The 57,671-nt window shown below is 65.3% G+C and carries 49 protein-coding genes and 1 pseudogene (2 of these 50 cut by a window edge); 23 read left to right on the plus strand and 27 right to left on the minus strand.

What is annotated here, in order from left to right; translation table 11 throughout:
- A protein-coding gene (locus AWB80_RS05530) for an ABC transporter ATP-binding protein (protein WP_061173660.1) crosses the window boundary here: on the minus strand, positions 1–739 show its 5' portion. Its footprint begins 353 nt before the window's first position; 739 of the gene's 1,092 nt are visible here — the first part of the coding sequence; the start codon lies at positions 737–739; its stop codon lies off the left edge, out of view.
- 285 nt (positions 740–1,024) lie between these two features.
- Here AWB80_RS05530 and AWB80_RS05535 point away from each other — a divergent pair, with 285 nt between their 5' ends.
- Complete coding sequence (locus tag AWB80_RS05535; protein ID WP_061173922.1) at positions 1,025–1,900, plus strand: IclR family transcriptional regulator; 876 nt, start codon at positions 1,025–1,027, stop codon at positions 1,898–1,900.
- A 115-nt stretch (positions 1,901–2,015) separates the two neighbouring features.
- Positions 2,016–2,201 carry a hypothetical protein gene (locus AWB80_RS05540; RefSeq protein ID WP_061173661.1) on the plus strand — a complete coding sequence of 62 codons (186 nt, stop codon included), beginning with the start codon at positions 2,016–2,018 and terminating at the stop codon, positions 2,199–2,201.
- On the opposite strand, the gene AWB80_RS05545 is transcribed toward AWB80_RS05540, so the two are convergent.
- The 9 genes from AWB80_RS05545 to AWB80_RS05585 form a co-directional block, all read right to left on the minus strand.
- The gene (locus AWB80_RS05545) at positions 2,198–3,826 is read right to left on the minus strand and encodes an FGGY-family carbohydrate kinase (protein ID WP_061173662.1); all 1,629 of its coding nucleotides are present in this window, start codon (positions 3,824–3,826) and stop codon (positions 2,198–2,200) included. The two genes, AWB80_RS05540 and AWB80_RS05545, sit on opposite strands and share 4 nt — an antisense overlap.
- Positions 3,827–3,889: 63 nt before the next feature.
- Entirely contained in the window at positions 3,890–4,618 is a 729-nt protein-coding gene (locus tag AWB80_RS05550) for an SDR family oxidoreductase (protein ID WP_061173663.1), read from the minus strand.
- A gap of 25 nt (positions 4,619–4,643) precedes the next feature.
- A complete protein-coding gene (locus AWB80_RS05555) occupies positions 4,644–5,927 on the minus strand; it encodes a sugar ABC transporter permease (protein ID WP_061173664.1) in 1,284 nt (427 codons plus the stop codon).
- 27 nt (positions 5,928–5,954) lie between these two features.
- Positions 5,955–6,758 carry an ATP-binding cassette domain-containing protein gene (locus AWB80_RS05560; RefSeq protein WP_061173665.1) on the minus strand — a complete coding sequence of 268 codons (804 nt, stop codon included), beginning with the start codon at positions 6,756–6,758 and terminating at the stop codon, positions 5,955–5,957.
- Between the two features lie 62 nt (positions 6,759–6,820).
- Positions 6,821–7,879, minus strand: coding sequence for an ABC transporter substrate-binding protein (locus AWB80_RS05565; protein WP_061173666.1), 1,059 nt, complete (start codon positions 7,877–7,879; stop codon positions 6,821–6,823).
- 133 nt (positions 7,880–8,012) lie between these two features.
- Positions 8,013–8,984, minus strand: coding sequence for an AraC family transcriptional regulator (locus tag AWB80_RS05570; protein ID WP_061173923.1), 972 nt, complete (start codon positions 8,982–8,984; stop codon positions 8,013–8,015).
- A 155-nt stretch (positions 8,985–9,139) separates the two neighbouring features.
- Positions 9,140–9,589: a substrate-binding domain-containing protein gene (locus AWB80_RS45745; RefSeq protein ID WP_482764096.1), complete on the minus strand. Its 450-nt coding sequence runs from the start codon at positions 9,587–9,589 to the stop codon at positions 9,140–9,142.
- Positions 9,590–9,637: 48 nt separating this feature from the next.
- Entirely contained in the window at positions 9,638–10,879 is a 1,242-nt protein-coding gene (locus AWB80_RS05580) for an ISNCY family transposase (RefSeq protein WP_167390429.1), read from the minus strand.
- A 322-nt stretch (positions 10,880–11,201) separates the two neighbouring features.
- Positions 11,202–11,387, minus strand: a complete 186-nt coding sequence (locus AWB80_RS05585) for a hypothetical protein (protein ID WP_061173668.1) — start codon at positions 11,385–11,387, stop codon at positions 11,202–11,204.
- Positions 11,388–11,635: 248 nt separating this feature from the next.
- On the opposite strand from AWB80_RS05585, the gene AWB80_RS05590 reads away from it, so the two are divergent.
- The 6 genes from AWB80_RS05590 (at position 11,636) to AWB80_RS05615 (ending at position 17,656) form a co-directional block, all read left to right on the plus strand.
- Positions 11,636–12,727: an ABC transporter ATP-binding protein gene (locus AWB80_RS05590; RefSeq protein ID WP_061173669.1), complete on the plus strand. Its 1,092-nt coding sequence runs from the start codon at positions 11,636–11,638 to the stop codon at positions 12,725–12,727.
- Positions 12,714–13,838, plus strand: coding sequence for an ABC transporter ATP-binding protein (locus tag AWB80_RS05595; RefSeq protein ID WP_061173670.1), 1,125 nt, complete (start codon positions 12,714–12,716; stop codon positions 13,836–13,838). Before AWB80_RS05590 ends, AWB80_RS05595 begins: the two co-directional genes overlap by 14 nt.
- Positions 13,835–14,731 (plus strand): carbohydrate ABC transporter permease, encoded by an 897-nt coding sequence (locus AWB80_RS05600; RefSeq protein WP_061173671.1) that lies wholly within the window; start codon positions 13,835–13,837, stop codon positions 14,729–14,731. The genes AWB80_RS05595 and AWB80_RS05600 overlap by 4 nt, the downstream gene beginning before the upstream one ends.
- Positions 14,721–15,533: a carbohydrate ABC transporter permease gene (locus AWB80_RS05605; protein ID WP_061173924.1), complete on the plus strand. Its 813-nt coding sequence runs from the start codon at positions 14,721–14,723 to the stop codon at positions 15,531–15,533. The genes AWB80_RS05600 and AWB80_RS05605 overlap by 11 nt, the downstream gene beginning before the upstream one ends.
- Positions 15,533–15,814, plus strand: a complete 282-nt coding sequence (locus tag AWB80_RS05610; RefSeq protein WP_061173672.1) for a DUF2160 domain-containing protein — start codon at positions 15,533–15,535, stop codon at positions 15,812–15,814. Before AWB80_RS05605 ends, AWB80_RS05610 begins: the two co-directional genes overlap by 1 nt.
- 102 nt (positions 15,815–15,916) lie before the next feature.
- Complete coding sequence (locus AWB80_RS05615) at positions 15,917–17,656, plus strand: ABC transporter substrate-binding protein (RefSeq protein WP_061173673.1); 1,740 nt, start codon at positions 15,917–15,919, stop codon at positions 17,654–17,656.
- A 161-nt stretch (positions 17,657–17,817) separates the two neighbouring features.
- Here the strand turns inward: AWB80_RS05615 and AWB80_RS43860 are convergent, their stop codons facing one another.
- Positions 17,818–17,994 (minus strand): hypothetical protein, encoded by a 177-nt coding sequence (locus tag AWB80_RS43860; protein ID WP_160147409.1) that lies wholly within the window; start codon positions 17,992–17,994, stop codon positions 17,818–17,820.
- Positions 17,995–18,538: 544 nt separating this feature from the next.
- Between AWB80_RS43860 and AWB80_RS05630 the strand changes: the two genes are divergently transcribed.
- The 9 genes and pseudogenes from AWB80_RS05630 to AWB80_RS05665 all read left to right on the plus strand — a co-directional run bounded on the left by AWB80_RS05630 (position 18,539) and on the right by AWB80_RS05665 (position 38,643).
- The gene (locus AWB80_RS05630; RefSeq protein ID WP_208635607.1) at positions 18,539–27,649 is read left to right on the plus strand and encodes a VCBS domain-containing protein; all 9,111 of its coding nucleotides are present in this window, start codon (positions 18,539–18,541) and stop codon (positions 27,647–27,649) included.
- 15 nt (positions 27,650–27,664) lie between these two features.
- Positions 27,665–29,053 (plus strand): annotated as a pseudogene (locus tag AWB80_RS44590) (VCBS domain-containing protein); the annotation flags it as partial.
- Positions 29,054–29,075: 22 nt separating this feature from the next.
- Positions 29,076–30,704: a TolC family protein gene (locus tag AWB80_RS05635; protein ID WP_244206410.1), complete on the plus strand. Its 1,629-nt coding sequence runs from the start codon at positions 29,076–29,078 to the stop codon at positions 30,702–30,704.
- Entirely contained in the window at positions 30,685–31,452 is a 768-nt protein-coding gene (locus AWB80_RS05640) for an efflux RND transporter periplasmic adaptor subunit (protein WP_061173676.1), read from the plus strand. Before AWB80_RS05635 ends, AWB80_RS05640 begins: the two co-directional genes overlap by 20 nt.
- A gap of 10 nt (positions 31,453–31,462) precedes the next feature.
- Positions 31,463–32,812 carry an efflux RND transporter periplasmic adaptor subunit gene (locus AWB80_RS05645; RefSeq protein ID WP_061173677.1) on the plus strand — a complete coding sequence of 450 codons (1,350 nt, stop codon included), beginning with the start codon at positions 31,463–31,465 and terminating at the stop codon, positions 32,810–32,812.
- On the plus strand, positions 32,812–34,905 hold the full coding sequence (locus AWB80_RS05650) for a site-2 protease family protein (RefSeq protein WP_061173678.1): 2,094 nt from the start codon (positions 32,812–32,814) through the stop codon (positions 34,903–34,905). Before AWB80_RS05645 ends, AWB80_RS05650 begins: the two co-directional genes overlap by 1 nt.
- A 108-nt stretch (positions 34,906–35,013) precedes the next feature.
- Positions 35,014–36,309 carry a sugar efflux transporter gene (locus tag AWB80_RS05655; RefSeq protein WP_061173679.1) on the plus strand — a complete coding sequence of 432 codons (1,296 nt, stop codon included), beginning with the start codon at positions 35,014–35,016 and terminating at the stop codon, positions 36,307–36,309.
- Positions 36,310–36,353: 44 nt separating this feature from the next.
- Positions 36,354–37,292: a LysR substrate-binding domain-containing protein gene (locus tag AWB80_RS05660; RefSeq protein WP_061173680.1), complete on the plus strand. Its 939-nt coding sequence runs from the start codon at positions 36,354–36,356 to the stop codon at positions 37,290–37,292.
- Between the two features lie 85 nt (positions 37,293–37,377).
- Complete coding sequence (locus AWB80_RS05665; protein ID WP_061173681.1) at positions 37,378–38,643, plus strand: MFS transporter; 1,266 nt, start codon at positions 37,378–37,380, stop codon at positions 38,641–38,643.
- A gap of 8 nt (positions 38,644–38,651) precedes the next feature.
- Here AWB80_RS05665 and AWB80_RS05670 read toward each other — a convergent pair whose 3' ends face one another.
- From AWB80_RS05670 to AWB80_RS05705, 8 genes are all read right to left on the minus strand, one after another.
- Entirely contained in the window at positions 38,652–39,485 is an 834-nt protein-coding gene (locus AWB80_RS05670; protein ID WP_061173682.1) for a serine hydrolase family protein, read from the minus strand.
- Positions 39,486–39,602: 117 nt separating this feature from the next.
- Positions 39,603–40,835 (minus strand): MFS transporter, encoded by a 1,233-nt coding sequence (locus AWB80_RS05675; protein WP_061173683.1) that lies wholly within the window; start codon positions 40,833–40,835, stop codon positions 39,603–39,605.
- Positions 40,832–42,034: a YbfB/YjiJ family MFS transporter gene (locus AWB80_RS05680; protein WP_061173684.1), complete on the minus strand. Its 1,203-nt coding sequence runs from the start codon at positions 42,032–42,034 to the stop codon at positions 40,832–40,834. Before AWB80_RS05680 ends, AWB80_RS05675 begins: the two co-directional genes overlap by 4 nt.
- A gap of 108 nt (positions 42,035–42,142) precedes the next feature.
- Positions 42,143–43,066, minus strand: coding sequence for a LysR family transcriptional regulator (locus AWB80_RS05685; RefSeq protein ID WP_061173685.1), 924 nt, complete (start codon positions 43,064–43,066; stop codon positions 42,143–42,145).
- 70 nt (positions 43,067–43,136) lie between these two features.
- Positions 43,137–43,553, minus strand: coding sequence for an organic hydroperoxide resistance protein (locus tag AWB80_RS05690; RefSeq protein ID WP_061173686.1), 417 nt, complete (start codon positions 43,551–43,553; stop codon positions 43,137–43,139).
- Between the two features lie 36 nt (positions 43,554–43,589).
- Positions 43,590–43,862: a hypothetical protein gene (locus AWB80_RS05695; protein WP_061173687.1), complete on the minus strand. Its 273-nt coding sequence runs from the start codon at positions 43,860–43,862 to the stop codon at positions 43,590–43,592.
- A 41-nt stretch (positions 43,863–43,903) separates the two neighbouring features.
- Positions 43,904–44,122 carry a DUF4148 domain-containing protein gene (locus AWB80_RS05700; protein WP_087131012.1) on the minus strand — a complete coding sequence of 73 codons (219 nt, stop codon included), beginning with the start codon at positions 44,120–44,122 and terminating at the stop codon, positions 43,904–43,906.
- Positions 44,123–44,334: 212 nt separating this feature from the next.
- Complete coding sequence (locus tag AWB80_RS05705; protein WP_061173688.1) at positions 44,335–44,862, minus strand: thioredoxin family protein; 528 nt, start codon at positions 44,860–44,862, stop codon at positions 44,335–44,337.
- Positions 44,863–45,100: 238 nt separating this feature from the next.
- Between AWB80_RS05705 and AWB80_RS44325 the strand changes: the two genes are divergently transcribed.
- The 4 genes from AWB80_RS44325 to AWB80_RS05725 all read left to right on the plus strand — a co-directional run bounded on the left by AWB80_RS44325 (position 45,101) and on the right by AWB80_RS05725 (position 49,579).
- Positions 45,101–45,244: a hypothetical protein gene (locus AWB80_RS44325; RefSeq protein WP_167390430.1), complete on the plus strand. Its 144-nt coding sequence runs from the start codon at positions 45,101–45,103 to the stop codon at positions 45,242–45,244.
- Complete coding sequence (locus AWB80_RS05710; protein ID WP_061173689.1) at positions 45,231–45,974, plus strand: response regulator; 744 nt, start codon at positions 45,231–45,233, stop codon at positions 45,972–45,974. Before AWB80_RS44325 ends, AWB80_RS05710 begins: the two co-directional genes overlap by 14 nt.
- The gene (locus tag AWB80_RS05715) at positions 45,971–47,299 is read left to right on the plus strand and encodes a sensor histidine kinase (protein ID WP_061173690.1); all 1,329 of its coding nucleotides are present in this window, start codon (positions 45,971–45,973) and stop codon (positions 47,297–47,299) included. Before AWB80_RS05710 ends, AWB80_RS05715 begins: the two co-directional genes overlap by 4 nt.
- Positions 47,300–47,578: 279 nt before the next feature.
- Positions 47,579–49,579 carry a glycoside hydrolase family 28 protein gene (locus AWB80_RS05725; protein WP_061173692.1) on the plus strand — a complete coding sequence of 667 codons (2,001 nt, stop codon included), beginning with the start codon at positions 47,579–47,581 and terminating at the stop codon, positions 49,577–49,579.
- On the opposite strand, the gene AWB80_RS05730 is transcribed toward AWB80_RS05725, so the two are convergent.
- From AWB80_RS05730 to AWB80_RS05765, 8 genes are all read right to left on the minus strand, one after another.
- Positions 49,580–50,347, minus strand: coding sequence for a glycosyltransferase family 2 protein (locus tag AWB80_RS05730; RefSeq protein ID WP_061173693.1), 768 nt, complete (start codon positions 50,345–50,347; stop codon positions 49,580–49,582).
- Positions 50,348–50,469: 122 nt separating this feature from the next.
- On the minus strand, positions 50,470–50,832 hold the full coding sequence (locus AWB80_RS05735) for a HepT-like ribonuclease domain-containing protein (protein WP_061173694.1): 363 nt from the start codon (positions 50,830–50,832) through the stop codon (positions 50,470–50,472).
- Positions 50,829–51,119, minus strand: a complete 291-nt coding sequence (locus AWB80_RS05740) for a nucleotidyltransferase family protein (RefSeq protein WP_061173695.1) — start codon at positions 51,117–51,119, stop codon at positions 50,829–50,831. Before AWB80_RS05740 ends, AWB80_RS05735 begins: the two co-directional genes overlap by 4 nt.
- A gap of 125 nt (positions 51,120–51,244) precedes the next feature.
- Positions 51,245–52,054: a lysophospholipid acyltransferase family protein gene (locus AWB80_RS05745; RefSeq protein WP_061173696.1), complete on the minus strand. Its 810-nt coding sequence runs from the start codon at positions 52,052–52,054 to the stop codon at positions 51,245–51,247.
- Complete coding sequence (locus AWB80_RS05750; RefSeq protein ID WP_244206411.1) at positions 52,047–52,874, minus strand: MipA/OmpV family protein; 828 nt, start codon at positions 52,872–52,874, stop codon at positions 52,047–52,049. The genes AWB80_RS05745 and AWB80_RS05750 overlap by 8 nt, the downstream gene beginning before the upstream one ends.
- A gap of 41 nt (positions 52,875–52,915) precedes the next feature.
- Positions 52,916–54,253, minus strand: a complete 1,338-nt coding sequence (locus tag AWB80_RS05755; protein WP_244206412.1) for an NAD(P)/FAD-dependent oxidoreductase — start codon at positions 54,251–54,253, stop codon at positions 52,916–52,918.
- 11 nt (positions 54,254–54,264) lie between these two features.
- Complete coding sequence (fabG, locus tag AWB80_RS05760) at positions 54,265–54,981, minus strand: 3-oxoacyl-ACP reductase FabG (protein ID WP_061173698.1); 717 nt, start codon at positions 54,979–54,981, stop codon at positions 54,265–54,267.
- A 30-nt stretch (positions 54,982–55,011) separates the two neighbouring features.
- Complete coding sequence (locus tag AWB80_RS05765; RefSeq protein ID WP_061173699.1) at positions 55,012–55,272, minus strand: phosphopantetheine-binding protein; 261 nt, start codon at positions 55,270–55,272, stop codon at positions 55,012–55,014.
- A gap of 455 nt (positions 55,273–55,727) precedes the next feature.
- On the opposite strand from AWB80_RS05765, the gene AWB80_RS05770 reads away from it, so the two are divergent.
- Together AWB80_RS05770 and AWB80_RS05775 are read left to right on the plus strand one after the other, a co-directional pair.
- Positions 55,728–56,381 carry a COG4648 family protein gene (locus AWB80_RS05770; RefSeq protein WP_061173700.1) on the plus strand — a complete coding sequence of 218 codons (654 nt, stop codon included), beginning with the start codon at positions 55,728–55,730 and terminating at the stop codon, positions 56,379–56,381.
- 20 nt (positions 56,382–56,401) lie between these two features.
- Positions 56,402–57,671: the 5' portion of an ApeI family dehydratase gene (locus AWB80_RS05775; protein ID WP_061173928.1), read on the plus strand. 422 nt of this gene lie beyond the right edge of the window; only the first 1,270 of its 1,692 coding nucleotides appear in the window; the start codon lies at positions 56,402–56,404; its stop codon lies beyond the right edge, outside the window.

Consider the following 57,671-nt stretch of genomic DNA (forward strand, 5'->3'; position numbering starts at 1 on the left):
GCGCGACGATCGTGCCGCGCAGCATGTTGGCCTTGCCGATGAACTGCGACACGAAGCTCGTCTCGGGACGCTCGTACGCGCGATAGGGCGTATCGACCTGCGTGATGCGGCCCGCTTCCATCACGACGACGCGATCGCTGATCGACAGCGCTTCGGACTGATCGTGCGTGACCATGATCGTCGTCGTGCCGATCTTGCGTTGAATGCCGCGCAATTCGAACTGCATGTCCTCGCGCAACTTCGCGTCGAGGTTGGACATCGGCTCGTCGAGCAGCAGCACGGGCGGCGCGATGACGATCGCGCGCGCGAGCGCCACGCGCTGACGCTGCCCGCCGGACAACTCGCGCGGAAAGCGATGCGCGAACTTGTCGAGCCGCACGAGCGACAGCGCGTCGCGCACGCGCTCGCGGCGCTCGCTCTTGTCGACGCCGCGCATCTCCAGCCCGAAGCTCACGTTCTGCTCGACGCTCATGTGCGGAAAGAGCGCATAGCTCTGAAACACGATGCCGAGACCGCGCCGGTTCGGGCGCATGTGCGTGATGTCGCGGCCGTCGAGCATGATGCGCCCGCGCGTCGCTTCGATGAAGCCCGCGATCATCTGCAAGGTCGTGGTCTTGCCGCAGCCCGAAGGGCCGAGCAGCGAGACGAATTCGCCTTTCTCGACCGACAGATTGACGTCGGCGACGGCGTGCAGATCGCCGAACGACTTCGACAGATCGGTCAATGTGAGGAACGACATGGCCTGCCCCTTCGGCGCGTCGCGCGCCGCCTGTGTGCGACTGATTCCGATGAACCCACTCTAGCTAGCCATATTTCGGTGCGTCAATTTGAAATTCCATTGAATGAGTGAAACCTGCTCATAGATTTCGAACAACGGAATTTATAGCGCTTCGACATAGAAATTATTTCAATGAGCGTGATTTGGGTTATCCCTTAGATTGCGCAATGCGGCTGAATCGGGTCGAATAGGAGCGGAGAGATGCAGGGCGCGGACATTCCGTTGAATGGAATACACGGGGCGACGATGAAGGCTTCTTACGAAGGAAACGGAACACAGGCGCCGGACGCGCCGGGAGTCGGCATGCTCCAGCGTGCGTTCGCCGTGATTCGAGCGCTCGGCGAGGACCAGGCCGAAGGCAGCCGTGTCACCGCGCTTGCGAAGGCGGTGGGACTGACGCAGGCCACCGTGCATCGCATCCTGCATGCGCTGATCGCGGAAGGCGTCGTCGAACAGGACGAAGGGAGCAAGCGCTATCGGCTGAGCGTGGATTTCTTTTCGCTGGCGGCGCAGGCGGGCAACCCGAGCCGCATGCGCACGCTGTGCCGGCCCGCGTTGCTGCGGCTATGCGCAAGTCTCGGCGACACCATCTTCCTGCTCGTGAAGAGCAGCTTCGATGCGGTGTGTCTCGACATGTGCGAAGGCCCGTTCCCGATCCGCTCCTTCACCGGCGATGTGGGCGGCCGCGTGGCGCTGGGCGTCGGGCAGGGCAGCCTCGCGATTCTCGCGTTTCAACCCGAGGAAGAGCGCGAGGAGATCATCCGCTTCAACGTGCCGCGGCTGCATAACTATGGCGTGTTCGACGAGGTCTACCTGCGCACCGAGATCGAGCGCGTGCGCGCGCAAGGCTACGCGGGGCGCAACAGCGGGCTGATCGATGGCATGGCGGGCGTCGCGGTGCCGATCCTCGATCGGTCGGGGCTTGCAGTCGGCGCGTTGAGCGTCGGCACGCTGTCGACACGCCTGGGCGAAGACCGCCTGCCGATGGTGGTGGAACTGCTGAAGCGCCAGGCGCAGGCGCTCGGACCGCAAATTAATCCGTTCGATGTGGCCGTGCGCCGTCCGGCTCATGGCCTGACGCGCGCGATGGCGACCAGGCCGCTGTCGGGGCCGGCGGACTAAGCGGCGGAACGCTTTCCACTCGCACGAACGCTGTGTTCTAAAGGAGCCAGGGACAGCGCAGGCGCGCGAATTGATACTAATGCGATGTCAGCCTCGAGCGCATGGTCCGATTCGGATGCTGATCGCGCAGATGCGTCAGTCGGAAAGCGACCTGCTGATGCTCGTCGTGACGATCAGTCTTGCGATGCTCTCCATCGCAGCACGGCTCGGGCTGCATTTCGTGCGCGGCAAAAACGAGAACTTGACTCGATCGTTGTGTCCGCGGCTCTTCGATCCACCAACCACGCCACGCCAGCACTAACCCTCGCGAATCTCCCGCGCGCAACCCTGCAAGCGGATGAATGCGCGATATCGCGTATCGTGCAATTGCGCGAGGTCGCCGGTTGCCGGCGTGTAAGTCTCCTTGACGCGCGCCATGCCGCTCATCGCCGAGCGAACGTCGTCGAACAGGCCACCCGCCACGGCGCCGAGCATCGCAGCACCGAGCAGCACGGGCTCCTCGGCCTGGGTGGCCAGCACCGGCTTGCCGGTCGCATCGGCGAGCAGTTGCCGGACCAGATCGAGCCGGCCCGCGCCGCCGCTGATCATCACCCGCTCGATCGGCGCGCCGGCCTGAGCCTGCGCTTCGATGATCTGACGCAGGCCGTAACCGATACTGCACACGCCGGCGACATACAGCGCGACCAGACTGTCGAGGCCGGTTTCCATACCGAGGCCGGCGATGACCGCGCGCGCGTGCGGATCGGCGAAAGGCGCACGGTTGCCGAGGAACTCAGGGACGATGTGCAGGCCGTCCGCGAGCTTGACCGCGTCGGACAGGCTTCCGGACGCCTGGGCCGCGAGCCCGGCCAGCATGCCCGGGAGCGATTCGGCGCGTTCTTGCGCGCGCCTCCCGACATCGGCGGCGGCGGGATGCATCGCGAGCAGGCGCTCGATCGCAGCGCCGGCGACCGACTGACCGCCTTCGTTGAGCCATGCCTGCGGCACCATCGCCGAGAAGTAGGGGCCCCAGACGCCGGGCACGAAGACCGGCTCCGCGGTCGTCGTCATCGTGCATGACGAGGTGCCGAATACATAGGCCAGGCAGGACTCTGGATTCCCTTGCGCGCCCACGGTGCCGATACCGCCTGCATGGGCATCGATCACACCCGCGCCGACCGGCGTTCCGGCGATCAGGCCGAGTTCCGCGGCGGCACGTTCGGTGAGGCCGTTGCCGAGTCGGGTGCCCGGTTCGACCACCTGTTGACCGATGCGCGCGAAGTCCTCGTCCGCCAGCGCGCCGAGTCCGATGGTCCGAAAATAGCTGTCGTCCCAGCGCCGCTCATGCGCGAGATAGGTCCACTTGCAGGTCACGGTGCAGACCGACCTCGACAGATCGCCGGTCGCGCGCCATGTCAGGAAGTCGGTGAGATCGAAGAATTGCCACGCGGCGTTAAAGGTTCGCGGCCGGTTTTCCAGAAGCCACAAGAGCTTCGGCGTCTCCATTTCCGGCGAGATTCTGCCGCCGACGAACTTCAGCACCGCGTGGCCGGTCGCGTTGATGCGCGCCGCCTGCTCGAGCGCGCGATGATCCATCCAGACCACGATATCACGCTCGGCCTGCTCCGACGGTCCCACGGGCAGCGGTATGCCGCCATCGCCCAGCACGACGAGCGAACAGGTTGCGTCGAAGCTGATGCCGGCGACGGACTCGGGCGCAATCGCCGCCTGCGCGAGCGCTTCCTTCACGGCATGGCAGACGGCGCTCCAGATTTCCCCGCTCGATTGCTCGACGATGGCGCCGCTCTCATGGAACAGCGTAATGTCCTTTTTCGCCGAGGCGGACATATTGCCGGCGGCATCGAAAATTCCGGCGCGGGCGCTGCCGGTGCCCACGTCGACACCAATGACATGGCGTGCGCCGGCGCTCGGGTTGCTTGCGTTCATCTCTCTGTCCGTGGTTGGAGTTGGGTCATGACGGAAAGGCGCCGTCGCCCGCCCGATGGGTGGTCACAGATCGACGCTGTTGGGCAGGATCACGAGATCGCGAATGGTCACGTTACGCGGACGCGTCAGCATGAAGAGCACCGCTTCGGCGACCTCTCGCGGCTGCATCAGACTGCCGGAGGCGAGCGCTTCCTCCATCTTGGCTTTCGGCCAGTCGTCGAGCAGGGCGGTGACGACCGGGCCGGGCGCGACGGCGCCCACGCGCACGCCATGTTTCGCGACCTGACGCCGCATGGTGTGCACGAACGCCTGCACGGCGAATTTGGATGCGGTGTAGATCGGCTCCCACACGACCGGCACGATGCCCGCGATCGAACTGGTGAACACGATATCGCCCGATTTCTGCGCAACCATATGCGGCAGTACGGCGTGCACCGAGCGGAACGCCGCGTTGATGTTCAGGTTCAGCATGCGATCCCATTCGTCCGGATTGCCGTCCACGATTTCGCCGCCGATATACGCGCCCGCGTTGGCGTGAAAGATGTCGAGGCCACCGGCGAGATCGAGAATTTTCGGCAGCATCGCCGAGACTTCGGACGGCTTGAGCAAATCCACGGACAAGGGCAGCGCGTTCGCGCCCAGTTCCGCGCAGCAGGCCGCGAGCCGGTCCTGCGCGCGATCGATCAGCACGACCTTCGCGCCTTCCTCGATCAGGACGCGCGCGCACTCCAGGCCGATGCCCGACGCCGCGCCGGTGATGGCGGCCACTTTTCCCGCGATGGATACTGACATTGACGATTCTCCTGTTTGACTCGGCTCATGCGCGGCCATGCGACACGCGCGACTGCCGGGCGAGCGAATCGACGATCACCGCGATGGCCAGCACCGCGCCGGTGATCATGAAGCGCAACGAAGATGAAAGATTGAGCAGCGTGAGGCCGCTTGCGATCGACTGGATCACGATGATGCCGAGCACCGCCGAATATGCGCTGCCGCGGCCGCCGAACAGGCTCGTCCCGCCGATCACCGCCGCCGCGATGGCGTTCAGGTTGACGTCGCCTGTGCCGGCCTGCTGGCTCGCGGATGCGAGGCGGGCAGCGGTGAGAATGCCGCCGAGCGCGGCGAAACTTGCGCACAGCACGAACGCGCTCGTATAAATGCTCGCGACCTTGATGCCCGCGCGCCGTGCGGCCTCGCGGTTGCCGCCGACCGCGTTCATCGAGCGGCCCCAGCGCGTGCGTGTCAGCGCGTAGTCCATGAGCACGGTGAGGCCGAGGAAGACGCCGAACATCAGCGGCACGCCGCGCCCCGTGTTGAGATAGGCGACGACGATCTCCAGAAACACGGTGATCGCGACGGCCCGCGCCAGCAGGCCGCCCATCGACGGCGCGGAGAGCCGCGCGGCCTGACGGCGCGCGCGTGTGCGCAGACCGAGCACGAGGATCGCCACGCCGGGCAGCAGCGCCAGCACATGCGAGACAAGCGCGGGGATGATCATCAATTGCCCGAAGTCCACCATCGTCGTGGAATACGGCAGGTTGATGGAGCCGCTCGCGCCCAGCACATAGAGTTGCATCCCGAGAATCGCGAGCAGTCCCGCGAGCGTCGAGACGAAGCTCGGCATGCCGAGCCGGTTGAGCAGCAACGCGTACAGCGCGCCGATCGCGCCGCCCACCACGATTGCCGCAACGCACGCGAGCAGCACCGGCCAGCCTTCATTGACCCACAGCGTGCCGACGAGCGCGGAGGCGAAGCCACTCATCGAGCCAACCGACAGGTCGATCTCGCCGACCAGCAGCACGCAGACGATGCCGAGCGAAATGACGCCGACCGTCGAACAATCGAACAACAGGTTCACAAGATTGTTGGCGGACAGAAAGACCGGATTCAGACTCGTGAACACGGTCCAGATGATGATGAGACCCGCGATGACCGGCAGCGATCCGAGATCGCCGGAACGCACACGGTCGAAGAACGCGGAGACGCTTTCACCGACGCCGCTCGCGTGCTTGACGCGGACGTCGCTGCGGTCGAGCAGGGTGGAAGGCTGGGGCGCGCTTTGCGTGTCGGGCGGCGCGCTGCCCGGAGTGTGCTTGCTCATGATCGATCCTTTACCCGATGTCCTGTTTCATGCGTCCTGTTGAGCCTGACGGCGTCCCGCGCGGCGCGAGACGGCGTTCTCGGTCGCGCCGGTGATCGCGGCCACCAGCTCCGCGTTCGACGAATCGGGATAGAAGATGCCGTTGTTGCGGCCGAGCCGCAGCACCACGATGCGATCCGCGACCGCGCGCACGTCCTCCATGTTGTGGCTGATCATGATGACCGCGTGGCCGCGATCGCGGACGCGCTCGATCAGGTTCAGCACTTCGGCCGTCTGCGCGACGCCGAGCGCAGCCGTCGGTTCGTCCAGCATGATGAGCTTCGGGTCGAGCAGCAGCGAACGCGCGATCGCGACCGTCTGGCGCTGTCCGCCCGAGAGCGAGGCGACGACGTCACGCACGCTCGGAATGCGCGCCGACAGTTCGTTCAGCAGCGTCCAGGCGCGCACTTCCATCGACACTTCGTCGAGACGCATGGGAGCGAGCTCGCGTCCGAGATAGATGTTGGCGACGACATCCAGGTTCTCGCACAAGGCGAGGTCCTGAAAAACCGTCGCGATACCCAGGTCGAGCGCCGTGCCCGGATCCGACAGCGTGACTTCCTTGCCGCCGAAGGTGATCGTGCCTGCGCTCGGCTGATGCACGCCGGCGAGGATCTTGACGAGCGTCGATTTGCCCGCGCCGTTGTCGCCAACCAGCGCGACGACTTCGCCGGCGTGGACATCTAGCTCGATGTCCGTGAGCGCCGACACCGCGCCGAAATGCTTCGAGACGCCGCGCAGGCTCAGCACCAGCTCGCCGCGCCCGGCGTGTGGAGTGGGGTTTGCATTCATGATGTTCCTCTTCGGTGCGGCGGAACCCGCAGGCAGCCGGGGTCCGTCGCGATCAGTCCCGGTCAGTGCGTGATGCCGAGCTTCTTGCAGCCGTCCGCATAACGGTCCGTGCAAAGCTCCTTCGCGTTCGCGAAGCCCTTGTCCACCACTTCGGCCTTCAGGTTCTGCGCGGTGATGACCGAGGGCTTGAACAACTGCGTCGGCGTGTTGAAGAGCGAGGTTTCGCCCTTCGGCGCCTGTCCCGAGAGAAAGCCGACCGCCGCCTTCGCCGCCGCCGCCGCGACGATCTCGCTCGGCTTGAGGATGGTGTTGTACTGGTCGCCCGAGATGATGAGTTGCAGGCCGGCGATGGTCGCGTCGTTGCCGGTCACGGGCGGCACGGGATTGACGCCTGCCGCCTTGAAGGCCGCGATGGTGCCGCCGGCGGTGCCGTCGTTGGCCGCCACCACGCCGACGATCTGCGAGCTGAAGCGCGTGATCTGCCCGCTGACCCATTGCTGGGCCTTGGGCGGCGCCCATTCCGGCGTGTCGTATTCCGCGAGGGTCTTGTAGCCGCCGCTTTGCAGACCGGTGTGAATGCCCTTCTTGATGAGACCCGCCGCCGCATCCGTGGGCGAGCCGTTGACTTCGAGCACGCCGCCCTTGCTGGTCGCAACGCCCGTCGCCTTGAGATGATCGACGAGCGAGGTCGCGATTGCCTTGCCGATGCCTTCGTTATCGAAGGAAACGTAATAGTCCGCGGGCGTCGACGGCACCGGCCGGTCATAGGCGATGACCTTGATCCCCTGACTCTGCGCCATATGCACGAGCGACGCGGCGGCCGTGGAATCCACCGGATCGAGGACGATCACCTTCGCGCCTTGCGCAATCACGGAATTGAACTGCTGCTGCTGCGTCGCGACGGCCGCATTGGCGTTCTGATAGAGCACTTTGCAATCCGGACAAAGTTTCGCCATTTCGGCCTTGAAGCCGGGAAAGTCGTGCTGCTCATAGCGCGTCGACGCCTGATCGGGCATCAGGAACGCGACCGTGCCGCTGGGCGCGGCCAGCGCCGGCAGGCTGCACGACAGGCCGAGACTCAGCGCGCCCGCGCTGATCAGTTGGGTTGAGAGCTTTTTCATTGCATGTCTCCGAGTTCTTGGGATTTGAGTGTCGTACTACCGTGTTGGCCTGCCGCATGCGCATTCGAACAAGTTAGGTATCCTTTTCAAGAAGTCTGTTATCGGATGCCCGGCGCCGCCATTGCGCCGCACACTAGCCGGCGATTTCCGGCATCTCGACCTGTTCGATCGAATCAGCCGCGCTCGCGGCGTTGAGCCGTTGATAGGTGCGCCAGCGTGTCGGCGACATCTGCTTGAGCAACAGGAACTGGCGATTGAAATTCGAAAGGTTATTGAAGCCGACCTGATAGCAGATATCGGTGACGCTCAACTCATCCGACATCAGCAACTGGCAGGCCAGGTTGATACGCAGCCGGTTCACGTACTGGACGAACGGCACACCCGTATGGCGGCGGAAATACCGCGAGAAGGCGCTTGCGCTTTGTCCGGCGAGCTCCGCCAGTTCGGTCTCCCGCAACTCCTGCGAGAGATTCTTCCCGATGAACGAAAGCACATGATTGATGCGGGTCTCGCCGTAACGGTCGGGGTCGGCGCGATATGCGGCGCTCGCGAGCTTTCGCGGTTCCTCGCTCTGGGCAAGCAACTCGAGCAACGCCGCCAGCAACCCGATACGCCGCATGCCCTGCGCGCCGAGCATCTCGCGCATGATCGGTTCGGCGGCCGCGCCCGTCTCCTGTGTGAAGAGCAGGCCCCAGCGCGATGAATCGAGCAGCGACTCCATGCGCCTGAACTCCGGAAACGCCTCGGTCGCGCGTGAGACGAATCCGGCATCGAATTGCAGCACGAGGCAGCGTTCGGCTACGCGATCGCCGCCCGGAACGTTGCTGACCCAGTTGTGCGGCAGGTTCGATCCGACCATCACGAGATTGCCCGGCGCGAAATTGCCGATGTGATCACCGACGAAGTATTTGCCCGTGGTCGCGGTGATGAGATGGATCTCGTACTCGGGATGAAAGTGCCAGCGCACGGTGCGATAGGGATAGCCATGCGACCATACCTTGAACGACTCATCGCGCGGGACGGCGACCAGTTCCAGATCGGGCTCGGTCGCTTTGGCGCGACGGGCATCGTCGTTGTGCGCGGTCGTCTCCCGGTTTGCTGTCATACGTTGTCTCCACGGCTTTTTGTGCTTTTGCGCAGCGCGTTTCATCGCGTCTTGCCATGACTGAAAAGTAGCCCTTTCGGTGTCATCTCACCACTTAAAATAACACCGCGAACTGATACTTTCTTGCATCGGGGTTAGTCCTTAGCGTGAGAAAGTCAACTTTTGTGCAAAGCAGCAGCATGCGGACGGTGACGACGCGCCCAGCGATGCGTGCGGCTATTCGGCGAGCCTCGCGCCCGCACGCCGGACGATTCACGCATCACAAGTTCCGGCAGGGCCGGCACGACCCACCGCGCGCTTTCCTTGCTCCCGAGATGTGCGAACAACAACTCGACCGCCCGCAGCGCCATGTCATCGAGATGCAAATCGACCGCGGTTAGCGGCGGCCGGCAGCGTCGCGCGCATGCCGTCGTAGCGTGTGACGACCTTGATGTCCGCGGACACGCGCTTGCCGGTCTGCGCGATCGCCTGCGCCGGACCCGAACGCGAACGCGTCCACGAGCGCGCAGAGGTCGTTCACCTCGGGATGGCCGCGCAGAAATTTTCCGAAATACAGATGGATTCCTAATCAATTTGAGTGCTCTAAATCGGTTTTCTGCAGTCACATCGAAAACGAAGAAAAGCGCTTGCCACCTCGGGGGCCGCGTCGGCCGTTAGGTGATCAATTCGAGGTGGCGCGCCCCGTCTGGCACCGCGTCGGCGACGAGCCGGCGATCAAAGGTCGCGAGCGTGCCGCCATGCGCGCGTGCGAGCGCGAGTATAGTGTCCGAGGATCGCATGTGATCGGGCAGGGCGTCTGCGTTGACGTCGCTGGCCTGTGCGGCCCGATCGGTTGCGTGCTTGGATATCGATGTCACGGTTGCGTGCGACGACATTTGTACAATGACTTGTTCAACATCGGCTTGCGTAATCTCGCGCTGCTTCTTCGTGCCAGGCACGCGCTCATGCGTTTTGGCCCCTGGCCTCGGAAGCGGCCGATGCGCGTCAAATTCGCTGCGTGGCGGCTTGGCAAAGTGCGCGTTGTAAGTGGCCATGAAGCTGGGCGCATAGGCGTTGGCTTGTTCGACGGTGCTGATGCCGCGCAGGCGCAACTCCTTGACCAACCGGTCCTGCAAGGTCAGGTGTGCACGCTCCACACGCCCCATGGCCGAGCTCGAATTGGCGCAGAACGTATCGATGTTCAGCTCAAACATCGCGCGACCGAATTGCGTGGTGCTATGACCCGTCTTGCCCGCAGTCGCGCTGCGAAATACCGTGGCCTTGTCGCTGTAGAACGCGCCGGGCTTGCCGTAGCGCTCGACGTAGGCATGCGTGGCTTCGAAATAGCTGAAGGTTGATTCGGTCGCCGTGAAGTGCAGCATCATCAACTGGCTGGTGGCGTCGTCCACGTACACCAGCAGCGTGCATTGCGACGCGCGCGCCTCGAACCAGCGATGCTCGCAGCCGTCGATCTGGATCAACTCGCCCCGGCACGAACGGCGCGCGCGCGGCTGATAAACCTTGGGCGGACGCTGCCGGCGCGGAACCCACAAACTCGCGTCGATCATCAGATGGCGCACGGTTTCCTTCGCCAGCCGGATGCCGTGGCATTCGCGCAGCTTCTCGCACGCCAGCGTCGGACGAAAATCGGCATAGCGCTCGCGAATGATCGCCAGTGCCCGATTGGCCGTTGTTGCATCCAGCCGGTTGTTGCTGGGCCTGGCCCGCCGTCGTGAGATCAAGCCAGTCGGTCCGTGCTCTCGAAAACGCGCCACCAGGCGCCGAATCTGCCGCGTCGTGAGCGCCAGCCGTTCGGCCGCACGCCCAGGCTTCAGCCGACCGTCTGCGATGTCCTGAATGACCTTGAATTGATCAAGTTCCCGCATGTTCATCGTGATCAGTCCGTTGTTCGCCATCGAAGCCTCCGTCGCCGCGCAACCCGCGACCGGCCAGCTTACGGGGGCACAAAGCGGACATTACAACGCAGCCGTTACGATCCCAAAATGCGCTAATTTATATTATGTCAATATAACCAAAAGAGCCAAAATACGGAGCCAGCCCCACCGCGCCACGATGGCAAATTGCAAGCAGTCCGTGCGCAATGCTCCCGGACGTGCGCGGACCGCCGCTTCAGACGCGTAGTCACCGGTTGCGACTTTTGTGCGCACGAACTCGGCCATCTAGTCAGGTAACGTGATGCTCATCTGCACCAGAGCGCCGCTTCGCTTCCGCAACGACTTACGTGAGCCCCTCGTTGCCAGCTTCCAAGAACGCGGTTACCGAGACCATCTGCCCAGCGGAAACGGTCAGAACATCGATGATCCCCAGACGCTCGTCCTCTGGCTCCAAGTTCATCCTCGCCCCTGTCCTGCCGTTTTCCCAGTCCGCGTGTGCCGCAGGTGGCAGATCAAACGTGCTTTGCATGATCGTCGCCGTCGCGTATCGAAGATCGAGTCAACGCTACATCTCAACCCCTATCGCATGTCGATCTCCCCCAACCCGCCGAGGATGTTCTCTATTTCTTCCTGTCGTAAGGTTTACCCCGATTTAAACGCAAACCAACAAAAGGGACATTTTGGCTGCTGCATGTAATCGAAGTGCAATCCAATTGACGCCACCTTAAAGCGCCGGCTTCTGCGGCTGGCGTCGCGCACGCCGCAAAGGAGAGCTATTTGGTCCTGGAACTGGAGCAGGTCAGTGTCGTTTCTGGCGGGCAACCGTATCTGTACGGCGTGGATTTGCGCCTCGTCCCGGGCGCCATCAATGTGCTTCTCGGACCCACTCAGGCCGGCAAAACTACGCTGATGCGCGTGATGGCGGGTCTGGACAGGCCGAACGACGGCCGAGTACTCGTCGACGGCCAGGACGTGACAGGCGTCAGCGTGCGCCAGCGCAATCTCGCGATGGTCTACCAGCAGTTCATCAACTACCCGGCGATGACGGTTTCCGAGAACATCGCCTCGCCTTTGCGCCTGCAAAAAACCGACCCTGCCGAAATCCGCCGACGCGTGCAGGAAGTCGCAGCCAAACTGCATATCGACCATTTGCTGGAGCGGCGGCCAGGCGAACTGTCGGGCGGCCAGCAGCAGCGCTGCGCGCTCGCGCGTGCACTCGTGAAGCGCACGTCGCTGGTGCTGCTCGACGAGCCGCTCGTAAATCTCGATTACAAACTGCGCGAGGAATTGCGCATGGAACTGGCTACGCTTTTCGCTGACGGCAAGACGACCGTCGTCTACGCGACCACCGAACCTCTCGAAGCGTTACTGCTGGGCGGCTATACGGCAATCGTCGATAAAGGCCGGGTTCTGCAGTTCGGTCCCACTCTCGATGTCTATAACGCACCGGTCAACGTCGCGGCCGCCGCCGTTTTCAACGACCCGCCGATGAACATGCTGACGAGCGACTGCGGCAACGGCCGCGCGCGTCTGCCGATCGGCGTGGAGGTTCCAGTCCAGCACGGCCCCGCTGCGAACGGCGCATGCCGCATCGGCATCCGGCCGGGGCACCTGCGTCTTCAGGCGAAAGCCTCTCATGCGATCGCCGTTCCGTGCCGGCTCGAACTCGCTGAATTGAGCGGCTCGGAAACGTATCTGCACTTGCGCACGCTGACCGGCGCGGTCGACCTGGTCGCGCAGTTGCAGGGCGTGCATCCGATCCAGCTCGGCACGCAGCTCGACGTTTTCATCGACCCTGACGAACTGTTTGTGTTCGGCGCGGACACCCAACTGGTGTCCAGCCCGGAGGCGGCTTATGGCGTGCATTGAGTTCCAGAATCTCGCGCACGCGTACGGACCGAACCCCGCGACGCTCGACGACTACGCGCTTCAACCCATGAGCATGGTCTGGGATGCCGGCGGCGCTTATGCGTTGCTCGGGCCGTCGGGTTGCGGCAAGACCACGCTGCTGAATATCGTGTCGGGGCTGGTCAAGCCGTCGGAGGGCAAGGTGCTGTTCGACGGACGCGACGTAACGGCGCTCGGCGCACGCCAGCGCAACATCGCGCAGGTGTTCCAGTTCCCCGTGGTCTACGACACGATGACCGTGTTCGATAACCTCGCGTTTCCGCTGCGCAATCGCAAGATGTCAGCCGCCGAGGTCACGAAGCGCGTGCACGAAGTCGCGGATATCCTCGATATGACGCGCGACCTGCCGCTTAAGGCGAGCAATCTGGCCGCCGACGCCAAGCAGAAAATCTCGCTTGGGCGCGGCCTCGTGCGCAAGGACGTCGCGGCGATTCTCTTCGACGAACCGTTGACTGTGATCGACCCCGCGATGAAGTGGATGCTGCGCCGGCAGTTGAAGAAGATCCACCAGCAACTCAAGCTCACGCTTATCTATGTGACGCACGATCAGGTAGAAGCGCTGACTTTCGCCGATGAAGTCGTGGTCATGACAAATGGCCGCGTCGTTCAGAAGGGCGGAGCCGATGCGCTTTTTCTGCGGCCGGATCACGCTTTTGTTGGCTACTTCATCGGCAGTCCGGGCATGAATCTCTGTCCGGTCGAGCTCGACGCCGACGGCGCAAAAATCGGCTCGCAGCGCTTGCCGCTCGACCCCGGCACGCTTGCGACGCTACGTGGCGCGCATCAGCAGGCAAACGGCGCGCTTAAACTGGGGATTCGCCCGGAGTTCGTCCGCCTTTCGCAGGAAGGAGGAGCCGGCGCGGTCAACGCGCGGGTGCTGCGCGCGCAGCAGCTCGGCAACTATCAACTGGTCACCGCGCAATGCGACGGCAATGTGTTCAATGCGAGGCTCGAGCCGCATGTGCGGGTTGTCGACGGACCTGCCTGGCTGCATCTCATTGCGCCTGAAACCGTGTTCTTCTGCAACGACGAAAGAATCGAAACACGCATCGCTGAAGGGGCCGCGCGATGAACAAGCCCGTCAATCAGAAAGCGTGGTTGCTGGTCCTTCCGGTGTTCATCTGCGTTGCGTTCTCCGCGATCCTGCCGCTGATGACGGTCGTCAACTATTCGGTGCAGGACATCATCGGCCCGACGCAGCATGTGTTCGTCGGTACGGAGTGGTTTCGCAACATCATGACCGATCCGGATTTGCGCGAAGCGCTCGGCAGACAGGTCCTTTTCTCCACGTGCGTTCTGCTGTTTGAAATTCCATTGGGCGTGGGCCTCGCACTTTCGATGCCGGCTTCGGGATGGCGCGCATCTGCCACGCTCATCGTGCTTGCCATGCCGTTGCTGATTCCATGGAACGTGGTGGGCACGATCTGGCAGATCTTCGGGCGCCCGGATATCGGACTGCTCGGTTACTGGCTCAATAGTCTTGGCTTCGACTACAACTACACGGCGAGTCCCACAGCCGCATGGCTCACCGTGCTGGTGATGGACATCTGGCACTGGACCCCGCTCGTCGCGCTGTTGTGCTATGCGGGCTTGCGCGCGATTCCGGACGCCTTCTATCAGGCCGCGGAAATAGACGGCGCAAGCCGCTTTGCGGTATTCCGCTACATCGAATTGCCGAAGATGCGCGGCGTGCTGATGATCGCCGTGCTGCTGCGCTTCATGGACAGCTTCATGATCTATACCGAGCCGTTCGTGCTGACAGGCGGCGGTCCCGGCGATTCCACAACCTTCCTCAGTCAGTATCTGACACAAAAAGCAGTCGGCCAGTTCGATCTTGGCCCGGCCGCGGCTTTCTCGCTGATCTATTTCCTGATCATTCTGCTGCTGTGCTTCATTCTCTATAACTGGATGAGCCGCGTGGGCAAAGGTGGCCTCGCCGCCCAAGGAGACGACCATGCAGGATAAGCGCCGCTGGATGCGGACGTTAATGCTCGTCGTCTATATGTTGTTCGCGCTGATTCCGCTTTACTGGATGTTCTCGATCTCCCTGCGCACAAACGAGGAAACCATGTCGACGTTCGCCACGCTGCCGCAGCACGTGACGTTCGAAAACTACAAGGTGATCTTCACCGATCCTTCGTGGTACTGGGGCTACATCAATTCGATCATCTACGTGCTGATGAACACGGTGATGTCGGTGCTGGTCGCACTGCCTGCCGCTTACGCGTTCTCACGCTATCGATTTCTCGGCGACAAGCACATGTTCTTCTGGCTGCTCACCAACCGCATGACGCCGCCCGCCGTATTTTTGCTGCCGTTTTTCCAGCTCTATTCGAGCGTCGGTCTGACCGACACATACATTGCCGTCGCACTTGCGCACATGCTGTTTAACGTGCCCCTTGCCGTGTGGATTCTCGAAGGCTTCATGTCGGGCGTCTCGCGCGAAATCGACGAAACCGCCTACATAGACGGTTACACGTTTCCCGCTTTCTTCGTGAAAATCTTCCTGCCGCTCATCAAGTCGGGCGTCGGCGTCACGGCTTTTTTCTGCTTCATGTTCAGCTGGGTCGAACTGCTGCTCGCGCGCACGCTGACTTCGGTCAACGCGAAACCTATCGCAGCCGTGATGACGCGCACCGTGTCGGCGGCCGGCATGGACTGGGGCGTGCTGTCGGCGGCGGGCGTGCTGACCATCGTTCCCGGCGCGCTGGTGATCTACTTCGTGCGCAACTACATCGCGAAGGGTTTCGCGATGGGGAGAGTGTGATGTTCACGTGGATGTACTGGACGCCCGAGGTGGCGATCTTCTTCGGCTGCATCGTCGTCATGCTGGGCGGCATGACGGTATGGGAACTGCGCTCGCCGACTCATGAACGCAAGGGCTTTCTGCCTATCGCGACGACTCGCGGTGATCGCCTGTTCATCGGCTTGCTGACTGCCGCGTATGTGAATCTCGCGTGGCTCGCAATCAGCGCCGAGGGCTCGAGTACCTGGCCGGGCTTCGCAGCCTCGGTGCTGGTGTTGCTCGCGATCATGTGGAAGGGCTAGAAAGCCGGCGCATGCGATGAAGACTGACAACTGCCGGTTCCGCTGATGCCCCCAGCGGGCGCCGACAAAATCGAAGGGGCACGGAAGACACAGGAGAAGACCATGCATCAGAGGAGACGGATCGTCGCGCTGGCAGTGGCAAGCATCGTGTCGGGTGCCTTCGCGAACCAGGCTCTCGCGGGCACGCCTGAGGCGCAGAAATGGGTGGATAGCGAGTTTCAACCAAGCACGCTTTCGAAACAGCAACAGATGGACGAGATGAAATGGTTCATCGACACCGCGGCGAAACTCAAATCGCAAGGCGTCAAGGAAATTCATGTCGTGTCGGAAACGATCGACACGCATACCTACGAATCCAAAACACTTGCCAACGCGTTTAGTGAAATCACCGGCATTCAGGTGAAGCACGACATCATTCAGGAAGGGGACGTCGTCGAGAAATTGCAGACCTCGATGCAATCCGGGCAAAGCATTTACGACGGCTGGATCTCGGACTCGGACCTGATCGGCACGCACTATCGCTATGGCGTGATCGTTCCGCTATCCGATTACATGGTGGGCGAAGGCAAGGAATATACGAACCCCGGTCTTGACCTCAAGGACTTTATCGGCACGAGTTTTACGACCGCGCCGGACAAAAAGCTTTATCAGCTTCCCGACCAGCAGTTCGCGAACCTTTACTGGTTCCGCGCGGACTGGTTCGCCCGCAAGGACTTGCAGGACAAGTTCAAGGCGAAATATGGCTACGATCTCGGCGTGCCGGTCAACTGGTCCGCGTATGAAGACATCGCCGAGTTCTTTACGAACGACGTGAAAAACATCGATGGAGAGAAAGTTTACGGTCATATGGATTACGGCAAGAAAGACCCGTCGCTCGGCTGGCGTTTCACGGACGCATGGCTTTCCATGGCGGGCGCAGCCGACAAGGGCATTCCGAACGGCATGCCCGTCGACGAATGGGGCATTCGCGTGACGCCTGACGGCTGTCATGCGGTAGGCGCGTCGGTGTCGCGTGGCGGTGGCACCAACAGCCCGGCAGCAGTCTACGCGACGACCAAATACATCAACTGGCTCAAGAAATACGCGCCGCCAGAAGCGTCGGGCATGACCTTCAGCGAAGCGGGCCCTGTGCCCGCGCAAGGCCGGATCGCGCAACAGGTGTTCTGGTACACCGCGTTCACGGCGTCGATGCTCAAGCCGGGCAACGTCACGAATGCGGACGGCACGCCGAAGTGGCGCATGGCGCCCTCCCCGCACGGCGCTTACTGGAAGGACGGCATGCAAAACGGCTATCAGGACGTCGGCTCGTGGACGTTCTTCAAGTCGACGCCGCCGAATCAGCGCGCCGCCGCGTGGCTGTACGCGCAGTTCGTGACGTCGAAGAGCGTGTCGCTCAAGAAGTCGATTGTCGGTCTCACGTTCATTCGCGACTCCGACATTCATAGCGACTACTTCACGAAAAACGCGGACAAGTACGGCGGCTTGATCGAGTTCTATCGCAGCCCGGCGCGCGTCGCGTGGACGCCGACCGGCAACAACGTGCCCGACTATCCAAAGATGGCGCAACTCTGGTGGAAGAACGTCGGCACCGCCGTCGCCGGCGAAAAGACTCCGCAGGCTGCAATGGATAACCTCGCGAAGGAAATGGACCAGGTGTTGTCCCGTTTGCAGCGGGCCGGCATGAAGGTTTGCGCGCCGGAGCTGAATGCGCAAAGCGATCCGTCCAAGTGGCTGTCGGACCAGCACGCGCCGTGGAAGGCGCTCGCCAACGAAAAGCCGAAGGGCGAAACAGTGAAGTATGAGCAACTGCTGTCGGCGTGGAAGGCGGGCAAGGTGCGGTAAGTTTTTTGACGGCGCTCGGCGCTCTTATGAACGGGCGGCACTCGATGGTGCCGCCTTTTCTACGTGTTGCTGCACATGCGCCATGCGGCCGGAACGTTCATCAACGATCCCATGCCGACGATAACAACGCCGAGTGCCCGTAAATGAAGTTGTCATGCACCCTAGTTCGTCAGTCTGATCGCCGGCTCCGCGTCCTGTCTGGCATGTGCAGCGTCGGCTTTCATGTTGCCCGGAATCGGCGCGAGTTCAATCGTCACCTTGTCGAGTTTTCCGGTAAATGCAAACGGCATCTGGTCCGTGTAATCCGCAAAAACTGCCGTGCCGGTATCTTCGCCCACGTCCATCGCGTCGCGGCAAGCCATCCGTCCTTGTAGATTGCACGCGCCCCGGCCATTTCGAAATACTGGACACGGCGTCGACCAGGCGCGCCGGCGTTGCTCTGGTCGAACGTATAGAGCATGCCGATACCCGACAACGCCAACTGCGGCCCGCCCCGCGCCTACCCTGATTGCCTGCGATCCCGGCCGCTGATCGGTAGATTTCTGATCCATATAGCGATAACACAAACTCGTACCGCCGCGAGGAGAAAATACTCAATGCTCGCCATCGGCGCTTGGATGATCGCGACGGCTCGCGAATAATGCCTCGCGCAGTGCGGCATCGCGATAAGGGAAATAATCTTCAACCGCGTGGTTGCGTTCGGGGCCAACCTTAATATATTTACGTATACAAATTTATTCGAAAGAACGAGATCCATTTCGCGTGAAGCAGAAATACGGAACTGTTTCGTTTCGAATATCGAAATATTCGCCATGCCTCTGACAACCGAGGCATAAAGATCCGGGTTGCCGGTTTTAATTTCGTCAGCATTGCGAGGCGAAAATGGCCGATCTGTTGCATTTCCCGAGCACTGCACTGCACTTGCGGCCGCGCAGCGAGGCCCTGGCGCTCGAACAGCGCATTTTGTTCGACGGCGCCGCGGCCGCTGCGGCCGATCATCAGCATCACGCGGACCCCGCACACGCTGCGGCCACAGGCGAGCCCGCCGCCGCGCCGGAGGTGCGCCCGAGCACGACCGCGCCGCCCGCACCCGTTGCGGCGCCACCTGCCGCAACGCCCGTCACGCCCCGTAACCTGGTGGTGTTCGACAGCCGCGTCGAAAACGGCAGCGAACTGCTCGCGCAAGCGCCGGCCGGAACGCAGGTTCTCGTGGTGCAACCCGGACAGGACGCCGTCGGTGCGATCTCGGCTGCCCTGGCCGGCATGGGCCACGCGGATTCGGTGCAAATCTTCTCGCACGGCGCGACGGGCCAGTTCACCCTCGGCAATCAGACCTTCACGAGCACGACGCTCGCACAGCTGGCCGATGCCCTCGGCACATGGCGCAGCCATCTGAACCGCGACGCGGACATCGAGCTGTACGGATGCGACATCGGCGCGGGCGATGCGGGCAAGGCACTCGTGCAGACCCTCGCAAGCACGACGGGCGCAACCGTCGGCGCATCCGACGATGCAACCGGCAGCGCCGCGCTCGGCGGCGACTGGACACTCGAAGTGACGAGCGGCACGCTCGACAAACCGATCGCGCTCTCCGCCTACGCGCTCGCGCACTACGACCACCTGCTCGCCGACGCAAGTCCGACGGTCACGCTCGGGACCGCCACGCAGGACGTCCTGCTCGGCAATCAGTTCTCCTTCGGTGTCTCTTTCACGAACACGTCGACGCAGGTCGGATACGGCCCTTATGTCGATCTCCTGATGCCCTCCACGGGCCGCGACGGCAACGATGGCGTCACGTTCGTCTCCGCGAGCTATCTCGGCCAGGCGGTCACGGCCTTCACCATCACGTTCGATGCCAACGGCCGCGCGGTGCATCCGCTTGCGAAGGACGCGAGCGGCAACGCGCTCGTGGTCAACGCCGCCACGTACGGCCTGCGCCCCGGCGATGCGCTCGTCGTGCTCGAACTGCCGTTCGCGAGCGTCGCGCAGGGGCAACCCGCGATCACGGTGCAAGTCAACGCGCAGTTGAGCAATCTTGCCGACACGGCGTTCTCCAACAGCAGCCCCGACCTGACGATCGGCGCGCGCGGCGGATTCCAGTTCGGCAACGACTCGCTCGACAATCCCACGGCGGACCCGACGATCATCGAGGCCGCGCTGCGGGACTTCACCGTGCATCCGACCGTCGTCTCGCTGACGCAGACCGTCAACACGCCCGAAGGCGAGACGGCCACCGGACCCAACTTCGTGCGCACGGAGACCGTCACCGCGACCGCCGCCACCGGACAGACGCTCACCGATGTTGTCATCAATCAGGACGTCCCCGCAAACGTTCAAATCACCGCGATCACGCCGGGCGCGGGCGGCACGATCACGTCGCTCACCCTGGAGGACGGGTCGGTGTTGACCAACGCAACACTCATCGACGCGGCGATCAACAGCGACACCGTGTTCATCCGTTCGTACTCGGTGGAATACGCGAGTCTCAGCGGTTCGGTCGATACCGTGGTCAGCTTCTACGTGCCGCAGACGAATGCGTCCGGCGCCAGCGTGATCAATCCGACCACGGGCGCGCCGGTGAGCATCGCGTTCGGCACGGCATCGGGAAGCGGCCAGTGGGTCCCGCTCGATCCGCGCGATCTCACGCCGCCGGATACGAGCATCGCCTTCACCGACACCGCCGATGGCACCGGCACGACCTTCGTCGCCAAGGCCGCGACGCTGGAGAAGCAGGTCAGCGAGCAAACCGACACCGGCACGGCGGGCGTCACGCCCGGCGATACGCTCGCCTATGCCCTCGATGTCGCGCTGTCCGATTACTTCGCGCTCGGCAAGACGCAGCTCGGCGCGGGACAGTTCATCGTGACGGACCAGCTCGGCGATGGCCAGACGCTCACCGGCACACCGACGTTCACCTACACGCAGGACGGCGTCACGCACACCATCGCGCTCGTCTCGACGCGCACCGTCAACGCAAACGGCACGACCACGCTCGCCTTCGACATCGGCGCGTCGATCGCGGCGGCGGGCGCGTTGCGGCCCGGCGCGCTGGCGGGCGACATCATCTCCGATGGCATCAGGCAGGGCGCGACGACTGCTCGCATCGACTATCTCGCGGTGGTCGGCCAGCGCTACGCGAGCAACTACACACAGAGCGACATCAACGAGGGCGATTCTTTCGGCAATCACGCGACCGTCGCCGCGACGCTGCTGCTCGACCGGCTCAACCTGACGGGCGGCTCGCTGAGCGATGACTCGTCGACGACGAGCACGGTGCCCACGCATCAAGTCGACATCGCGCTCGTCACGGTCAACGGGACGACGCCGCCCGCAAGCGGCGAGCTGAATCCGGGCGACGTCGTCAGCTTCAGCCTGCGCTACGACCTCGTCACCGGCGACTACGAGCGGTTCTCGATCGCGGCCTATCTGCCGCTGCCGCTCCTGAGCGCGACCGGCATCAACTGGACGCAGGGCAGCGGCGTCGGCCAGTGGAGCTTCGGCGCGGCCAATACGAACGCGGGCGGCCTCGTCAGCGTGACCGAAGGCAGCGGCAACTCGCTCGTGTTCGACTTCGGCAGCTTCGCGACGAACGCCACGGGCGGCAGCACCATCCAGATTCTCTTCACGATGCGCGTGGGCGATCAGCCTTACGCCGATCAGCGCTCGTTCGACGTGCTCGCGCAGTCGAATCAGGTCACGACGATCGCGCACACGCCGCTCGTATCGTCCGATGTCGCCGCAGTCGCCTCCGTGGCCGAACCGGTGCTCGACATCCGGCAGGGCGTCGTGTCGAGCAGCGACGGCACCGTGTCCGGCACGAGCGGAACCTGGAATGCGCCGGGCAGTACCGGCGTGCCCTTCGCGGGGTCGGTCACGAACGTTGCCGCCGTCGACGGCAACGTCAGCGGCATCGACGGCGGCGATACCGTGCGTCTCGCCACCGCGATCAAGAACACGGGCGGCGGCGGCGCGTTCGACGCCGCGACCACCGTCACCCTGCCCAGCGGGCTTCAGTTCGTCGGCGGCAGTCTCGCGGCGGCCGATCTCGCCATCTATCGCGGCGACGGCACGCGACTGACGGCCGGCGTGGACTACAGCGTGAGCGGCAACACGATCACCTTTCTCGACGCAGGCGGCGTCGCGACGCTGACTGCCGGACGCGCCGGCACGGCGGCGGATCAGGCGGGCTCGAACGTCGTCGTCATCACTTACGATGCGACGGTCGTCAATGGCATCGCCGCTGGCAGCACGCTGCGGACGAGCGCCGCGCTCACGCATTACGCGAGCGTCGAGGGCGGCACGGACTTCACGCCGACCGATCTCACCGACACGGCCAACGAGCAGATCGCCGCCCCCACCGTCAGCGTGCAGTACGGCGGGGGCACCCTCGACGACGCCGATTCGAGCGCTAGCCACACGACCGGCAGCGACCTCGTGATCGGCGAGAGCATGACTTACGACATCGTGGTGACGCTGCCCGAAGGCGGCACGCGCAATCTGCGCGTCGACGACCTGATTCCCGCCGGCCTGCGTCTGGACACGAGCTTCAACGGCGGGCTCGGCTATCAGATCATCACGACCGCCGCGGGCAGCGCCGCGCTCGCGGCGGACTTCAACGGCAGCGTGAGCGTGGCGAGCCTCGCGGCCTTGTCGGGCCAACTGGGTGCGGACGGCGCGGGCGCGCGCTGGACTTTCGCGACCTCCGCCGCCACCGCCGACAACAACGGCGCGAACGATTCCTTCGTGATCCGCGTGCATCTGGTGGCGAGCAACACGACCGGCAATCAGGCGGGCGTGACGCTCGCCGACCCCGGCCGGCTGGTCTACAGCGATCCGGACGGCGACACGCCCAACGGCGCGGCCGCGCTCGATCGCACCGTCGCGCAGAGCGGCGCTGCGCCGGCCGTCGTGATCCGCGAGCCGACGCTGCAAGTGACGCAGACGACGCCCGCGCTGCCGCGCTTCGGTGTCGATCAGGGCGACACGGTCGAGTACGACATCACGATCAGCAACGGCGCGGCCGCAACCGATTTCAACGCGTTCGACGTGAGCTTTCTCGATACGCTGCCCGTGCAGCTCGGCAATCTGGCGATCGTCGGCGTCACGTATCAGAACGGCGCGACCAATCACGGCGGCCCGGATTTCGAACTGGCGAGCGGCCAGTTGCGCACGGCGGCGGGCGCGAACGTCGATATCGCGAAAGGCGGCAGCGTGACGATCCGCGTGTCCGGAACGGTGCTCGCGTCGGCGGCGAGCGTGCCGTCGTTCGACAACACCGCGACGGCCCGGTGGACGAGCCTCGACGGAACCACTTCGGCCAGCGCCGATCCCGCTGGCGAGCGCACCGGCGCGGACGGCCTGCTCAACAGCGGCGCGCTCAACGATTACCGCACGAGCGCGACCCTGACGGTGCCGGTCGCGCAGGTGGTGACGATTTCGCGCGTGGGCGGTGTCGCGGACACGCCTGCGCCCTCGCCCACGGACGCAGCGGACGAAAGCGTCACCGTGGGTGAAGTGATTCGATACCGCGTGGTCTCGCTGCTCGCCGAGGGCGCCACCAACGACTACTCGTTGCAGATCACGCTGCAGAACGGCCTGCGGTTCATCAACGACGGCACGGCGCGCATCGTCTTCATCTCGAACAATGGCATCACGACGGACCTCACCAGTCTCATCACCGGCGGCGCGCTCAACGAAACCGGCAACGAAACGAGCCCCGAGGCGCTGCCGATCACGCCGGACCTGTCGGGCGCCGCGCCCACGGGCGTGCTCAACGCGGCGAACATCAGCGTCGCCACGGACGCGAACGGCAACGAGACGATCACGTTCCGGCTCGGCAATATCGTCAACCCGGACAACGACGCCGACCTCGAAGGCATCTCGCTCGAATTCAACACGCGCGTGGCGAATCAGGCATCCAATGTCGCGGGCGCGGCGCTCACGATGAGCGCCGTCGACCGCTCTGGCACCAACCTGCTGTCGACCGCGGATTCGGTGCGCGAGGATATCGTCGAGCCGAATTTCACCGGCGTGCAGAAGCAGGTCTACGGCTTCGATCCGGGCGTCGGCGCGAACAGCGGCACGGCTCAGGTCGATGTGCGCTTCACGCAGAGCGGCACGTCACCGGCCTACGACGTCGTACTCACCGACAGCTTCACGGGCGCGACCGGCTATACGTTCGACCATCTCGTCATCAACGGCACGACGTACACCGCAGCGCAGCTCGCGGGCATCGGCGCGGCGGTGGACACGAGCAACGGCCTTCGCCTCACCTTCGCCGAACTCGCGGTGAACAGCCAGGTGCAGGTGTTCTACTCCGCCGATGTGCCCAACGGCGCGCCCATCGCACCGACCAACGCGACGCTCACCTGGACCAGCCTGCCCGACAGCTTCACGAACTGGGGCGGTTCGGGCATCGGCGTCGCGGGCACGGCGGACGGCGAGCGCACCGGCGCGGGCACGAGCCCCAACACCTACGTTCGCACGAGCGCGGCGGGACTCGGCGTGGTGAGCGGCACGCTGTGGGACGACACGGCGTCCGCGACGGCATCCGCCACGCCCGACGGCCCCGGGCTCGCCGGTCAGAGCGTCACGCTGACCTGGGCGGGCGTCGATGGCAATCTCGCCACCACCGCCGACAATCTCGCCTACACCGCCACCACCGACGCGAACGGACACTACGCATTCGGCGTGCTGCCGCTCGGCGTCTACCGCATCCAGGCGCCTACGGGCACGATCACGTATCCGCAGCCGGTCGGCGCGCTCGCCGTGCGCATCGACAGCGACGCGGCCACGCCGCTCGGCACCATCGGCTTCACGCTCGCGGATGGCGGCACGGCGAGCGCCAATGCCGGCTACGTCGAGCAGAACGATGCGCCCGTCAACACGCTGCCCGCATCGCCGACCGGTCTCGAAGACACGACGCTCGGTCTCGCGGGCATCACCGTGAGCGATGCGGACGCGGGCAGCGGCACGCTTCAGGTCGCGCTCAACGTGCTGCACGGCACGCTTTTCCTGAGCGCCCTGCCCGCCGGCGTCGCCGAATCGGGCGATCACACCGCGATGCTTACGCTGACGGGCACGCTCGCTTCGCTGAACAGCGCGCTCGCGAACCTGCAATATCTCGGCAACGCGAACTTCAACGGCCCGGATACGCTCACGGTCAGCACCAACGACCGCGGCAACTTCGGCGACTTCAACGGCAACGGCATCCCGGGCGAAGCGGCCGATGCGCGCATCGCCATCAGCACGCTGCCGATCACGATCACGGCGGTCAACGACACGCCGGTAGCCGTCCCCGATGCGGCGAGCGCGACCGAAGCCGGCGGCAACGCCAACGCGCAGCCGGGCGTCGATCCAACCGGCAACGTGCTCAACAACGATACGGACGTCGATATCGCTACCAACGGCGACGCGTTGCGCGTCGTGCAGTTGGCCAACCAGAGCGGCGCGAGCATCTTCCTGCCGAACGTGGGGCGCGGCGTCATCGCCGGGCTGTATGGCACGCTGAGCCTCGGCGCGAACGGCGGCTATCAGTACGTCGTCGACAATGCCAATGCCGCCGTGCAGGCGCTGCGGCTCTCCGGCCAGACGCTGACCGAACGCTTCACCTACGTGATCGACGACAGCGCGAACGCGAGCGCCAGCACGACGCTCACCGTGACGATCCACGGCGCGAACGACACGCCGATCGGCGTCGACGACAACGGAACGGCTACCGAAGCGGGGGGCGTCGCGAACGGCACGCCCGGCAGCAATGCGATCGGCAACGTGCTCACCAACGACACCGACGTCGACAGCGCGGCGAACGGCGAGACGCATCGCGTGACGGGCATCACGAACCGGCCCGAAAGCGCGGTCGACGCGCCGCTCGCGACGGTCGCGGCGGGCACGACGAGCGGCAACGGCACGAGCATCGCGGGCGCGTTCGGCACGCTGATCATCGGCGCGGACGGCTCGTATCGCTATGTCATCGACAACAACAATGCGCAGGTGCAGGCGCTCGTACCCGCCGATGCCCCGCTCGTCGATACCTTCACCTACGCGCTGGCGGACGCGGGCGGGCTCTCCGATCTCGCCCAGTTGCGGATCGAAGTCCACGGCGCGAACGACAATCCCGTCGCGAGCAACGACGCGGGCGCGGCGAGCGCCGGTTCGGCCACCACCGGCGTGAATCCCGTCGACGCCACCGGCAACGTCATCACGCAGGCGAGCCGCCCCGGCGCGACGACGCAACCTGGCGGCAACGGCATCGACACGGACGTCGACCATACCGACAATCCGAACACGCTTCTCGTGGTGAACGGCGTCCGAACGGGCGCCGAAGCGGCGGGCGGTAGCCTCACGGCGGTCGCCGTGGGCACGAACGCCGCGAACGGCACGAGCATCGCGGGCCTGTACGGCACGATCCGCATCGGCGCGAATGGCGCGTACGACTACACGGTGAACAGCAACAACGCGGCGGTGCGCGCGCTCGCAGCCGGCGCGACGCTCACCGAAACCTTCACGTACCGCATCGTCGATACGAGCGGCCTCACCGATCAGGCGCAACTCGTCATTACCGTGCGCGGCGTCAACGATGCGCCGACGCCTCAGACCGACACGGGCCGCGCGGTGGAGGCAGGCGGCGTGAACAACGGCACGCCGGGCGTCGATCCGTCGGGCAACGTGCTCGCCAACGACAGCGATCCCGAACGCGACCCGCTTACGGTGACGGCGATCCGCACGGGCGCGTCGTCGGGCGCGGGCACGGCGGGCACGCTGGGCCAGCCGCTGCGCGGCACATACGGCAGCCTGACGCTCGGCGCGAATGGCGCGTGGCAATACGTCGTCGACAACGCCAACCCGAACGTGCAGGCGTTGCGGCTCGCGACCGACATTCTGACCGAGCGCTTCACCTACACAGTTGCGGACTCGCATGGCGCGGCGGCGCAGGCCGAGCTGGACATCGTCATTTCTGGCAAGAATGACAACCCGGTCGCGCAAAACGACGTGGCGAGCGCGATGGAAGCCGGCGGCACGCTCAACCAGACGCCGGGCGTCGATCCATCGGGCAACGTGCTCGTCAACGACACGGACGTCGATGCCGGCGACACCAAAGCCGTCGATGGCGTGCGAGCCGGCGCCGAAGCCTCGCCGGGCAGCTTCGCCGCCGTCGCGGGCGCGACCTCTGTGGCGGGCACTTACGGCACGTTCACGATCAACCCGGACGGCAGCTACACCTACGTCGTCGACAACAGCCTGCCTGCCGTGCAACGCCTGATCGTCGGGCAGAGCGTGCAGGAGACCTTCACCTACCGCATGCACGACGCAGCAGGCGCGAGTGACACGGCGCAAATCTCCGTGCAGATTCGCGGCGCCTTCGATGCGCCCGTCGCCCGCAACGACTTCGCCATTGCAGCGGCGAACAACGGCAATGGCAGAGCCTTCGACGCAGTCGGCAACGTGCTCACCAACGACACCGACGTCGACCAGACCGACGCGCTCATCGGCAACGCGGCCCGTTCCGGCAGTGTGGGTCTGGGCGGGCCGTTGTCGGCGCTCGTGCCGGGCAGCAGCAGCAGCGTCGACGCGACGATTCTGCAAGGGCAGTTCGGCACGCTCTTCATCGGCGCGAACGGAACCTATGTCTATCGCGTGGATACGACCAATCCGACGGTCATCGCGCTGGGTCCGCTGCAAACCGTCAATGACGTCTTCACGTATCAGGTGCGCGATCGCGGCAACCTCACGGACCTCGGGCAGCTCACGATCGTCGTGCGCGGCCGCAACGATGCGCCCGTCGTCCGCGACGACGCCGCAAGCGCCGTCGAGGCGGGCGGCGTGAACAACGCGACGCCCGGCGTCGATCCATCGGGCAACGTGCTCACCAACGACTCGGACCCCGACGGCGACGCCATCCATGTGAGCGCCGTGCAGGGCGAAAGCGGCGCGGTCGGCACGCCGCTGCGAGGCGCATACGGCACGCTGACGATGAACGCCGACGGCACCTAGCGCTATGCCGTCGAGAATGCATCGGCTGCGGTGCAGGCGCTGCGCACGAGCGGCCAGACGCTGCAGGACGTGTTCACTTATACGAGCGAGGATTTTCTCGGCGCGCAGGGCACGGCGCAATTGCGCGTCACCATCGAAGGCCGCAACGACGCGCCCGTTGCGCGCGACGACAGCAGCACCGCGATCGAAGCCGGCGGCGTGAACAACGGCACGCCGGGACGCGACGCCACCGGCAACGTCCTCGCCAACGATACCGACGTCGACAGTGCGGCCAATGGCGAGTCGAAGCAGGTCGCGGGCATCGCGAACGACGCGGGCGGCAGCGCCGAAGCGGGACACGCGCTCGCGGGGCACTACGGCACGCTCGTCGTGAATGCGAACGGCGGCTATGACTACGTCGTGGATAACGGCAATGCGGCCGTGCAGGCGCTGCGCACGAGCGGCGACACGCTCACCGAAACCTTTGCGTACCGCATGCGCGACACGGCCGGCGCGACCTCGCAGGCCACGCTCACGCTCACGATCCACGGCGCCGACGACACACCCGCCCCGCACGACGACAGCAACGTCGCGAGCGATCAGACGCCCGCGCCGCAGGCACGCGGCAACGTGCTCCCGAATGACGGCGATGTCGATGCGAACGATCATCTCGACGTCGCCGGCGCGCAGTCGGAAACCGGCGCGACCGCCGCGCCGGGACATGCGCTGGCGGGCCGCTACGGCACGCTCACGCTGAACGCGGACGGCACGTACACCTACGCGATCGACCTGACGAACCCGCAAGTGCTGGCGGCGGCCGGGCTCGGTCAGGTGCTGGCGGACACGTTCACCTACACCGTGAGCGACACCGCGGGCGCGACCGCGCAAGCCGCGCTGGTGATCCATCTCGACATCTCGTCGCCCTATATTCCGCCAGCGGGCGCGGGCCCTTACTGGAACCAGGCGCTCGCGACGACGGGCAACGTGCAGACGGAGCAGAACATCGTGCCTGTCGTGCTCGTGACGCCCGTCGTCGAGGCGGATGCCGTGCGCGCGACCGAGCGCGCTCGCGAGGCGGACGGCAGCCAGATCGGCTGGCCGCTCGAACCCGACACATCATTGGCGTCCCGCACGATGCCCGAGCTTCAGCCTGGCGAATTCGTCGGCCGGACAGTACGCGACAGTCAACTCGCGAGCACCTTCGATCAGGCGTCGATATTCGGCCGTCACGGACGCGTGAGCCTCGATGCGGACGGTCTGCTCGCCGACCCTTCGGTGTTCGCCGCGCTCGCGAACCATTTGACGGACGGCATGCATCCGCCCGTCGAAAGGGAGCCGGTAAAGACCGCGCAAGGCTTCGCGTCGCAATTGCATGAAGCCGCGCGCAAGCTGCCCGCGATGCGCGGCGGCGCGGCCAGCCGCTAGCTCTCGAACGAGGATTCGCGCCATGCCAAGACATCAGCCGTATCTGTCGGGCGCTGCGGTGGCCTTCGCGCTGTCCCTGCTCGCGGGCTGCTCGTCCCTCCAGCCGCAACCTGCGACGACCGACCAGATCCGCGACCGCGTCGTCACCGACCAGCTCGCCATGTACGACGCGCAGGAGCCGGTCAAAGGCCCCATCACGTTCTATCAGGCCGCCGCGCGCGCGCTGAAGTACAACCTCGACTACCGGCTCAAGCTGATGGAAAGCGCGCTCGCCGCGAATCTGCGCGATGTCTCGACCAATGCGCTCTTGCCGCAACTGGTGGCATCGGCGGGCTATTCGTATCGCAGCAACGACTCGGGCGGCACGTCGATCGGCATCGAGGATCGTCAGGTGAGCTTGCGGCCGTCCACCTCGGAGCAGCGTTATCACGAACTGGTGTCGCTCGGCATGACGTGGAACCTGATCGACTTCGGCATGGCGTATTACCGCACGCAGCAACGCTCCGACCAGATGCTGATGGCCGAGGAGCGCCGCCGCAAGGTCGCGCAGAACGTGCTTCAGGACGTGCGCAACGCCTACTGGCGCGCGCTGTCCGCGCAGCGCCTGAAACCCCAGGTCGATCAGTTGATCACGCGCACCCAGGCCGCGCTGCGCAATGCACACGAGGCGCAGGACAAGGGACTCATGCCACGGCAGGACGTGCTGGCGTATCAGCGCGCGCTGCTCGACGCCATTTCGCTCTTGACCGTGCGCCGCCAGGATCTGGAATTCGCGCAGGCCGAGCTGGTCGCGCTGATGTCGCTGCCGCCCGGCACGCCGCTCGTGCTCGCCGATACCAACGACGGCGCGCTGCCGCTGCCGCCCTTGGCCACGCCGCAGCCGACGCTCGAACTGATCGCCTTGCAGAACCGCCCGGAGATCATGGAGGAGTGGTATCGCAAGCGGGTCAACGAGAACGACATCAGGATCGCCAAGGCGCAGTTGTGGCCGAACATCGGCATCGACATGAATGTGAACTACGACTCCAACACCTATCTCTACAACAACTATTGGGCGGCGGTGGGCGTGCGCGTGTCGCTGAACCTGTTCCGGCTGCTGCAACTGCCGGCGCTCAACGAGCAGGCCGTCTCGCAGGAGCAGACCGACAATCTGCGGCGCATGGCGCTTTCGATGGCGATTCTCACGCAAGTGCGTATCGGCTCGCTGCGCTATCAGCTCGCGTTGCAGGAACTGAGCTTCGCCGACGACAGCCTGCGGGTCGATCACGATCTCCTCGATTACGCCAACGCCGCCCGCACGTCGTCGATCGGGTCCGAGCTGGAAGTGATCCGCGCCGAAGGGCGTTATCTGCTGTCGCGCTATCTGCGCGAGGCGGCGTATTCCGACTGCCAGTCGGCGTGGGGACGGCTCTACAACTCGCTCGGCTATGACGTCATGCCCGACGCCATCGCGAAAGACGATGTCGATACGCTCGCACTCGAAATCAAGCGCACGATGACGCGGCAGGAGGAGTATCTGCCGAGGCTTCCCGCTCCCGATTCGGCCGCGCCGCTCGCGCCGTTCGGGCAGATGTCGCCGCCCGCGCCTTCGATGGAGCAACCGCTCGTCGCCCATCCTGCCGGAGCGAGCGATGCCGTATCCGTGCGCTGAACGCTTTCGGCGCGCGGCCGCGCTTCTGCTGTTCGTCCTGCCGCTTGCGCAGGCCGCGAAGCCCGCCGGCGATGGTCTCGACGATCCCAACGCGATCCGCGTGCTGCTCGCGCCCAGTCTCGAAACCACGCTGTCGAGCGAGATGAACGGCACCGTCACCGATCTGCACGCGTCGCTCGGCAAGCCGATCGCGAAGAACGCCGTGATCGCGCAGATGAACTGCGCCGAAGTGCAGGCGCGCGCGAGCGTCGCGAAGGCGGAACTCAACATGGCCACGCAGAATCTCGCCGCCAAGCGCAGCTTGCGCGACCTGAAGGCCGCGGGCGACATCGAGGTGGCGATGGCGTCCACCGATGTCGAAAAGGCCAAGGGCGCGCTCTCGCTCGCGAAAGCGCAGCTCGGCTATTGCCAGGTGACCGCGCCGTTCAGCGGACGTATCGCGAAGGTGTACGTCAAACCGTATCAGACCGTCAGCGCGGGCACGCCGATCGTCGATCTGGTCAGCGACGGCGCCCTCAAGGTGCGGCTGAACGTGCCCTCCGCGCTGCTCGTCAAATTGCGCTCGGGCAGCCGCCTCGACATCACGATTCACGAGACCGGCAAGACCTATCCGGCGCACGTGAGCGCGGTCAACGCGCGGGTCGACGCGGTCGCGCAGACGGTCGAACTCGAAGCGCAGCTCGACGGCGCGCCGCCGGATCTCGTCGCGGGCATGAGCGGCGTCGCGCGGATTCCGGCGAGTCCATGATCGAGCCGCGATGAACGAACCTTTCCCTCCCGCGCCGCTGCTGCTCTATCTGGACGCGCTGCGCGAACGCGCGATGGCGGCCGAATCCGTCGATGCGCTCGCGTTCACGATGGCCAACGATCTGCACGCGGTGCAGCCGTTTCGGCAGGCGCTCGTGTTCGCCGATCGCGGCAGGCATTGCGAACTCGTGTGCGCGTCCGGTCTCGCCTCGCCCGCCGAGGATTCGCCCTATCTCGTCTGGCTCGGACGCGCGAGCGCGTGGATCGCGGCGCAGCTCGCGAGCGACGAGCCGCAATGGTTCGCGCGCGACGCCGTCGATCCTCCGCCCGATATCGCCGATGGCTGGGCCGAATGGTGGCCGACGGGCGTCTGGTGCGTGCCGGTGCATGCGCCGAACGGCAAGCGGCTCGCGCTGCTTTTCGTGCTGCTCGACGATCCGCCGGCCGAAGCCTTCGCCGCCGTGTTGCGCGGCACGGTCAAGACCTGGGGTTACTGCTGGTGGTCGCTCACGCGGCGCAGCCTGCGCTTCGGCTGGCGGCCGTCGCGCCGGCAGGTGCTCGTCGCGTGCGCGGCCGCCGCGCTGCTGCTGTTCGTTCCGGTGCGCCAGACCGTGCTCGCGCCCGCCGAAATCGTCTCGGGCAGCGCGCGCATCATCAGCTCGCCGATCGACGGGGTCATCGCCTCGCTCGCCGTGCGGCCCAATCAGCGCGTGGATGCGGGCGCGCTGCTCTTCTCGCTCGACGAAACGTCGCTGAAAAGCCGTGTCGACGTGCTGCAAAGGCAGGTCGCCGTCGCGGATGCCGAGCTGACCGCCGCCAGCCAGCGCGCCTTCGATAACGCGCAGAGCAAGAACGAGCTGACCGTGCTGAACGGCGTCGCGGAACAGCGCCGCGCGGAACTCGCCGCGGTGACGGCACAGTTGCAGCGCACGCGGGTCTTCGCGCCGGAAAACGGCGTGGCCGTGTTCAGCGATCCGAACGACTGGATCGGCAAGCCCGTCATCACCGGCGAGCGCATCCTGCAACTCGCCGATCCGGGCAAGCCCGCGATCCTCATCCATCTGGCCGTCGCGGACGCGATCGCGCTCGATCCCGGCGACGAGGTCACGCTCTATCTGACCGCATGGCCGCTCGCGCCATTGCACGGCCGCATCGTCGAGACGAGTTACGAAGCGAAGGCGACCGAGGATGACATCGTCGCGTACCGGCTGCTCGCGAGCGTCGATGACGACGCAAACGAGCGCGAGCATGCGCGGCTCGGCCTGCACGGCACCGCGAAGCTGTACGGCCGGCCGGTGAGCCTCGCGTACTACCTGCTGCGCCGGCCGCTCGCCGCGCTGCGCGCGTGGTCGGGACTGTGATGAACATCGATCCCGACGCGCCCTCGCCCTCCCTGCGCGAAGACCTGCGCCTCTCGGAAGCATCGCCTGGAAGGAATGGCGAGCCTGCGTGGGTGATTCAGGACATCGTCGTCAACCGGTTCTATCGCATCGGCTGGCTGGAGTTCGAATGTCTGCTGCGCTGGGACAGGCCGCCCGCGCAGATCTGCAGCGAGATCGAGCAGGAGACCGCGCTCAAGCCGGTGATCGAACAGGTGATCGCGTTCCGCGCATTTCTCGAACGGCACGGACTGCTGAAGCCGACACCCGACACGCTCGCCCGTCTGCGATGCGCCCAGCGCGCGCAATGGTTCACGTGGCGCTGGTGGCTGCATCACTATCTGTTCTTCCGCATTCCGCTGGTGCGCCCGCAGCGCTTTCTCGCGTGGCTCGCGAAGCGCCTCGACTGGCTCTTCACGCCGGCTACGCCGATCATCGTCGTGATCGCGAGCGTCGTCGGGATCGTGCTCGTGCTTCAGCAATGGGACGTGTTCACGAAGGCGGTGGTCGAGTCCTTCTCCGTCGAAGGCATGCTGAGTTTCGCGCTGGCGCTCATCGTCGCCAAGACGCTGCACGAGCTGGCGCATGCGATCGTCGCCACGCGCCTCGGGCTGAAGGTCGCGCATATGGGCATCGCCTTCGTCGTGCTCTGGCCGATGCTCTACACCGACACCGGCGAAAGCTGGAAGTTGAAGCGCGCCCGGCAACGGCTCGCGATCGCGTCGGCGGGCATTCTGTGCGAACTGTCGCTCGCGGGCCTCTCGACGCTGTGCTGGGCGCTGAGCGATCCGGGCCCGCTGCGCAACGCGTTCCTCTATCTCGCGACGACCAGTTGGGTGCTCTCGCTCGCGCTCAACGCGAGCCCGTTCATGCGCTTCGACGGGTACTTCATCCTGTCGGATCTGCTGGACTTTCCGAACCTGCACGTGCGGGCGTCCGCGCTCGCGCGCGTGAGTCTGCGACGCGCGATTCTCGGTCTCGACGATCCGTGGCCCGAACCGTTCGGCGTCATGCAACGGCGTCTGCTGGTCGCGTTCGAGTTCGTGACCTGGCTTTATCGGTTCGTGCTGTTTCTCGGCATTGCGGTTACGGTGTATCTGTTCTTCTTCAAGCTGCTCGGCATCATGCTGTTCGCGGTCGAAGTGAGCTGGTTCATCGTGCTGCCGGTGTGGCGCGAGCTTGGGTTTTGGTGGGCGAATCGGCGGCGCGTGGCGCGTGGGCGGCGGATCGTCTTCGGTGTGCTGGTCGCCGGCGCGCTCGGCTTGCTCGCGGTGCCCTGGCGTACGCAAATCCATGCGGACGGCGTCGCGCGCGCGGAGCGCGTGCTGCGCGTGTTCGTGCCGTTTCCCGCGCGCATCCAGACGATTCGGCCCGCTGGCCCGGTCCATCCTGACGCCACGCTGATGGAGATGGACGAGCCCGACATCGCCGGACGAATGCGCCGCAGCGAAGCCGGCATTCGCGGCTACGAAGGACGGCTCGCGGGTCTCATCGCCGACGCAAATGGCCTCGATCAGCAGACCTCGGTGCGCGAGCGCCTGCGCGTGCAGGTCGAGGAAGCCGTCGCGGCGCATTCGGAGATCGCCCGCCTGAGCCTGCGCGCGCCGTTCGCGGGCCTCTGGACCGACGTCGATCCGCAATGGCGCGCCGGGCAATGGATCAATCCGAAGGTGCCGGTGGGCGTGCTGATCGATCCGCGCAGCTGGCAGGTCGACGCGTTCGTCAGACAGGACGAGGTTCAGCGCATCGCCGTCGGCGACGGGGCGCGCTTCTATCCGGTCGGACAGGTTGCGCCGATCGCCGGGCGCGTGCTCGCCATCGACACCACGCGCGTGCGGCAGCTCGATCACCCGATGCTCGCATCGCGCTACAAGGGGCCGCTTGCGGTGTCGTCGGAGCGTGGTGCGCTGGTTCCCAACCCGGCGCTGTTCCATGTGCTCGTCGGGCTCGATGCGCCGCCCGTCAATATGTGGGAAACGCGCGGGCAGTTGCAGATCGACGGTGCGCGCCGAAGTCTGCTGGTCGAAGGCGGCACGCATGTGCTCGGCGCGCTGATTCGTCAGAGCGGGTTTTGATGCGGCTCCTCCCGAGGACGCTGGCGCGCGCCGCTACAATCGCGTGATGTTTGCAACCGAGCCCGCCCCGCTCATCCCGACTCGCCCCCGAGCCGCCCCCACGCCCCAATGAACACGCGCCTGCTCAGTCTCACCCGGATTCCCTTCTTTCTGCCGCTGTCCGCTGCGACACTGATGCTCGGCATCGCGATGTCCTTCACCGCGCCGTATCTGTCGCTGTTCAGCGTCGAACAGGCCGACATGAGCCCATTGCGCCTCGGCGTCTTCATGACGTTGATCGCCGCGAGCGGCGTGGTCGCGAGTGCCTTCGCCGGCAAGTGGTCCGACAAACACGGTCATCATCGCGGACTCCTGCTCGCGGCGCTCGTTGCGTCGTCGCTCGGATTCCTGCTGCTTTGCCTCGTGCGCGACTATGCCGCGCTGGTCGCAATCGGCGTCGTGTTTCTGGGCGCGGGCGGCTCCGCCATGTCGCTCGTGTTTTCCTTCGCGCGCGCCGCGCTACCCGTCGATGACGAAGCCGAACGCGCCCTCGCCCTCGCGACGCTCAGAACCGTCCTCTCGATGGCGTGGGTATTCGGGCCTTCCGTCGGCGCGCTGGTCCTGGCCGCCGCCGGCTTCTACGGACTGTTTCTGTTCGCGGCGGCCTGTTTCGTCGCGTGCGGCGGCATCGTCTGGCGCATGCACGAGTCCCCCAGGGGCGACCCGCACAGCGCGCCCGCGCACTACGCCGGCGATCCGACATCACCGCTCGAAGTGACCGCGCCCGACACCGAAGAACTCGTGCCGCCGCACGCCGGCGCGCCGCACACGCGCGCGGAGATCACGCGCGCCACCATCGCGATGACATTGATCGGGCTCGCCGCGAGCGCGACCATGATCGTTCTGCCGCTGTACGTCGTGCACGGCATGCACGGCTCGCGCATCGACGTGTCCGTCATGCTCGGGCTCGGCGCGCTCCTCGAAATTCCGATGATGCTGGCGCTCGGCGCGCGCGGCTCGCATCTGAACAAGCAGCGCTGGCTCGCGTCGGGCGCGGTCGTGCACACGATCTATTTCGTCGCGGTCGCGGCGGCGTCGAACGTCGGTTTCCTGATTCCGATGCAGGCCTTCAACGCTTTCGTCGTCTCGGTGATCTCGTGCCTCGGCATGACGTACATGCAGGACCTCATGCCGCGCAGCCCCGGCTCGGCCACGGCCCTGTTCTTCAACGCGTCGCGCGTCGGCTCGATTCTTTCCGGGGTGTTGTCCGGCGCCCTCGTGGCCGCGCTCGGTTATCGCGGCACGTTTCTGGTCTGCGGCGGCATCGCGCTGGGCGCGGCGGTGCTGTTCGTCAATCCTCCGTTCCGGCTCATCGCCCGGCGTATTTGGGACGGATGGAAAGCATGGCGGCAGCCGGCCCGCTGATGGCAAACTAGCCGCACCTACGCCGCCAATCCGCGCACGCCAACATGCCCCAGCGCCTTCCGCCTCTCAACGCGCTCCGTCTTTTCGAAGCCGCCGCGCGCCACCGCAGCTTCAAGCTCGCCGCAGCCGAACTCAATGTGACGCCGGGCGCGGTGAGCCACGGCATCAGCGCGCTGGAAGAGATGCTCGGCGTCGAGCTGTTCGTGCGCGAACCGCGCGGGCTGTCGCTGAGCCCCGCCGGCGAACACTATCTGCCGTATATCGCCGAGGCGTTCTCGCTCATCGCCATCGGCACGCAGACGCTGCCGGACAAGCGCAAGCGCCGCTCGATCTCCATCACCTGCGCGCCGACGCTCGCCGCGCGCTGGCTCGTCCCACGCCTCGCCGATTTCCGCGCGCGCTGGCCCAACATCGACGTCAGTGTGGACACCTCGCGCCGTCAGGCAGGCTTTCCCGTCGATGGCTTCGATTTCGGCCTGCGCCTGAGCCGCGGACCGGTGAACGGCGCATCGTGGCAGCGTCTGTTCGGCGAGCGGCTCGTGCCGGTCTGCAACCCGGACTATCGCGCGGGGCTGACCAACGCTGACGGCGGCGTCGATCTCACGCGCGCAGCGCTCATTCATGTCGATACGGCCAGCCAGGACTGGCAGGCATGGATCGACGGCGCGGGTCTCGATGCTCTCGATGCTCTCGATGCTCTCGATCTCCACGGCGGCCTGCGCTTCGATACCGTGCAACTCGCCTTCGATGCCGCCGCGGCCGGGCTCGGTGTCGCGATCGGCCGGCGTCCGCTCGTCGATCGCGAACTGGCGGCGGGCACGCTCGTCGCCGCGTCACCGACGAGCGTCGAGACGCAGACCGCGTACTGGCTCTGCGAGACGCCGCAAGCGAGCGCGCGAGCGGATCTCGTCGCGTTCCGCAACTGGCTGATCGAACAGGCGGCCGGGTTTGTCGAAAGCGCAGACCGCGCACGTCGCGGTTGAACTGGGCTCAACCGTCCACGAAAACTTTTCGTTTGCCAGCACGGGCGTTCGGCTGCGAGGATGGCCGCAAGGAGGATTGCCAGCCATGTCGTCCCTGTCGACCACCACGAGCACGAACCGCGCAACGACGTGGGCGCTCATCGGCGCCGCTGCGCTGATCCTGAGCGCAGCCATGGGCGTGCGCCAGACTTTCGGGCTCTTCATCGGGCCGTTTTCCTTTGATCGCGGCATGCCCGTCACGCTGATCGCCTTCGCGATCGCGCTGCACAATCTCGTGTGGGGTTTCGCGCAGCCGTTCGCCGGCGCCGCCGCCGACCGCTATGGCGCCGCGCCCATCGTCGCGACGGGCGCGGCCACCTTCGCCGCCGGACTCGCGCTCGCCGCCGCCGCGACCTCGGGCTGGATGCTCGTGCTCGGGCTGGGCGTGCTGGTTGGCATCGGCATCAGTTGCACGAGCTTCGGCGTCGTGCTCGCGACGGTCGGACGTGTCGCGTCGCCGCAAACGCGCAGTGTCGCGATGGGTCTCGCCAGCGCGGGCGGCTCGCTCGGACAAGTACTGATGGTGCCGTTCGCGCAGGAAGTGCGCGTGCATGCGGGCGTGGCGGCGTCGCTCTACGCCCTCGCCTTCGTGCTGCTGCTCGCCGCGCCGCTCGGCATCGTGCTCGATCGCGCGAGCCGTGCGCGCAAGACAGCGGCATCGGCATCGCACGAACAGCACGCGCAACCCGCCACGATGCCGCTGCGCGAAACGCTCGCGTATGCGTCGCGGCATCGCGGCTATCGGCTGCTGACGCTTGGGTTTTTCACCTGCGGTTTCCAGCTTGCGTTCATCGCGACGCATCTGCCGGGCTATCTGATGCTGTGCCACATGCCGGTCGGGCTGGGCGCGACGGCGCTCGCGCTGATCGGCCTGTTCAACATGATCGGCAGTTGGGGATGCGGCTGGCTCGGCGGACGCTGGCGGCAGCATCACGTGCTCGCGTGGCTCTATCTGATTCGCGGCGGCACGATCGCCCTCTTCGTGCTGCTGCCGACGACCAGCGTTTCCGTCGTCGTCTTCGCCGCCGTGATGGGGCTGACGTGGCTCGGCACGGTGCCGCTCACCAACGGTCTGATCGCGAAGGTATTCGGCACGCGCCATCTCGGCACGCTGTTCGGCGTCGTGTTTCTGAGTCACCAGCTTGGTTCGTTTCTCGGCGCGTGGCTCGGCGGCTATGTGTTCGACACGACGGGTTCGTACTCGCTGATCTGGGGCGCGACGGCGGTGGCCGGGCTCGTGGCGGCCTTGCTGCATTTTCCGATCGATGACCGGCCCGTTGCCGATGCATCGATCGCTGGCGCGCGTGCCTGATGACGCTGCTAGCGGTGATGCACTTGCCGCCGCAACAACCAGCTACGCAGATTCGCCGCGTCCTGAAAGTGCCCATGCGCATTCGGCGCGCCGAGAATGACGAACAGCGTCGGATGACCCTTCACTTGCGCGACGACGATGAGGCAATGCCCCGCCTCGTTCGTGAATCCCGTCTTCTGCAAGCCGACGCGCCATGACGCGCGATACACCAGCGGATCGGTATTCCGATACATCAGCGGCCCGTCTCCGCCGAGCACGAGCTTCTGGTGCGAGGTCGCGAAGTCACGGATCGCCGGATAACGATACGCGGCGCGCGCGAGCTTCGTGAGATCGCGCGCGCTCGACACGTTGCGCGGCGAAAGCCCGGTCGGATCGACGAAATGGCTGCGGTTCATGTGCAGTCGCTTCGCGGTGTGATTCATCGCACGCACGAAGCCCGCGCGTCCGCCTGGATAGTCGCGGCTCAACGCGAACGCCGCGCGATTCTCCGATGACATCAGCGCGATATGCAGCATCGTCTTGCGCAACAGGAGGGAACCGACAGGCAGACGCGAGCGCGACCACTTGAGCCGATCGACGTCGGCGTCGGTGATGCGCGCGGGCTTGAGCAGCGAACGCTTCGAGTCGAGCACGACCATCGCGGTGAGCAACTTGGTGAGCGATGCGATTGGCAGGCGCGCGTCGGCGTGCTTCGCATAGAGCGTGCGCCCGGTCGTCAGATCGACGGCGATCGCGGCACGCGCCTGCACGACGGGTTTGGTCGCCACGCGCTTCGCGTGCGCGATGAGCGGCACGAGGCTCGCGAAGACGAAAACGATGAAGACGAGATGGAATTTGAGCATGACGCGGTCAGATGCGCGTCATCGAAACGAGTGTCGGTGGCATCAGCGGCAACGGGCAAAAGAGTCCGCTACCGTAAGTTCCAAGTCTTAAGTGAAACTTAAACCACGTGCGACCTCTCACCGACGCCGCGCCCAGAACGCCAGCCCCGCACACGCAATCAGCAGGCTGCCCGTGGCGAAGAACACCGAGTGCAGCCCTAACCACACGCCGATCTGTCCGCCGATCACCGGCCCGACGACTTGGCCGCTGAACTGCGCCGATTGCAGATAACCCAGCATCGTGCCGCTGCTGCGTTCATCGACGGCACTACGCGCGAGCTTCGAAATGGCGGGCAATAAACCGGCGAGCGTCATCCCCATCACGACGCGCAACGCCGCAAGCTGCCACCACTGATGCACGAACGCCTGCGGAATCATCGCGATGCCGGTCAGCACGAGACATCCGACGATCACGTTCCAGCTCCCGATGCGATCCGCCAGCGCGCCGAGCCGCGCCGCCGTCAGCATGCTGCCGAGCGCGGAGCATGCCATCACGACGCCCGCGATGCGCGCCACGCGATCGGCCGTCACGCCCAGACTGCCGATATACACCGTGATGATCGGTTCGATCGACATGTTCGCGAGCAGCACCATCATCGCGGTTGCGAGCAGCGCGGCGACCACGACATAGTTCGTGCGATGCGCATGCGTAGACGCCGTGTGCGCCGCGCGCTTCTTCGCATCGGCCGGATGAAAGTCTTCCTTCACGAGGAGGATCGTCGCGAGCGCGGCCACCGCGATCATCCCCGCGCCCGCGAAAAACGTCCCGCGAATGCCGATCAACCCCGGCAACAGCCCGCCGATCAGCGGCCCGGCGAGATTGCCCGCGAGCGCGCCCGTCGACAAAATGCCGAGCGCCCATCCTGCCCGCTCGCGCGGCGCCTGCGTGCCGATCATCACCGTCGATGCCGACGCGTAACCGCCGACCAGCCCCGCAATCAGACGCAACGCAACCAGCTGATGCACCGAATGCGCAACCCCGATCAGCGACATCACGACCGCCATGCCGACCGCCGCACGCACGAGCATCGGCTTGCGGCCGTAGCGATCCGCGAGCCGTCCCCACAGCGGCGCGGTGACGGCGGTGCCGAGAAACGTCGCGCTGAACGCGACACCCGACCATTCGATCACCGCCCGCTGCGATTCCACGCCGAGTTGCCGCACATACAGCGGCAGAAACGGCAGCAGCATGCTCAGACTCACGAGCGTCGTGAACGAACCGAATACGCACACGACGAGATTGCGCCGCCAGTATTGCTCGTTACGTTCGGCGTAACCGAGCGGCATCGCCCCTTGAATGACATGGCTCATTTCGACCTCAACGCAGCAAACAGATCGACGGTCAAGGCAACCGCAAGCGCGCCCGCGCCGATCCCGAACAACAGCCGGTAGTCCCCGCCGCTGCTCGAAAACAGGAACGACATCCCATACGCCGCGAGTGCCTGCAGCACGGCGAAGCCCGTGGTCGCGTTGCTCCACGCGCCCTTCTGCGCGGCGGGATGATGCGCGAGCAGTTCATTCACGCGTCCCAGCACGAGCGGCACGATACCCGGCGTGAACGCGCCGACCAGCACGCTCGACACCATCAGCAGCGAAGTATTCGACGTGACCGCGGGAATCGCGACGGCGATCAGTTGCAGCAGATACGCGACGCGCAACGCAGGCCCGAATCCCGCGCGATCGGCAAGATGACCGGCAAGCAACGGACCGGCAATCGCTCCGAGGCCATACAGCACCCAGTACTGCGCGCCGGCATCGACGCCCTTGCCGAGACCGCGCGCGACGAAATCGACGAGAAAGATCATGTGCGGCACGAGACCGACCGCATTGAGCGCGTACTCGACGAACAGCGCGCGCAACGCGGGCGGCGACGGCGCTTTTGCGTGCCTGGGTTCATTCACATGCGCCGATGCGGGCGCATCCTGCGACGGCCAGCCGTTCCACGCGACGACAGTCAGCAACAGCGACACTATCGCGAGCCCGAGCCACGTCTCGGTCAGCCCGTGCCGAAGCAGCAGCGGCACGATCGTCCCCGACGCCGCAATGCCGAGCCCGATGCCCGTGAAGATCGCGCCGCTCGCGAAGCCGCGACGCGACGGCGCGACATGCGCGATGATCGTCGGCGCGGCGAGCACCATCAGCGCGCCGCCGGAAATCCCCGACAGAAACCGCCACACGAAGAACCAGAGAAACGAGACGGGAAACGCGCACGCGATGAACGCGACGGTGGCGAGCACCATCATCGCGCGCAGGACCGTCGCGGCGCGTGCGTGGCGCGCGAGCACGCCGGCCGCAAGCGCGCCCGCGAGATAACCGCCGAGATTGGCCGCGCCGAGATAAGCCGCCGTCGACGCCGGGAACCAGTGCGCGCCGATGATCGCCGGCAACAGCGGCGTATAGGCGAACCGCGCCAGCCCGATGCCGACCAGACTCGCGCTCGCGCCGGCGAGCACGCCGCGCCAGACCTGGAACGAGCCGCGCTCCGATTGATTGAAGACTGCGTATCGCATACTGCCTCCACGACTGCATCGGGCACGCACGCGCGCCCTTCGATGAAGGCCAGTCTATATTCGATCGATTCAAGAGAGAATCGACGAGAATAGGAAGATAATCTTCCGCTATGCGGTTGAATCAATCTGCAACTGCTTGAAATGACGCCGCAGACGCGGCGTGGCGAAATCGACGAAAGCGCGCACCTTCGGCACCGAAAGCCGTCCATGCGGCGTCAGCAGATGCACCGGCAAGGGCGCGTGCTCGCTGTCCGGCAGCACGATCTGGAGCGTCCTGTCCTTCACTTCCCTCGCGACGTGATACGAAAATAGCCGCGTGAGCCCGTGCCCATCGACGGCGGATGCCACCGCCGCCCGCACCGTATTCACGATCAGGCGTGGCGTGAACTGCACGACTTGCGGAATCGTCGAGCCGGTGGACGTCGGAAAGCTCCAAGAATCGAGGCCGAAGTGCGTCATCGAAATGATCTGATGCTGCGCGAGATCGGCGGGCTGCGCGATGCGCGGATGCGTCGAAAGATAGCGCGGCGACGCGGCCACGACGCGCCGCACTTCACCCACGGGAATCGCGATCAGCGTCGAGTCCGACAGATGCGCGATGCGCAGCGCAACATCGATGCCTTCATCGATCAGGCTCACGGGCCGGTCGAGCATTTGCAGGCGCACGGAAACGGCGGGAAAGCGCGCGATGAAGTCATCGAGCATCGGGCGCAGGAAGTCTTCGCCCGCGGCGACCGGCGCGGTGATAGTCAGAAGTCCGCGCGGCGCGGACCGTTCGTGCGCGATCAGCAGATCGGCTTCTTCGAGATCGGTGAGAATGCGGCGGCACGCGACGGCATAACGCTCGCCCGCTTCGGACAGTTTGATCGTGCGCGTCGTGCGATGGAGCAAAGCGGTGCCGGTGTGCTCCTCCAGAAACGCGATCGCGCGGCTCACGGCTGCGGGCGAGCGGCCGAGCCGCCGCCCCGCGCCCGCCAGACTGCCTTCGTCCAGCGTGGCGATGAACACCTTCATCGCGTCGATTCGGTCCATGTCGGCTCGGTGCTTCGCTTGATCGATGAAGCGCCAAGTCTACCGGAGCGAATCGCGCGGATGAACGGCGTCACACGACCGTGATCGTCACGTCGATGTTGTTTTTCAGCGCCTTCGAGTACGGGCAAGTCTGATGCGCCAGGTTCGCGATTTCGTCAGCCACCGCGCGCTCGATGCCCGGCAGGCTCACGTTCAGGCGCGCGCGCAGCAGATACGCTTCGCCTGCCGTGCCGAGGTCCACTTCCGCATCGACGGCGGTTTCGGCGGGCAGACGCGTCTTGAGTTTCGCGGCGGCCTTGCCCATCGCGCCGATGAAACATGCGGACCAGCCGGCGGCCAGCATCTGCTCGGGATTGGTGCCCGCGCCGGTCGATCCGGGCGGCGACAGCTTGACGTCGAGACGGCCATCGGTGCTTTTCGCGAAGCCTTCACGGCCTCCGACGACGCGGGTTTTGCCGGTGTACAGGACGGTATCGATCTGGGTCATGATGAATTCCTCGTGTGGTTTCGAAAGTGGATGCGTTCAGTGATGCGCGAAGAGCGTGGCGACGTCGTTCGTGGTCGCGCCGCGCGCGCCCGATTGCGAGAACGTGTCGCCCATGCCGCCGTATGCCTGCGTCTGCGCGCCGCCGTTTTCATTGGCGATGGTCTGCGCGCTGACGCCGCGTTGCGATGCCGGCGCGCCCGCGAGCGGGTCGTAGTGCGGCGCGGGACCATAGCCGCTGCTGGCGAATGCGGAACCGGCTGCGACGGCGCTGACGGCGATAACTGCGGCGGTGATGAATTGCTTGATCATGATTGGTCTCTCTTGTTTCAGTTGATTCGGTGAATGTCTGATTAGCTGCCTTGATACAGGCTGTGCAGCGCGGCGATCTGGCCATCGCGCTGGGCCTGCACCAGTTCCTGCTTTACTTCGGCGCGAGTCTTGCCGGCGTAGGCATGCTTCGCCACGGCCTGTTCGGTTTGCACGCTCATCGGGGTGTTCGTGACGGCGGCGTGAGCAACACCGGTCATGGCGCTGGCGACGAGAGCGAAAGCAACGAGGGTGGATTTCATGGTGTCTCTCCTTAACGGAACAAATGGATCAATCAGTCGGTTGAATGAGTTACGGCACCTGGGCTGCGCGGGTGTTCGTCTTGCGTTTCACTCGTGAGCCGTCGTTGTGTGTATTTGAAGCCGCGCAGGTATCTGGCTTGTGTCCGGAAAGCGGGTCCTGTGCAATGTTTTGTATCGGATGCAATGCAGATACATTGCGATACGAAACCCGCTTACTGCGCGGCCAGCAGCTTTTCGATCACGGCTTCGGTCTGCGCGTAATCGCCCTCGCCGACGTGCGTATAGGCCACGCGACCGTGCTTGTCGATCAGATAGAACGCGGGCCAGTATTGGTTGCCATACGCGGCCCAGGTGGCGTAGCGGTTGTCCTGCGCGACCGGATACGTAATGCCGAAACGCTCGATCGCGCGCTGCACGTTGTGCGTGTCCTGCTCGAACGGAAACTCGGGCGTATGCACGCCGACCACGACGAGCCCCTTGTCCGCGTACTTCCGATGCCACGACTTCACGGCCGGCAGCGTGTTGATGCAATTGCCGCACGCGAAGGTCCAGAAATCGACGAGCACGACCTTGCCGCGCAACTGCGCGAGCGTGAGCGGCTCGCTGTTGAGCCATGTGTCGATGCCGGCGAATTCCGGCGCAATGGTGTTATTGACGGGCGCGGCGGCGTGCGCGGGCGTGATGGCCGCGCAGGCGGCCAGTCCGGCGCACGCGGCTGCGTTCTTGATGGCGGCGAGCATGACGAAGTCCTCTGAATGCGGTAGAAAATCGGGGCGCGCGATAAAGTCATATCGCCCCGGCAGGCCGACGTTCGCATCGGCATGACCGCATTGGACTGCGCGCGCGTATCCCGCTTGTGTCGGGCAAAGCGCGCTGCGCAATGTTATGTATCGCGCGACATGCGGGATACACTGCGATACAAAACATCCGCTGAGACGCGCTATAACGCAGACATCGCGCAATCAGCGGGAGCTAAAAATGAAACGCATGCTGGCGGTCCTCGCCTTTCTCGTCGGCGGGATCGCGACTGAAATGGCCCATCCGGTTCAGTGTCTGCTGGTCAGCCCAAGCCGGGTGCAACTCAAGCGTCAACGACAACGATCCATCGATGGAAACCACTGATCACGTATTGATCGTCGACGACGATCGCGGCATTCGCGAACTGCTCGCCACCTACCTCGAAAAGAACGGCATGCGCGTGTCGCTCGCCGCGAACGGCCGGCAGATGCGCGCCGTGCTGGAACAGCAGGGCGCGCCGGATCTGATCGTGCTCGATCTGATGCTGCCCGGCGAAGACGGCCTCGTGCTGTGCCGCGAACTGCGCGCGGGCAAGTTCCGCGACGTGCCGGTGCTGATGCTCACCGCGCGCAACGAGGAAGCCGACCGCATTCTCGGCCTCGAAATGGGCGCCGACGATTACCTGCCGAAACCCTTCGCCGTGCGCGAATTGCTCGCGCGCATCCGCTCGGTGCTGCGCCGCACGCGCATGCTGCCGCCGGGCATGGAAGTGTCGGAATCAGCGGCGATGCTCGGCTTCGGCGACTGGCGGCTCGACACCACCGCGCGTCATCTGCTCGATGCCGAAGGCACGATGGTCGCGCTGTCCGGCGCGGAATACCGGCTGCTGCGCGTGTTTCTCGACAATGCGCAGCGCGTGCTGACGCGCGATCAATTGCTGAATCTGACGCAAGGACGTCAGGCCGACGCGTTCGACCGCTCCATCGACCTGCTTGTGTCGCGTCTGCGTCAGCGTCTGCGCGACACCGCCCGCGAGCCTCGCTACATCAAGACGCTGCGCAGCGAAGGCTACGTGTTCTCGGCCGATGTCAAACCGATCGAGTCTTCTCAATGAGCACGGTTTCGCCTGCTTCCCTGCTGCACTGGCCGCGCACGCTGTTCGCGCGGCTTGCGCTGATCCTCGTCGTCGGACTGGCGCTCGCGCAGACCTTCTCGTTCCTGCTGACGATGCGCGAACGCGACGATTCGATGACCAATGTGATGATGGGCTACGTCGAGCGCGAGGTCGCGAGCTCGGTCGCGCTGCTCGATCATCTGCCCGCCGATGAACGCGCGCAGTGGCTGCCGCGGCTCGCGCGGCGCAGCTACACGTTCATTCTCGGACCCGGCGAGACGGGCGCGCCGCTCGATGCCGCGCTGTCGGAGCGCTTCGCGCGCTCGATCGGCGAAGGCATCGGCAAGCGCTATCCGCTGACGGTCAATGCGGTGCCCGGCGACAAGGAACGTTTTCAGGTGCATTTGCGTCTGTCGGACGGCTCGCCGCTCACCATCGACATGCGTCCGATGGTCGGCACGCCGTTGTCCAGCTGGCTGCCGCTGGTGCTGGTGCTGCAACTGATCGTGCTCGGCGCGTGCTGCTGGCTTGCGGTGCGCCTGGCGACGGGCCCGCTCAAGAAGCTCGCCAGCGCCGCCGACACGCTCGGCCCCGATCTCAAGGCCGAGCGTCTGCCCGAGTCCGGGCCGGAAGAAGTCGCGCGCGCGGCGAAGGCGTTCAACGCGATGCAGGATCGCGTCTCGATGTACATGACCCAGCGCATGCAGATTCTCGCGGCGATCACGCACGACCTGCAGACGCCGATCACGCGCATGCGCCTGCGCGTCGACGTGATGGACGACGAGACCACCGGCGCGAAGCTCCAGCAGGACCTGAAGGAAATGGAATCGCTCGTGAAGGAAGGCGTGACCTACGCGCGCACGCTGCACGGCACGAACGAAGCGCCGCGCCGCATCGATCCGGATGCGCTGTTCGAAAGCATCGTCGACGATTATCTCGATGCGGGGCAGTCGGTGACCTTGCGCGGCGGCATCGGCGGCGCGCTGATGGCGCCTCCGCAGGCGTTGAAGCGGGTCGTGGGCAATCTCGTCGATAACGCGATCAAGTATGCCGGCGCGGCGGAAATCGAAGTCGCCACGCGCGACGATGGCCGCGCGGTGGTCGCCATCCTCGATCGCGGGCCGGGCATTCCGGATGAATCGCTGGAGGCGGTGTTCGAGCCGTTCGTGCGGCTCGAAGGCTCGCGCAACCGGCAGACCGGCGGCACCGGGCTGGGGCTTGCCATCGCGCGGCAACTCACGCTCGCGATGGACGCGTCGCTTACGCTGCATCATCGCCAGGGCGGCGGACTGGAAGCGCGACTGGTGCTAAAAAAGGCCGCTTAAAATACGATGTCCTATATCAAAGCGGCCTACACGTTTGCACTGGCTTGACGGGCGACAGCCAACTCCGCTAACGTTTGCTCCACGACGCGCGGTCCCACGCGCGCACCTGGACATTGCTGGAGACGCCATGCCCTTTCGCCCGATTGTTGTACGACATCGTTTCTTTGCTCAGCCGCCACGCTGACGCACACGCCTTTCTCTCTTCGAATCTCAGCCCGGACGCCGCCCCTGCGTCCATGCGCCCGCGCGCGCTCGAAATCCGCATCAAGGAGACATTCAATGAAGCAACCGAAACACACATCGGCGGTGCCGTCGCCCGCGCGTCGCATGTTCGTGAAATTCGCGGGCATCTCGGCGGGCGCTCCGCTATTGGGCGCGATGGGCTCCCTCGGCCTCGCCGGCTGCGGCGGACACGACGACTCCGGCTCCGGATCGACGCCGCCGCCCGCGCAAGACCCGATCTGGGGCTCGTCCGGCTCCGCGACGCAGATCGTGAACGCGCTGCAAGGCGTATCGACGTCGATGTTTCCGAGCCGCCAGTTCCTCGTCACCGATTACGGCGCGAAGCCTTGCGCGGTCGTCGCGGCGACGAATCCGTACACCGATCCGGCGAAATCGCCCCTGTCCACGGGCGCCGATCACACCAACGCGCCGGGCTCGTTCGACTCGCGCCCGGCCTTTCTCGCGGCCATCGCGGCATGCAGCGCGGCGGGCGGCGGACACGTCGTCGTGCCGGCGGGAACGTGGTATTGCGCGGGCCCGGTCGTGCTGCTGTCCAACGTCGACTTTCATCTCTCGGCGAACTGCACGATCTACTTCAGCCCGAATCCCGCCGACTACGCGAAGGACGGCCCGATCGATTGCGGCCCGAACGGCAAGCTCTACTACAGCCGCTGGCAGGCGAACGACTGCCTCAACTACGGCCCGCCGGTCTATGCGCGCAACCAGACGAATATCGCGGTGACGGGCGAAGGCAATACCTCCGTGCTCAACGGCCAGGCGATGACGCCCTTCGCCGGCAGCGGCAACACCGCGACCTGCTGGTGGACGTGGAAGGGCAACACGGGCGTGTACGGCTGCGTGAATTCGTCGACGCCTTCGCAGGCATCGAGCAACGCGAAGAACGTGGATCTGAAAACCGCCGTGCCCGGCATCCCCGATACGCTCTACGCGAAGCTCACCGATCCCGCCACGCCCTGGCAGCAGGACCAGAACTATCTGCCGGCGCTGTCGGAAGCGGGCGTCGCGATCGAGAAGCGCATCTTCGGCATCGGCCATTATCTGCGGCCGTGCATGGTGGAGTTCATCGGCTGCACGAACGTGCTGATGGAAAGCTATCGCACCAACAACACGCCGTTCTGGCAGCACCATCCGACCGATTGCCAGAACGTCGTGATGCGCAGCGTGACGGTGGACAGCATCGGTCCGAACAACGACGGCTTCGATCCCGACGCCTGCGACATGGTCCTGTGCGAGAACGTCACGTTCAACACCGGCGACGACTGCATCGCGATCAAATCGGGCAAGGATCTCGATACGCAATACGGTCCGGCGCAGAACCACGTCATCCAGAACTGCACGATGAACAGCGGCCACGGCGGCATCACGCTCGGCAGCGAAATGGGCGGCGGCGTGCAGAAGATCTACGCGCGCAACCTGCAGATGCTGAATCAGTTCTGGGCGACGAATTCACTGAACATCGCGATTCGCATCAAGACGAACATGAATCGCGGCGGCTTCGTGAAGGATTTCTACGTGGACAACGTGACGCTGCCCAACGGCGTCAGCCTCACGCCTTCCGGTTACGGCAGCAGCCTGATCGCGGGCAGCCCGATCAACGCGACCGTGCCGCTCGGCGTGGCGACGGCGACGGCGGCGAATCCATCGGCGGCGCAGGGCGGCATCATCACCTTCGATTGCGATTATCAGCCGTCGAAGGACGCGATCCGCACGCGGCCCGCGCTCGTGCAGAACGTGAACATCTCGAACGTGAAGGCGAGCAACGTGTCGCTCAACGGCGTGACCGGATCGTGTTTTCAGGCGATCGTCGCGCAAGGCCCGGTCGCGTTCGACTACAACGGCCCCGCGCCGACGCCCACGATTCCGGCGATCACCGGCGTCACCATCACGGATTGCGATTTCGGCACGCCGGTCGCGGCGGGTCCGGCCACGGCGGCGACGCCCGGTCCGATCTACGCGTACAACGTGCACGATATCGTGCTGAAGAACACCGTGATCGCAGGCGTGACGATGAACTCGACGGTCAGCGATCCGCGTTGATCATCGTCCGGTCAGGCGTCTCGCGATGAGCATCGGCACACGCAGCACGAAGCCGAGAAAAAGCCGCGTGTGCATCCACGTCAGCAGCGCGTTGTCGCGGCCGTAGCGGAAATGCGAGACGCCGCCCTCTTCCGGCGTGAAGTAGCGCACGGGCGCGTCGAGATTGATCGGGCGCACGCCGCGCCAGCACAGGCGCACCACCGCTTCGGGATCGAAGTCGAAGCGGCGCATCCACGTCTGTGTGCGCATGAGCGCGGCGAGCGGCGCGATTGGATAGACGCGAAAGCCGTACAGCGAATCGCCGATGCCCATCCACAGCGTCTCCAGATTCGCCCAGCCGTTCGAGATGCGCCGGCCCTGGACGCGCAACTGCGGCGCGCTGGCGTCGAACTTCGGGCGGCCGAGGATCATCGCGTCGGGCGCGTTCATCGACGTTTGCATGAACGTGGGGATCAGCGCGGCGGGATGCTGGCCGTCGGAGTCCATCGTGAGTGCGTGCGTGAAGCCGAGTTTCGTGGCTTCGTCGAGGCCCGCGAGAATTGCCGCGCCTTTGCCGCGGTTCTCGGGCAGCACGAGCACGCGCAGGCCTGGATCGGCTTCGGCCAGCTTCGTGAGGCGTTCGGCGCTGCCGTCCGTGCTGCCATCGACGACGACCCATACCGGGTTCCACTGCTCGCGCGCGCCGCGCACGGTTTCGTCCACTTTCTCGCCGGGGTTGTAGCTCGGGATGAGGACGAGATGGGTGGACGATGCGCTTGTCGAAGGCATTGAGAAAGGCGGGAAGCGGAAGTGGTAAGACGAATTTTAACGGCTGTGGACGTCGGTGCCGGAAGGCGTCTTCGTCGCCCAATTCCTCGCAAATCGATTGAACGCTGCAATCGGTGGCCGCGTCATGACGATTCGTTCGCGGCGTTGCGAACAGCGGGTAGTTGTCTCAACAGATCCGGCAGCGCGGTCTGTACCGTTTCCCACACCACGTCGAGATTGATGTCGAAGTAGCCGTGCGCGATGCGGTTGCGCATACCACGCATGCCGCGCCAAGGGACCTGCGCGTGTGCCTGAATGAAGTCGGCGTAGCCGTCCATCACTTTCGTCGCCGCCTCACCGATGATGATGAGGCTCATGATGACGGCCTGCTGGGTGCGTTTGTCTTCCAGGAATTCGGCTTTGGCCATCCCACCCACGAAGGCGCACGCATCCGTCGCGGCCTGCTGCATGTGGTCGAGGTAATCGGGCAGGCGGTTCTCGCTCATACCGGCTGCGCCTCCGCGAGCACCTTGGCGCGGAATTTCGGTGGCAGGTCAGCCGGGGTCAACAGATCGACGTGGATTCCGAGCAGCGATTCCAGTTCGTCTTGCAGCCCACCCAGATCGAACAGCGTCGCGCCGGGCAGCGCATCGACGAGCAGATCGAGATCGCTGCCGTCCTGGTCGGTGCCGCGAAGCACCGAACCGAACACACGCGGATTCGCCACGCGAAAGCGGCTTGCCGCCTCGCGGATGGCGCTTCGCTTGAGGTCAAGTGCGAGTGAGGGTCGCATGGGCAGCGTTCGTTATCGAAACTCGTTGGATCAGCATGGGATCGAGAATAGCATTCCAGGAACCACTTTCGAGCATTCCAACGGCTCGCAAACGCGAAGCACGCAACGCGCTTGCCCGGGCGCTCTCAATCCCGCACCCGATGCCCATCCAGCTCCCCCGCATAAAACCGCTGCAATTCGCCGATGAACACCTGCAACGCGGCATGATCGCGTTCCGGCGGCGCGAAGCGTCGGCCTAGCGTCACGCGATAAGTAATCGGCAACGCGGGCTTCCTGAAAATCTGCCAGCCCTTGCCCAGAAACCCCGAATCCGTCTCGATGATGAGCGTCTGCACCGGCACCTGCGCGCGCGCCGCAATCAGTGCGATGCCGCCCTTCAGCGGATTCACCGACGCATGCTCCGTGCGCGTGCCCTCGGGAAACAGCAGCAGCGGCGAGCCGCGCTGCAATTCGGCGACGGCCGCGCGGATCAGCCCGACGGACGTATCGTTGACGATATAACCCGCGAGCAGCGCGCCCGGCCCGAGAAACACATTGCCGGCGAGATCGCCCTTCATCACGCAGCAGGTGTCGGGCACGCGCGACGCGATCAGAAGCGCGTCGAGCAGGCACGGATGATTCGGCGCGAGGATCATCGCGGGCTGTCCGGCGAGTGAGTCGAGCGCCGAGAGATCGAAGCGGCACGCGCCGAGCGCACGCAGCAGCACGAAATAGCCGTGCCACACGCGCTGCACGACCGCGCGCCCGACGCGCCGCCCCGCTTCGACGGACAGCGCGCGCCGTAAAGTCAGCGCGAACGGAAACCACGCGAGGCACACGAGCGCGAGCACGACGAGCGCGAAGTAGAACGCCACGCATTGCCACGCGGATTCAAGCGCCCCGGCGAACGACAGCTTCTCGCCCGCGCCGCCGATTTTCCGATGCGCGTCACTCATCGCTCGCCACCGTTTTCGACGATTGCCCGAACACCCACGCGAGCGCCACGCCGCCCGAGAGCACGCTCTTTCGCCGCACCAGCGGGCTGTCGGCGAAGCTCGCGCCCGCGAGATTCGCATAGCGCATGAACGCGCCGACCCAGTATCGGCTGAAGCGCCGCGACATCGAGACGAGCGCCTGCGTGCCCGCGTAGCCGCCGCTCGCCTGGAACGCGGAGCGGCCGGGCGTCGCGTATTGCGGCGCGACGGTGTAGAAGTGGTCGCTGTACTTGCCGTCGGCGAACATCGGACCGGCGAACATGCCGACGCGCAGCCCCGACACGCCCGCGACATCGACCAGATCCAGATTCACGTTCGGCTCGAACTGCCAGCCGATCGTCTTCGGCGACGACTCCAGCGTGATCCCCATTCGCACCGGCAAACGCAGATCGAGCAGCATGTCGCGCGAAGGCGAGCGCCACAGATGCACTTCCATCGACGGGCCGATTTCGATCGTCGGCTTGAGGTCGGGCATGCCGGCGCGCGCGTTGTCGTCGTGGCTCGAAACGGGCAGCGAGCCGAGCACGCTGATATTGAAGTCGACGCGGTCGGTGCTGAGCAACTGGCCGCGCACGCCGTCGCGGTCGGCGCGCAGGAACTTGCCGCGATAGACCACGTAGGGAAACGGGAACACCCACGCGCGCGTCTGGTTCGAGCCGGGATAATGCGGAAACGCCGCCACGCCCATGCCGACGCCCAGTTCCCACAGCGGTTTCTCGGGCGGCGGCACCTCATTGGCCAGATCCGCGGCGCACGCCGCACCGCTTGCGGCAAGCAGCATCAGGGACGCGAGGCGTAGCGGACGAAATCCCGGCATCGTGATCAATTGGCCGACAGCTCCGCGCGTTCCGCGTCGCTCAGGTTGCGGCGACGCTGGCGGTACGCTCGCAGCGAATTGCGCCAGTCGAGCGCCGCCGCGATGTAATAGATGCCCTTGAACGCGCGCAGCGAATGCCAGATCGGCGTGGTGCCGAAGATATCGCCCGCGAGCAGCGACAGCAGCGCTTCCTTCATGCGCAGCGGGTTCTTCGGGCCCATGAAGAGATTGCGCATCGTCGGCGACGTCATGCGATAGATGAACCACGAGAACTCGCGCGGGCCATGACGCACGTCGCGATCGAACTTCGCGAGCGCGGCTCGCGCGCGGGCGGGATGGGCAAGCGCCGTGTCGATCGCTTCCGCGCCCGCGAACGCGCTTTGCATCGCGAGCATCACGCCGGACGAGAACACCGGATCGATGAACGCGAAAGCGTCGCCGAGCAGCAGGAAGTTGCGGCCGTGCGTCATGTCGCCGGTGTACGAATAGTTGCCCGTCGCGTGGACTTCGCTGATCAGTTCGGCATCGTTCAGACGCTCAGCGAGCGGCGCGCACAGCGCGATGGTGTCGCGAAAGTACGCTTCCACCGAGGTGCCCTTCGGACGCCGCTTCAGATACGCGGGCCACACGACCGCGCCGATGCTCGTCGCGCCGTCCGCGAGCGGGATGAACCAGAACCAGCCGTGCTCGAACCAGAACACGGTGATGTTGCCTTCGTTCTCGCCCGCGTTGCGCCGCGCATTGCGGAAGTGGCCGTACAGCGCCGAAGAGTTGTGACGCTCGTTGCGCCGCTTCGTTTTGAAATGATTCGCGAGCAGCGTATCGCGCCCGGATGCATCGACGACGAAACGCGCGCGCACTTGCTCGATGCGGCCATCGTCGTGCTCGGCGCCGATCGTCGCGCTGGAGCCGTCCGGCGCGAACACGACGTCGCGCGCGCGGCAGGCTTCGCTCACGTGCGCGCCGTGTTTCGACGCGTTGCGCAGCAGAATCTCGTCGAGTTCGGAGCGGCGCACCTGATACGCGCTCGGCATCGATTTGTCCCACGCATCGGCGAACAGGAAGCGCTGCGTGCGATCGCCGTGCTGCGGCGACACGAACTCGGCCGCGAGTTTGACCATGCCGATCGCGCGCACTTCATCGGCGACGCCGAGCCGCTCGAAGAGCCGCAGATTCGCCGGCAACAGCGATTCGCCGATATGAAAGCGCGGATGCCGCGCCTTCTCCAGCACCCGCACGCGATAGCCGCGGTCCGCGAGCAGCGTCGCCGCCGTCGAACCGGCGGGACCGCCGCCGATCACGACGACGTCCCAGTCCTGCTGCATTTGCAGCGCTTTAACCATTGCGTTCCTCTTCAGGCGATTCCGCCGTTGATCGACAAAACCTGTCCGGTGACATAAGCCGCCGCATCCGACACCAGATACGCGACCATGCCCGCGATTTCGTCCGCCGTGCCCGCGCGCTGCGCCGGCACCAGTTGTTTGATGCGCTCGGGCGGGAACGCGTTGCCGAGCATCGGCGAATCGATGACGCCGGGCGCCACCGCATTCACCGTGATGCCGCGCGAGGCGAGTTCCTGCGCGAGCGCGCGCGTCGCGCCGATCAGCCCCGCCTTCGCCGCCGCGTAGTTCACCTGGCCGCGATTGCCCATCAGACCCGACAGCGATGACATATTCACGATGCGTCCCCAGCGCGTGCGGATCATCGGCATCAGAAGCGGCTGGGTGACGTTGAAAAAACCGTCGAGCGTGACGTCGAGCACGCGTTTCCATTGCTGGCGCGTCATGCCGGCCATCGGCGCGTCGTCGTGGATGCCCGCGTTGTTCACGAGAATCTGTACCGGGCCGTCCGCCAGAATGCGCGTGAGCGCGGTTTCGGTGGCGTCGGCGTCGGTTACGTCGAAGGTGATTGCATGCGCCGTGCCGCCCGCCGTACGAATGTCTTTCACGCAGCTTTCAGCGCGCTCGATGCCGCCGTGCGCGTGAATCCAGACTTCGTGTCCGGCCGCCGCCAGCGAGCGGCTGATGGCTTGTCCGATCGCGCCGCTGCCGCCTGTCACGAGCGCGCGCATGGCGTGGCTCCCGTCATCGATTGCATGTGTTTATCGCGTGCGGTGTGCGGCGACGTGTGCCGCGAGCGCGCCGAGGTTCGCGAAGATCTTCTGATTGTCCGGATTGTCCGAGCGCAGCTCGAAGCCGTATTTCTTCGAGATCAGAAGCGCGATCTCCAGGATGTCGATGGAATCGAGCCCGAATCCTTCTTCATACAACCGCGTGTCGGCCGAGACGGCCTTGGGATCGACGTCCTCGAGGTTCAATTCGGTGACGATCAGCTCCGCGAGCTCTCTTTCCAGTTCGTTCATCGTGTGTACAGACCAGCGCAAAAACGCGCGGCGAGGGCCGCTCGGAACACGTGCGCCCCGCGCTTTCCGCACGCTGCCGGCTGCCTGTTATCGAGATAATTGCAGTGGCGAAATTCTAGACGAAGCCCCTTGGGACGCCTAGTAGTAAAGGTAACCGGCCGTACCGCTCTCAGCAGCACGATATTTCTGAGAAAAATCAGCGGTTTCGCCCTCTGGCAGGGGGGCCGCGACAGTAGGGTAAAATCGGCCGGTCTGACGAATGTAAGATCATCGAACAATCGGTTACAGACCGGGCCCGCACCCGCGCGGGAAAATACTCGTCAGGCAGGCGACTGCCGGGTTTTTGTTCAACTACCGAGCGTTCATGAAGAACGCCGCAGCCGCATTCCCATGTTGCGTACCTTTTTCCTTCGACTTTTTCTTCCGGCCGCATTTTTGGCGCCGGGAGCGTGCCGATGAGCCCCGTCCGCATCCTTCGCGCGGCGGGCGTCGTCGGCGTGATCGTCGCGTATCAGCTTGCCGCGCACCATGCCGCGTCCACGCCGGACGCGCACGGGCTGGGGCTCGCGCTCGTCCTCGCGCCGCTCCTGCTCATCGCGCTGAACGGCGCCGCGCGCGCGTCGGCGCGGGCCTGGCTGCTGCCGCTCTGGGCGCTCGCCTGCGCCGCCTTGTGGTTCGGGCGCGCGCCGCTCACCGCGCATTTCGGCTGGGGTTTGTGGCTCGAACACGCGAGCTTCAATCTCGCGCTCGCGTGGATGTTCGGCCGCACGCTCGTTCACGGCCGCGAGCCACTCTGCACCCAGTTTGCGACGATGGTCCACGGCAAGCTCGAAGCGCGCGTCGTGCGTTATACGCGGCGCGTGACGCTCGCGTGGACGCTCTTCTTCGTCGCGACCGCGCTCGTGTCGAGCGTGCTGTTCGCCTGCGCGTCGATCGTCGCGTGGTCCACGTTCGCCAACTATCTCGCGCTGCCGCTCGTCGGGCTGATGTTCGTCGCCGAGTACGCGTGCCGCCGCATCGCGCTGCCGGACATGGAGCCGTCGAGCATCATGGACGCCATTCGCGCCTACACGCATTCGATGCAGATGCGTCGCAGCGGGGCGCAGTGATGCCGTCGAATTCATCGCCCATGCAAACCTTTCCGCTGGTTTTTCACGCGTCGCCGGATCAGACGATCGCCTGGCGCGACGGCGCGCCCGTCAGCGTGCGCGAATTTCTCGCCGATGTCCGCACGCTCGCCGATGCGCTGCCCGAAGGCGGCCACGTGTTCAACGTCTGCACGGACCGCTATCGCTTCACGGTGAGCCTGTGCGCGACGCTCGTCGCGGGCAAGACGAGCCTGTTGCCGTCGACGCACACGCCGGAAATGGTGCGCGCCCTCGCCTCGTTCGCGCCCGACGCGTTCTGCCTGCACGACAACGACGACTGCGCGATCGATCTGCCGCGCTTCCGCTATCCGGAGAGCGCCGCGTCCCGAGGCGACGATGAAGCGGCCGTGCCGCACATCGACGGTGCGCGCGTCGCGGCTTACGTGTTCACGTCCGGTTCGACGGGCGTGCCGGTGCCGCATCGCAAGACGTGGGGTTTTCTGGTGAAGAACGTGCGCGCGGCGGCGGCGCGTCTCGGCCTGCTGGGCGTTGCACGCGCGACGCTCATCGGCACCGTGCCGCCGCAGCACATGTACGGCTTCGAATCGACGGTGCTGCTGGCGCTGCTCGGCGGTCTCGCGTTCAGCAACCGCCAGCCGTTCTATCCCGTCGATATCCGCGCGGAACTCGATGCCGTGCCCGAGCCGCGCGTGCTCGTGAGTTCGCCGATCCACCTGCGCGCGCTGTTCGCGAACGAGGATGCGTTGCCGCGCGCATCGCTGGTGTTGTCGGCGACCGCGCCGCTTTCGGAAAAGCTCGCGCTCGACGCCGAGACGCGCCTCGACGCGCCGCTGATGGAAATCTACGGCAGCACCGAAACCGGCCAGATCGCGACGCGCCGCACCGCGCGCACCGCCGCGTGGGAGCTGTTTCCGGACATCGCGCTGACGCCGCGCGCCGACGATGCCAACGATAGCGGCGGGCAAACCATGTGGGCCTCGGGCGGCCACGTCGAAGTGCCGGTGCCGATGGGCGACGCGCTCGAACTCATCGACGATACGCATTTCCTGCTGCACGGCCGCAAGGCGGATCTGATCAATATCGCGGGCAAGCGCACGTCGCTCGCGTATCTGAATCATCAGTTGAACGCGGTGCCGGGGGTCGTCGATGGCGTGTTCTACATGCCCGATGAAATCCGCGACGGCGCCGACAGCGAACCCGTGCGCCGCCTGATGGCGCTCGTCGTCGCGCCGGAACTCGCGGCGGCGGATTTGCAGCGCGCATTGCGCGAGCGCATCGACGCCGCGTTCA

Origin of the sequence: Caballeronia pedi, assembly GCF_001544915.2 — a bacterium.
GTDB lineage: Bacteria > Pseudomonadota > Gammaproteobacteria > Burkholderiales > Burkholderiaceae > Caballeronia > Caballeronia pedi.

Excerpts from the sequence above, each read along its gene's own strand:
- AWB80_RS05535 (WP_061173922.1), top strand. The coding sequence starts at position 1,025 with ATGAAGGCTTCTTACGAAGGAAACGGAACACAGGCGCCGGACGCGCCG.
- AWB80_RS05540 (WP_061173661.1), top strand. The coding sequence starts at position 2,016 with ATGCTGATCGCGCAGATGCGTCAGTCGGAAAGCGACCTGCTGATGCTC.
- AWB80_RS05545 (WP_061173662.1), bottom strand. The coding sequence starts at position 3,826 with ATGAACGCAAGCAACCCGAGCGCCGGCGCACGCCATGTCATTGGTGTC.
- AWB80_RS05550 (WP_061173663.1), bottom strand. The coding sequence starts at position 4,618 with ATGTCAGTATCCATCGCGGGAAAAGTGGCCGCCATCACCGGCGCGGCG.
- AWB80_RS05555 (WP_061173664.1), bottom strand. The coding sequence starts at position 5,927 with ATGAGCAAGCACACTCCGGGCAGCGCGCCGCCCGACACGCAAAGCGCG.
- AWB80_RS05560 (WP_061173665.1), bottom strand. The coding sequence starts at position 6,758 with ATGAATGCAAACCCCACTCCACACGCCGGGCGCGGCGAGCTGGTGCTG.
- AWB80_RS05565 (WP_061173666.1), bottom strand. The coding sequence starts at position 7,879 with ATGAAAAAGCTCTCAACCCAACTGATCAGCGCGGGCGCGCTGAGTCTC.
- AWB80_RS05570 (WP_061173923.1), bottom strand. The coding sequence starts at position 8,984 with ATGACAGCAAACCGGGAGACGACCGCGCACAACGACGATGCCCGTCGC.
- AWB80_RS05580 (WP_167390429.1), bottom strand. The coding sequence starts at position 10,879 with ATGGCGAACAACGGACTGATCACGATGAACATGCGGGAACTTGATCAA.
- AWB80_RS05585 (WP_061173668.1), bottom strand. The coding sequence starts at position 11,387 with ATGCAAAGCACGTTTGATCTGCCACCTGCGGCACACGCGGACTGGGAA.
- AWB80_RS05595 (WP_061173670.1), top strand. The coding sequence starts at position 12,714 with ATGGCGTGCATTGAGTTCCAGAATCTCGCGCACGCGTACGGACCGAAC.
- AWB80_RS05600 (WP_061173671.1), top strand. The coding sequence starts at position 13,835 with ATGAACAAGCCCGTCAATCAGAAAGCGTGGTTGCTGGTCCTTCCGGTG.
- AWB80_RS05605 (WP_061173924.1), top strand. The coding sequence starts at position 14,721 with ATGCAGGATAAGCGCCGCTGGATGCGGACGTTAATGCTCGTCGTCTAT.
- AWB80_RS05610 (WP_061173672.1), top strand. The coding sequence starts at position 15,533 with ATGTTCACGTGGATGTACTGGACGCCCGAGGTGGCGATCTTCTTCGGC.
- AWB80_RS05615 (WP_061173673.1), top strand. The coding sequence starts at position 15,917 with ATGCATCAGAGGAGACGGATCGTCGCGCTGGCAGTGGCAAGCATCGTG.
- AWB80_RS05630 (WP_208635607.1), top strand. The coding sequence starts at position 18,539 with ATGGCCGATCTGTTGCATTTCCCGAGCACTGCACTGCACTTGCGGCCG.
- AWB80_RS05635 (WP_244206410.1), top strand. The coding sequence starts at position 29,076 with ATGCCAAGACATCAGCCGTATCTGTCGGGCGCTGCGGTGGCCTTCGCG.
- AWB80_RS05640 (WP_061173676.1), top strand. The coding sequence starts at position 30,685 with ATGCCGTATCCGTGCGCTGAACGCTTTCGGCGCGCGGCCGCGCTTCTG.
- AWB80_RS05645 (WP_061173677.1), top strand. The coding sequence starts at position 31,463 with ATGAACGAACCTTTCCCTCCCGCGCCGCTGCTGCTCTATCTGGACGCG.
- AWB80_RS05650 (WP_061173678.1), top strand. The coding sequence starts at position 32,812 with ATGAACATCGATCCCGACGCGCCCTCGCCCTCCCTGCGCGAAGACCTG.
- AWB80_RS05655 (WP_061173679.1), top strand. The coding sequence starts at position 35,014 with ATGAACACGCGCCTGCTCAGTCTCACCCGGATTCCCTTCTTTCTGCCG.
- AWB80_RS05660 (WP_061173680.1), top strand. The coding sequence starts at position 36,354 with ATGCCCCAGCGCCTTCCGCCTCTCAACGCGCTCCGTCTTTTCGAAGCC.
- AWB80_RS05665 (WP_061173681.1), top strand. The coding sequence starts at position 37,378 with ATGTCGTCCCTGTCGACCACCACGAGCACGAACCGCGCAACGACGTGG.
- AWB80_RS05670 (WP_061173682.1), bottom strand. The coding sequence starts at position 39,485 with ATGCTCAAATTCCATCTCGTCTTCATCGTTTTCGTCTTCGCGAGCCTC.
- AWB80_RS05675 (WP_061173683.1), bottom strand. The coding sequence starts at position 40,835 with ATGAGCCATGTCATTCAAGGGGCGATGCCGCTCGGTTACGCCGAACGT.
- AWB80_RS05680 (WP_061173684.1), bottom strand. The coding sequence starts at position 42,034 with ATGCGATACGCAGTCTTCAATCAATCGGAGCGCGGCTCGTTCCAGGTC.
- AWB80_RS05685 (WP_061173685.1), bottom strand. The coding sequence starts at position 43,066 with ATGGACCGAATCGACGCGATGAAGGTGTTCATCGCCACGCTGGACGAA.
- AWB80_RS05690 (WP_061173686.1), bottom strand. The coding sequence starts at position 43,553 with ATGACCCAGATCGATACCGTCCTGTACACCGGCAAAACCCGCGTCGTC.
- AWB80_RS05695 (WP_061173687.1), bottom strand. The coding sequence starts at position 43,862 with ATGATCAAGCAATTCATCACCGCCGCAGTTATCGCCGTCAGCGCCGTC.
- AWB80_RS05700 (WP_087131012.1), bottom strand. The coding sequence starts at position 44,122 with ATGAAATCCACCCTCGTTGCTTTCGCTCTCGTCGCCAGCGCCATGACC.
- AWB80_RS05705 (WP_061173688.1), bottom strand. The coding sequence starts at position 44,862 with ATGCTCGCCGCCATCAAGAACGCAGCCGCGTGCGCCGGACTGGCCGCC.
- AWB80_RS44325 (WP_167390430.1), top strand. The coding sequence starts at position 45,101 with ATGAAACGCATGCTGGCGGTCCTCGCCTTTCTCGTCGGCGGGATCGCG.
- AWB80_RS05710 (WP_061173689.1), top strand. The coding sequence starts at position 45,231 with ATGGAAACCACTGATCACGTATTGATCGTCGACGACGATCGCGGCATT.
- AWB80_RS05715 (WP_061173690.1), top strand. The coding sequence starts at position 45,971 with ATGAGCACGGTTTCGCCTGCTTCCCTGCTGCACTGGCCGCGCACGCTG.
- AWB80_RS05725 (WP_061173692.1), top strand. The coding sequence starts at position 47,579 with ATGAAGCAACCGAAACACACATCGGCGGTGCCGTCGCCCGCGCGTCGC.
- AWB80_RS05730 (WP_061173693.1), bottom strand. The coding sequence starts at position 50,347 with ATGCCTTCGACAAGCGCATCGTCCACCCATCTCGTCCTCATCCCGAGC.
- AWB80_RS05735 (WP_061173694.1), bottom strand. The coding sequence starts at position 50,832 with ATGAGCGAGAACCGCCTGCCCGATTACCTCGACCACATGCAGCAGGCC.
- AWB80_RS05740 (WP_061173695.1), bottom strand. The coding sequence starts at position 51,119 with ATGCGACCCTCACTCGCACTTGACCTCAAGCGAAGCGCCATCCGCGAG.
- AWB80_RS05745 (WP_061173696.1), bottom strand. The coding sequence starts at position 52,054 with ATGAGTGACGCGCATCGGAAAATCGGCGGCGCGGGCGAGAAGCTGTCG.
- AWB80_RS05750 (WP_244206411.1), bottom strand. The coding sequence starts at position 52,874 with ATGCTGCTTGCCGCAAGCGGTGCGGCGTGCGCCGCGGATCTGGCCAAT.
- AWB80_RS05755 (WP_244206412.1), bottom strand. The coding sequence starts at position 54,253 with ATGGTTAAAGCGCTGCAAATGCAGCAGGACTGGGACGTCGTCGTGATC.
- fabG (WP_061173698.1), bottom strand. The coding sequence starts at position 54,981 with ATGCGCGCGCTCGTGACAGGCGGCAGCGGCGCGATCGGACAAGCCATC.
- AWB80_RS05765 (WP_061173699.1), bottom strand. The coding sequence starts at position 55,272 with ATGAACGAACTGGAAAGAGAGCTCGCGGAGCTGATCGTCACCGAATTG.
- AWB80_RS05770 (WP_061173700.1), top strand. The coding sequence starts at position 55,728 with ATGAGCCCCGTCCGCATCCTTCGCGCGGCGGGCGTCGTCGGCGTGATC.